Raw genomic sequence first — 56,570 nt, 5'->3', positions numbered from 1 at the left:
GCGGCTGAAATGCGGCCCAGCAGCGGCAGGCGGAAGCGCACGCCGCTGCGCCACACCGCTTCATTGTCCCGGCCTTCCTCCTGGCCTTGCTGGCTGTGCTGGCCGCCGTCGCGCTGGTCGCGCTGGATTTCCCATTGCATGGGCTGGCCCGGCCAGGCCTGGCCGTTCCACTGCACGCGCTGCTGCTCGTGGGCGTGCAGCTGCTGGTTGATCAGCTGCGCCGCGCTCAGGTCCGGGCTGGACAGGGCGGCGCGGGCCAGGGTTTCGCTGGTCTGCGGGCCGCCTTGCGCGGCGGGTGCGTGGAGGCGCTGGTTCTGCGGCTCGCGCATCAGTTCCTGCAGCGGGCGTTTGCCTTCGGCCCATTCGGCCACGTGGGATTCGTAGAACAGGCCGCTTTCGCCCAGCGCGCTTTTCAGGTTGTGGGCCAGCTGCTCGGCGTCCGGCACGCCGGCCGACACCAGCGGCGTCTTGCCGTTGATGGTGGCGGGCACGCCGGGGCCGTTATAGGCCGTGGCCAGCGCGCTGGCGATGGTGCGGGCGGCTGAACTGAGCGTGGCGGCGGGGGCGTCGCGGCCCAGCTCCGGCAATTGGTCGGCCGGTGTGAGCGGCGCGCGGCCCAGCAGGGTGGCGGCCAGGCTTTGCGGACGCACTTGCCCGGCCGGCGCGGCATTGCCGGACTGGCCTGCCGGCACTGAACCGGCTGCGCCGGCGGCCGCCTGCGCAGCGGCTTGCGCTGCTGCCTGTGCCGCTGTCTGCGTGGCGGTTTGGGCGGAGGACTGGGGCAGGGCTTGCTGAGGAGCTTGGCTCTGAACCTGGCCCTGGACTTGGGCTTGCGCCTGAGCTTGTGCGTTTGCCAGGGCTGCTGCCTGCGGATTGGCCTGCGGGGCGGCGGCGCCCGCTTGTCCAGGCAGGCCGGCCTGGGCGGCAGCATTGGTGGCTGGATTCGCTGCCGGATTCGTTGCTACATTCGCTGGGTTGCCCGCCGCATTGGCAGTGCCGCTTGGCGTGCCGGCGGCGTTGCCGGGCAAGCCGGCCTGTCCTTCCGTGCCCGGCAGGCCACCCGCCGCTGCGCCGGGCTGGGCAGCCGCTCCCTGGCCAGTAGCGGCGCCGTTTTGCCCGGCGGGCGTGCCGGGCTGGCGGCCGGACAGCGTGGTGGTGTCCTGCGAGGGCAGGCGGCCCTGCGTGGTGGCGGTATCGGGATGGTCGCCGGGCGGCAGGCCGGCTTCGGTGTAGAGCTGGGTGGCCTGGCCGCCTTGCGCGCCAGTGCCGACCTGGAAAGTGGGCCGGGGCGTGACCGTGAGCAGGGTGAGCGGCACTTCGGCGCCCACTTGCGCGCCGCCCGGCAGCAGCATGCGGGCCGAGTTGCCCGCCACCCGCACCAGGTAGCTGCCGTCGTCATACTTGGACAGCACTTCGCCCTTCAGCGGCTGGCCCACCAGCCCGCTGAGCGCGCGCTGCAAGCCAGCCTGGCGCGCGTCGCTGACGGGGATGGCGGCCGGCGCGGGCGACACGGCGCCGACAGGCCTGACGCCGGCGGCGTCCAGACGTGGCGGCAACATGGGCTGTCCCTATCCCGGCTTCAGACGCTGCCGTAAGCGTTGACCAGGCGCCGCTCGGCGCCGGCGCTGTTGATCAGGGCGGACAGCTGCGCCATCCACGGCATGGCCAGGTCGCGGATCTGGCGGTCGGCGGTCAGCATCTGGCGGATCAGCTCGACCTTGCGCTCGCGCTCGGCGCCCTGCAGCGGGGCCGGATTTTCCTGCCCCTGCAGGGTGCGCACATGGCTGGCGCAGCGCTGTTCCAGCACCATCAATTCGTCCCATTCGCCCAGGGTGGCGTGCGCCAGCATGCGTTCGGTCAGCGCCGCCATGTCGGCGTACACGGATAAAACTTCTTGATTCGTCATCATAAATCAGGCGCTCGCGTATTTATTGGTTTGGGTGGGGGCGGTGGCGGGCGCTTTCACGGCCGGGGTGTCGCCGATCTGGTTCCAGGCGTCGCGCAGCTCGGTCAGCAGGCGCTGCACTTCCTCCAGGATAGCCGGATCGTTCTTCAGGTTGGCCGTCAGCAGGCGGCCGCTCATGTATTCGTACAGCGCGTCCAGTCCTTCGGCGATTTCGCCGCCCACTTTTTTGTCGAGCGCGGCGCGCAGGCCGCTGTCGATAATCATGATGGCCTTGGAAATGGCCTTGCCTTTTTCCCCGATATTGCCGGAGCGCATATTCAGCAGGGCGTTGGTGATGGACACCAGCGCGCCGTCAAACAGCATGACGATCAGTTTGTGGGGGCTGGCTGCGACCACGCCGGTCTCCATGCCCACTTTTGCATAGGCATTGACGCCAGTTTGCCTTGATCCGAACATACTTTATCTCCTGTTAATACGGTTACTTGCTCAGGGCCGCGAACTGCTGGGCCAAGAACGACGCGGTGGTGCTCAGGCTCGACAGGGTGGTGTCGAGCGCCGTGTATTGTTTGCGGTAGCGTGCTTCGATATCGACCAGTTTGGCGTTGAACGCGTCTTTCTGCTTGCCGATGTCCTGCACCGAATTGTTCAGCCCTTTGGTGCGGCCGCTGAGAATGCCGGTGCCGCCCAGATAAGTCTTGGCCAGGTTGTCCATCTGGTAGGCATAGCCCTGCGAAAAGCCGATGGTGCCGCGGCTGCCGATGGTGTCGCCCTTGATCTCCAGCTTCAGGCCGGCGGTGGCGGCGCCGGGCGCGCCGGTCAGGTTCTGCCCGTCGCCGGTGGCGGCATAACCGCCTATGGTGCCGGCCACGTCCAGGCCGTCCACCGAGGTGGCGGCGCCGAAGATGTCGGCCACGGCGGTACCGGTTTCGCTGGTCAGCGCGATATTCGACTTGCCGCCGTACTTGGTGGACGACAGCGCCAGCGTGCCGTCGTCGTTGACCTTGACGGCCACGGTGGAGCCGGCGTCGGAGAAGCGGGTGGTACCGTTGATCGAGGCCTGCAACAGGGTGGCCAGCGCTTCCGGCGTGTAGCTGCCGGCGGTCAGCTTGACGGTGGCGGTGTTGTTGCCGTTGCTGGGCAGGGTGTCGTTCAGCTTGACGGTCCAGGTGGTGTCGGCGGCGATCACGGTGGTGGCCGGCAGGGCGGCCGCGCTGGTCAGCGCGCCCTGGGTGGCCAGGCGCGAAATTTCGATCTCGTAGTCGCCCGCCTTGGTTTGCGAGGTGGCGCTGACAAAGGAAACATTGCTGTCGCTGGCGCGGCCCACGGCGGCGAACAGGCCGGCGATGTCGTTGAAGTTGCTGGTGATGGCTTTTTGCAGCTTGCCCGAGTCCAGCGCCAGCGAACCGTCCTTCTGGAAGGCGATGCCGACCTGGGACAGCGAGGTCAGCTTGCTGCCCTCCAGGCCGGTGATCGCGCCGGTGAGCTGCTTGCGCAGCTGCGACTGCAGGGTCTGCACGGTGGAGTCGCCCAGCAGCACGCCGCCGGTCTTGGTTTCCGCGTTGTAGCCGTTCAGGCCCTTGATCTGGTTGTTCAGGTCGTTGTACGCCTTGACGAAGCCGTTGATCGAGGTGGTGATGGTGGAGGTGTCGCGCGCCACGGTCAGCGTGGCGCTGCCCACTTTGCCGGCGGTCAGCGAAATGCCCTCCAGCGCGCCGGTGATGCTGCCGCTGCTGCTGGTGACGGCGATGCCGTTGACCACCGCCTTGGTGTCCTGGGCGGCGGTTTTCTGGCTCAGGTTCTGCGCCCCGGCCGGGTCGTAGCCGAGCAGCGCCACAATGGCCGGGTCGGCCGGGTCCGCGCCGTCGCCGCTCAGGCTGATCTTCATGTTCGAATTGGCTCCGGTGGCGCTCGAATTGAGCACCAGGTGGAAGGGGGTGCCAGTGCTGCCGTCCGAGACGATGGAGGCGGTCACGCCGAAGTTGGCCTTGTTGATGGCGTCGCGGATGCCCTGCAGCGTGTTGTTGGTGCTGTCGATGACGATGTTGCCGCTGCTGCGCGTGCCGTCCTGCGTGAAGGCCGCGCCCTGGTAGGCGCCGCCGATGCCAGCGGCCAGGCCGGCGGCGGTGGGATTGCTGCCGCCCACATTGATCTGGGTGCCGTTGGCCGAGACCAGCGAAATCGAGCTGCTGGCGATGGTGTTCGAGCCGGTGTTGGCGGTGCCGCTGTTGCCGATGCCGCCGGTGACGGCGCCGCTGACGGTTTCCGTCACGGCCAGATTGGAGCCGTCGGCATTGCTGAATTTCAAGTCGCCGGCGGCCGCGGTGCCGGTGAAGGTGATGTTGGCGTTGTGCAGCGCCTGCGTCACGCTGTTGCTGCCGCCCAGCAGGGAATCGAGCGAGGCGGCGTCGATGGCGCCGCCGGCGCCGGCTTCCTGGCTGGCCAGCTGCACGCCGCCCACGCTGAGCGCATAGCTGCCGCCGCCGCTGGTGTCCACCGCGCCGAAGGTGGACGCGCCGCCGCTGCCGAACAGGGTGGCGCTGGTGACGGTGGGCGCGGCCGTGGCGGACACGCCGGTGGTGGTGCTCTTGGCGTTGATGGCGTCGGCCAGCAGCTTGGCGCTGCGGGTGCTGCCGTCGGTGAGGATGGCGGTGCCGTTGATGCTGAGCGCGCCGGGAGTGATGCCGCCGGTCAATACGCCGGCGCCCAGGGTGCTGCCGCTCAGGCCGAAGCTGCCGCCGGCCAGCGTGCCGAGCTGGATGTTGATGGTGGTCTTGCCGCCCACGCCTATGGTGGTGGCGGCGGTCTTGTAGCCGCCCGAGGCCAGGGTCTGGGCCTGCGCGATCTGGCTGATATCGACCTTGTAGTTGCCGGGCTGGGCTTTCGAGGTGGCGCTGCCGGTCAGGATGGCGGTGTCGCTGGAGGTGCTGCTCAGGGCCTGGAAGCTGGACAGCGAGGTCAGGCTGGTGAGCGAGCTCTGGAAGGTGCTGAGCGCGCCGGACAGGCTGCCGAAGGCGGTCACTTTGGCCAGGTAGCTCGCGCTTTTCTTGTCCATGGTGGCCAGCGGCGCGGACTCCACGGCCATCAGCTTGGTGATGATGGCGTTGACGTCCAGTCCATTGGAACCGATACCCGGTGAAGAAATGCCCACGATGTACTCCTAGCGAAAACGATAGATTAAGTCATTATCGGCATATTCAAATAGGACTTGAGAGGGGAAAACCCGGGCTTGTTCGATGAAAGCCTAAAAAAGCGGCAGGCGCGGGCGCGCTAAAGGAACGCTTAAGGGCAGTATATGCCGCCATGCTGCCACGGCGGTAAAAAAAACGGCGCGCTTCAGAGGCTGAGCGCGCCGTGTTTGCCGTCAGGCGGTCTGCCGTATCAGCAGACCCTTGGTGGTGTCGAGCGATTTGGCGATCTCCAGCGCCTCCGGCGAGGGGATCTGGCGCAGCACCTCCTTGGTGGTCTGGTCGACCACTTTGACGATGGTGCGCTTGCTGTCGTTGTCCACTGAAAACTCCAGGCCTTGCGACTTGGCCTGGGACGACTTGTTCAGCTCCGACACGGCATTGTTGACCTGCTCCAGCGTCGGCGCCGGGGCATTGCCGCGTACTGCGGCGGCCGTTTCCAGCGTGGCGGCGGGCGTGCGGCCGGCGCTTTGCAGCGCCACCGGCTCGGCGCCGGCCGCGCTGCGCTCCGCCGGGCGGGGCGCGCTGGCGGCGCTGATGGAATCGATAGTCATGATGCTTCCTTTGTGAAAAATCCCCGGCAGACCAGGTCAGCCGGGGAACCGATTGTCAACCGTGGCTGACCATCACACTACATGGCTAATTAGCCACGCAGCAGGGACAGCACGCCGTTCGGCAGCGAGTTCGCTTGCGCCAGAATCGCGGTACCGGCTTGCTGCAGGATCTGGCCACGGGTCAGGCTGGCCGTTTCCGAGGCGAAGTCGGTGTCCTGGATGCGGCTGCGGGAAGCCGACAGGTTTTCCGTGGTCGTTTGCAGGTTCGAGATGGTCGAAGCGAAACGGTTCTGGATTGCGCCCAGTGCTGCGCGGTTGCTGTTGATCTGGTTCAGCGCGGCATCGATGGTCAGCAGGGCCTTGTTGGAACCGTCCACGGTGCTGACGTCCAGCGAGGACACGTTGTCCAGGTTGGAGCCGACACCGGTAGCGTCGCCGGCGATCACATCGCTGCCGGTGATCGAGAAGCCGCTGTCGGACGAGAACTCAACGCGGCCGCCGATGGTGATGTCGGTACTGCTGGCTACGGATACGCCGGTCGACGCTGCACCGCCGATGTCCGCGCCGCGCACCAGGGCGTTGGCCAGGCCGCCGTTGTTGGCGCCAGGGGTGATGTGGATGTCGTCGCCGGTGGCGTTGTCCAGTTGCAGCTCTTTCAGGCCGGTGGTCTGGTCAATTTTCACCGAGGCGGTCACGTTGGTGGTGCCGCTTTGCGCGTTGATGGCCTGGGCCACTGCAGCCAGGTCGCCGTTCTTGACCGAAGCGGTGATGGTGACGGCGGTGCTGTTCGAGCTTTTCAGGTCGAACTGGATCGGGCCGTCGGCCACTACGCCGGTGGCGTCGGTACCGATGTATTGCAGGGTGGCGCTGGTCTTGGCCTGGGCCGACACGCCGCTGGTGCTGCTCAGTGCGTTGACCTTGTCAGCCACGGCGCGGGCGCTGTCACCGGTCTTGGCGATCACGGTCGAGGTGACGCCGTTGCCGGAGTTGATGGTCAGCGTTTCGTCGGCAACCAGCAGGTTGCTCGCGGTGGCGGTCGCTTGCGACAGGGAGGTGGCCTTGTCGACCGGACGGATGGTGTTGTTGCCCAGGTCCGAAGCCTTGGCGCTCTGCACACCGATGTTGATGGTCTGGTTGGAGTTGGCGCCAACCTGGAACTGGGTGTTGGTCAGCGAACCGTCCAGCACGTTCTGGCCGTTGAACTGGGTGCTGTTGGCAACGCGGTCCAGCTCGGACGACAGGGCCGATACCTCGTTCTGGATCGATTTGCGGTCGGAAGCGGAGTTCGAACCGTTGGCCGACTGCACGGCCAGTTCGCGGATACGCTGCAGCAGGTCGCCGGCGGTGCTCAAACCACCCTCAGCCGTTTGCGCCAGCGAGATACCGTCGTTGGCGTTGCGGGCTGCCTGGTTATTGCCGCGAACTTGCGAAGTGAAACGTTCCGAAATTGCCAGACCCGCAGCGTCGTCTTTGGCGCTGTTGATGCGCAGGCCGGACGACAGGCGTTGCAGGGAGGTGCCCAGCGCGCCTTGCGAGGAATTCAGGTTACGCTGCGCGTTCAGCGAGGCAATATTGGTATTGATGGTTTGTGCCATGATGTTTCTCCGAAACTTGTACTACGAATTGGGCGACATGCTCATTTCACTTTGGCCCGCCCCGCTGTTCCGGGACGATCAAGCCGCTGTTGTATTCAGTAACGGTTGCCCCATGGGAAAATTAAGGGAGAAACAGGCGCGAAATTTTTTCGATTCACCCTACAATTTGCATCCTCATACACGCTTAAGCGGCGTGTTTCGGCCGAACTTTAGGGTGAAAATAATTTTATTTTGAGCAAAAAAAAACGGCCCGCTGGGGAGCGGGCCGGATTGCCGGGAGGCGAAACTTGCTTATTTGGCAATCTAATCGGCAATGACCACGCGGTTCTTGCCGGTCTGCTTGGCCTGGTACATGGCCTTGTCGGCCCGCTTCACCAGCTCGGTCTGGTCTTCGTGCGGGCGGCGCAGCGCCACGCCGGCCGAGAAGGTGATCAGCACTTTCTCGTTGTCGTGCATAAAGAAGTGGCGGGTCAGCTCGCGCTGCAGGCGCGTCATGGTCTGCGAGGCGGCCTCGATGGTGGTCTCGGGCAGCAGGATCAGGAATTCCTCGCCGCCGAAGCGGGCGATCACGTCCATCGAGCGCAGCGTGTCCTTGACGATCTTGACCAGGTGCTTCAGCGCCGCGTCGCCGGCGATGTGGCCGTAGGTGTCGTTCAGCTTCTTGAAGTCGTCCAGGTCCAGCACGGCGATGCACAGCGGCGTGCCGCGCCGGTCGGAGCGGGCGGTTTCGCGCTCGAACACGTCGTCCAGGCCGCGGCGGTTCAGGCTGCCGGTCAGCTGGTCTTCGCGCACCAGCTCGCTCATATGCTGCAGCTTCGCTTCCAGCTGGTGGATGCGGGCCTCGGCGTCCTGCACTTCCTGGCGCGCCATCATCATATTGTCGCGCGCCTTGAGCGCCTCGCCCTGCACGATGCGGGTTTCCTTCAGCACCTCGTCCAGGATCTGGTTCAGCTCGGTGATATTCTCGGCCTTGCTGATCTTGGTCGAGTAGCCGCCTATCTTCTCGTGGAAGTCGCCGGTCGAGGCGGCCACCTGGCCCAGGCGGTCGATAAAGGTCATCATCATGTTCTTGACGGTGAGCTTGACGTCCGACAGGCTGTGCTTGAGCTGGCTTTGCTTGTAGATCACGTCCTTCAGGCTGCGGGTGGCGTCCTCCAGCGCGCGCTGGTCCAGCGGGCCGGCGATCAGATTCTGCACCGCGTCGATCTGGCCGCGCAGCCAGGAATCGTCGTCCAGCAGGCCGTTGACGTTGTCGAGCAGCAGGCGGAACAGGCGCAGCAGCAGTTCCTGCTGTTCTGCGGTATCGCCGCTTTTCAGTTCAATCTGGTAGCACAGCTGCTTGAGGCGCAGCGCGATCTCGGACAGCGCCGCCTCGGTGTGGGCCTCCTTGGTGGCCGCGCCCAGCGCTTCGGCCTCGGCCACCAGGGCCGGGGTGCCGCTCAGCAGCGAAGCGACGGCGAAGCTCAAGGTGCGGCTCAGCATTTCGCGCAGGGCCTTGGTGTGCTCGCCGTCCGGGATGTCGGCCACGTCGATGCCGCGCTTGACGGCGGCGGGGCGCTCGGCCAGCTGGGTCAGGGTGCGGGCGTAGCCTTCCCAGTCGCGCGACTTGGCGGCGCGGCTCAGGCGGCGGCCGAAATCGGCCAGGTCGCCGGGCTGCTCGCCCAGGCGGCTGGCGAACTGGTACAGCATCAGCTCCGGGCCGGGATCGGCCGGCGCGGCGGTGCCGGCCAGCACCGGCGGCGCGGGCGGCACAGGAATGCCGGCGATCTCGTTGTAGATGTCGCGGTAGGCCTCCGGCGTTGGCGCAATGCGGCGCGTCGCCAGGCGGCGGAAGGCTTCGCGCGCGATGTCGGCCGGATTTTGCTCCATCGCGGCGGGAGGGGGAGATTTACTGGACATGTGACGCACGGCCTCTTATCTAGGTTTACTGACTGGCTCCATGATAGTTCACGCTCTGGCGCGCTTATGCGGGGATAAGCGGGCGGAACAGCACTTACTTTTCGGCATGAAACAATATCGAACCAGCAATAGCGCCCCGTCGTGCGCCTACTCGATCAGCTGGTTCTTGATCGCGTAGTGGGTCAGCTCCGCGCTGTTTTTCAGTTTCATCTTGGCCAGCAGGCGGGCGCGGTACTCGCTGACGGTCTTGACCGACAGCGACAGCTCCTTGGCGATGGCGCCCACCGTCTTGCCGGAGGCGATCATGGTCAGGGTCTGGTACTCGCGGTCGGACAGCGTTTCGTGCGGCGGCGCCTCGTGGTCCTCGCCCACGTGGTTGGCCAGTTCCTGGGCCAGCGCGGCGCTGATGTATTTTAACCCGCCCGCGACCTGGCGGATCGCCGTGACCAGTTCCTTCGGCGCGCTCTGCTTGGTCAGGTAGCCGGCCGCGCCGGCCTTGAGCGAGCGGATGGCGTACTGGTCCTCGCGGTGCATGGACAGCATCAGCACGGCCAGCTCCGGCTTGTCCTTCTTGACCTGCTTGAGCACTTCGATGCCGCTGCGGTCGGGCATGGAGATGTCGAGCAGCATGACGTGGCAGCCGGATTTGCGGAACAGCTTGATGGCGTCCAGGCCGTTTTCCGCTTCGCCGGCCACCACGATATCGCGGGTGTCGGCCAGGATTTGCTTCAGGCCTTCGCGCACGATGGCGTGGTCGTCGGCGATAAATACTTTGATGAGGGCTTTGTCTGACATGGGGGGCGGTGGCGCTGCCGAATTATTTCATTGCGGCAATTATGTGGTGTTGCTTATTGTAGCGCCGCCAAGCGCCGCGGGCGAGGGCGGCACGGCAGTTTCGCGCTTAATCTTGATGGCGACCACGGTTCCGCCGCCCGGCGCGTGGCTTAGCGTCAACGTTCCGTTCAGCGCGCGGGCGCGCTCGGCCATGCCGCGCAGGCCGAAGGACTGCGGCTTGGCGCGGTCGGCCGGGGCGATGCCGCGTCCATTGTCGCTGATCTTCAGGTTGATATAGTGGCGCGTGCGGCCCAGCTGCAGCGCCACCTTGCTGGCGCGCGCGTGCTTGGCGATATTGTTGAGTGCTTCCTGCACGATGCGGAACAGCGCGCTGGCGCGGTCCGGGTCCAGCGCGATCTCGCGCAGCGCGCTGTCGAAGCTGACCTCGATGCCGGCCTGGGTGCCGAACTCGCGCGCCTGCCATTCCAGCGCCGCCACCAGGCCGAAGTCCAGGATGGAGGGGCGCAGGTCGAGCGAAATGCGGTGCACCGCGTCGATGGTGCGGTCCACCAGCGCATCCACATAAGCGGCCTTCTCGTGCAGCGCGGCGTCTTCTTCCGGCAGGCGGCGGCTCAGCATGGCCAGCGCCATCTTGATGGCCGTCAGGTTGCCGCCCAGGTCGTCATGGATTTCGCGGGCAATGCGGGTGCGCTCCTGTTCCTTCACCGTTTCGATGTGGGCGGTCAGTTCGGCCAGGCGGGCGCGGCTCTGGCGCACTTCCAGCTGCTCCAGCTTGCTCTCGGTGATATTGGTCATGATGCCTTCCCAGCGCACCGTCCCGGCGCCGGCCAGCACATGGGGCGTGCAGCGCAGGTTGATCCACTTCACGTCCTTCCACGCGTCGACCCAGATGCGGCCCTCCCAGTTCCAGCTCCACAGCGACGTGGCCGAGGCCTGCATGGCGTCCAGGTAGGATTTGCGGTCCTCCTCGAGTATCAGCTCGAAGAAGCGCTCCGGCTGGGCTTGCAGCTCGGCGGCCGGCACGCCCAGCAGGGCCTGGCAGCCGTCGCTCAGGTAGGGGAAGGCCACGCTGCCGTCGGCGCGGCGCTCGAACTGGTAGACCAGGCCGGGCGTGTTGCGCACGATGGCGTCGAAGCGGGCCTGGGCTTGCTGCAGCGCCTGCACAATGGCGGGCTGCTCGGCGTCCGGGGAGGCCGGCGCGGCGGACTGCGGCTTGCTCATGGCGCGCGGCGGCGCGCGCGCCACTGGGTGATGTAGCGGCGCAGCAGGCGCCACAGGCGGTTGCCGTTGCGCGCGTGCCTGACCGGATGCAGGCGCGCCCACAAGGCCTTGCGCCAGGCGCGCACGGCGCCGGCCAGCGCCGATACTTCGCGCCAGGCGCGGGTGGCGCGCAGGCGGCCGGTCCAGTCGTCCTTGAGCGCCATGAAGCGGGCATGGCACCAGGCAAACCAGCGCAGGCACAGCAGCGAGGGCAGGGTCAGCGCGTAGATGCGCGCCACGGCGGCCGCGCCGGCCACCTTGGCCAGCAGGATGGTGCACACGCCGGTGAAGGCGTGCCCTTTGGCAATGGCCAGCAGGGCCAGTATCTTGACCGGAAACAGCAGCAGTCCCGGCAGTACAAACAGGCACAGCGCGGCGACCGGGCCGAGGCCGGCGATCCAGCGCGCCAGGCGCGGCAGCGGCACCACGCGGGTGATGGCCGCCATCAGGCGCGCGCCCAGGTCCCACAGCCATTCCTCTATCAGCAGGATCACGGCGGCCAGGTAGACCAGGGGCGCCAGCAAACGGCGCCTGAGTGTGTACAATCGCTTCATAGAGGCATGATACGTGAAAAGGTATGAGTAAAGCATTCACCAAAGAAACCGACAACGACGATGACGACGAAGCCGTCGCGCTGGCGCTCGCCATTCCGCCGGGCTCGAAAAACTACATCACGCCGGCGGGCTACCAGCGCATCAAGGACGAGCTGCTGCAGCTGATCGATGTCGACCGGCCGGAAGTGGTGCGCGTGGTGCACTGGGCCGCCTCCAATGGCGACCGCTCCGAGAACGGCGACTATATCTACGGCAAAAAGCGCCTGCGCGAAATCGACCGCCGCATCCGTTTCCTGACCAAGCGCATGGACTTGGCGGAAGTGGTGAATCCAAGCGTGCACCATGGCAGCGACCAGGTGTTCTTCGGCGCCACCGTCACCTACAGCAATGCGCAGGGCGAGGAACGCACCGTCACCATCGTAGGGATAGATGAGCTCGATCCGCTGAAAGGCAAGATCAGCTGGATCTCGCCGGTGGCGCGCACCCTGACCAAGGCGCGCGAAGGCGACACCGTGACCCTGCACACGCCGACCGGCGCGGAGGAGATTGATATTTTGTCGGTGAGTTATCCGGCCCCTGCGGGGGACTGATGTGCGGGCTTGGCCAGCGTGGCGGGTTATGAGCTTCGTGGGCTGCTGGATGTTGCGTAGGGCGGGTTAGCGGAGCGTAACCCGCCAATCTCAGCTGCGTTCGCGCAGGATGCGGTTGACGCCGGCGACGCGGCGCACGTTGCGCAGCAGGCCGGCCAGGTGCACGCGGTCCTTCACCTGGATGGTGAAGCGCAGCTGGTGCAGCACGTGTTCCTTGTCCTCGTCCATGCCGACGAAGGTGATGTTGCCGTCCGATTCGCCAATCTCCGCCGCCACGCGCGCCAAAATGCCTTTTTCATTGTTGATGAGCAGCTTGATGCGGCTGTCGAAGCGGCGGTTGATGTCCGCGCCCCATTTGACGGCGATCCAGCGGTCCGGCTCTTTCTGGCGCTGGCGCTTGGCCACCGAGCAGTCCGAGGTGTGCACCAGCAGGCCCTGGTCGCGCCGCAGCTGGCCGACAATCGCGTCGCCCGGTATCGGCAGGCAGCATTGCGCCAGCTGCACCGACACGCCTTCGCTGCCGCAGATGGTCACCGGATCCAGCTCGGCCGCGCTGTTGTGGTCCACCGGCGCGGCGGCCGATTCCCCGCCCAGCAGGCCGAAGATGTGGCGCGCCACCAGCGCCGCCATGCGCTTGCCGATGCCGATGTCGGCGTACAGCTCGTCCAGCGACTTGGCGCTCGATTCGTTCAGCAGGCGCTCGGCCAGCGGTTCCGGCAGTTCCGGGTCGATGCTGACGGCGGCCAGCGCCTGCGACAGCAGCTGGCGGCCCAGCGCGATCGATTCCGGCAGGTTGATGGTGCGCAAGTGGTGGCGGATGGCCGAGCGCGCCTTGCCGGTGCGCACGAACGACAGCCAGCTCGGGCTGGGCCGCGAAGTCGCGTCCGTGACGATCTCCACGATGTCGCCGTTGCGCAGTTCACTGCGCAGCGTGGACGGCTCGCCGTTGATGGTCACCGACACCGTATGGTCGCCGATGCCGGTGTGGATGGCGTAGGCGAAGTCGATCGGCGTGGCGCCGCGCGGCAGCGCGATGATCTTGGACTTCGGCGTGAACACGTAGACGGAGTCGGGGAACAGGTCGACCTTCACGTGTTCCAGGAACTCGGCCGAGTCGCCGGTCTGCTGCTGGATGTCGAGCAGCGACTGCAGCCACGCATGGGTGCGCTGCTGCATGTCGCTCAAATTGATGTCGCCGGTCTTGTACAGCCAGTGCGCTGCCACGCCGGACTCGGCGGTCCGGTGCATCTCCTGGGTGCGGATCTGGAACTCCACCGGCGTGCCGTAGGGACCGATCAGGGTGGTGTGCAGCGACTGGTAGCCGTTCAGCTTGCGGATCGCGATGTAGTCCTTGAACTTGCCCGGCATGGGCTTGTACAGCGAGTGCAAGGTGCCCAGCGCCACGTAGCAGTTGGGGAAGCTGTCGACCACCACGCGGAAGCCGTACACGTCCAGCACCTGCGAGAACGACAGGTGCTTGCTGCGCATTTTCTTGTAGATGCCGTACAGCGTCTTTTCGCGGCCGTACACTTCGGCCTCGATTTCCGCCATCGCCAGCGTGTTCTTCACCGACTCCAGGATCTTCTTCACCACTTCGCGGCGGTTGCCGCGCGCGGCCTTCACGGCCTTGGCCAGCACGTGGTAGCGCAGCGGGTACAGGTGGGAGAAGGAGATTTCCTGCAGTTCGCGGTAGATGTTGTTCAGGCCCAGGCGGTGCGCGATGGGCACGTACACTTCCATGGTTTCGCTGGCGATGCGGCGCTTCTTGGCCGGCGTCATCACGTCCAGCGTGCGCATATTGTGCAGGCGGTCGGCCAGCTTGATCAGGATCACGCGCACGTCCGAGGCCATGGCCAGCAGCATCTTGCGGAAGTTCTCCGCCTGCGCCTCGATCTGGCTCTGGAACTCGATCTTCTCCAGCTTGGACAGGCCGTCCACCAGGTTGGCCACCGGCGCGCCGAAGCGCTCGATGAGCTCGTCCTTCTTGACGTCCTGGTCCTCCATCACGTCGTGCAGCAGCGCGGCCATGATGGCTTGCGCGTCCAGCTTCCAGTCGGCGCAGATTTCAGCGACCGCGATGGGGTGCGAGATGTAGGGTTCGCCCGATTTGCGCACCTGGCCCAGGTGCATCTCGTCCGAGAAACGGTAGGCTTCCTTGACCTTTTTCAGGTCGGACGCCGTCATGTACTCGGACAGCTTTTCGGTCAGGTGGGTGACAGACGCAACGCCTGCCGTCAAAGTGGGGGTGGCGAGTGGCGAAGAGGTCACAGGTGGTGGTGCGGAGGGTGCGGAAACGGGAACGCCCGGCTCAGTATTGGCCGGGCGCCTGGCCCGGCTGGCGGGCTTGCCTGTAACATCGGTGTCAGTCAGGTCCATACATGTCCAGTGTCGGTGTGCTTGGGCTAAAACCTCGTACTACACTGGGCGGGAAGCGCAGGCTCCCAACTTACATGGGGACCTTTTTCAGCATTTCCAGGCCGACCTTGCCGGCGGCGATTTCACGCAGTGCGACCACGGTCGGCTTGTCCTTGGCGTCCACCTTGGGGGTGTGGCCTTGCAGCAGCTGGCGGGCGCGGTAGGTTGCGGCCAGGGTCAGCTGGAAGCGGTTCGGTACATTCTTCAGGCAATCTTCAATCGTAATACGGGCCATCTTAACTCCTAAAAATACGGCTGGTGCTAGGTTTCAGCGGTTTAATCTGCGTGTTCGGCGTGGATGCCCAGCTGGGCAAAGAGTGCTACGTTGCGGGCCGCTTGTTGCGCAAACCGGCAACGGGCCGCTCTCACAATCGCGCTCAGTTCGGACAAGGCGACCGGAAAATCCTGATTGATAATAACATACTCGAACTCCGGAGCGTGTGCGATTTCGCCGCCGGCCGCCAGCAGGCGGCGCGTGATCACGTGCGGCTCGTCCTGGCCACGCTTGTGCAGGCGTTCTTCCAGCGCCGCGATGGACGGCGGCAGGATGAAGATGCCGGCCGCCTGCGGGAACTGCTTCTTCACCTGGCGCGCGCCTTGCCAGTCGATCTCCAGCAGGATGTCGGTGCCGGTGCGCATCTGTTCTTCGACGAAGATGCGCGAGGTGCCATAGTAGTTGCCGTGCACTTCGGCCCACTCCAGGAATTCGCCCGCTTGCGCGCGCGCCACGAAGTCTTCCGGCGTGGTGAAGAAGTACTCGCGGCCGTGTTCCTCGCCCGGACGCGGGGCGCGGGTGGTGGTCGAAATCGACAGCTTGATGGTGGGTTCCTGCGCCAGCAGCGCGTTGACCAGCGTCGATTTACCGGCGCCGGAAGGCGCGGCCACCATGAACAGGCTGCCGGAGAAGGCGGTGGTTTGGCTCATGTTGTTCTTTCGAAAACTAATGTGGGCTTGCGGCAAAAGCCATCGCCCAAAGGCGTATTCTACCAAGAGCCATTGCCATCAGTCACGTACCGCGTTGCTGGCGCTGCTTAGCTCGGCCAGCAGCCGCATCGCCGCCGCCGGCGCGCGCTCCTTGGCGCCGTTGATAAAGTAGGCGAACACGTCGCGCCCGGCGGCTTTGGTGCCGGCCTTGGCGGCGCCCGGCGGGCCGGCGTAGGGCAGGCCCGCAGGCTGTCCGCCCGCCTGCCATTGCGCCGCGCGCGCCGCCCATTGCTTCAGGTCCGCCTCGCTGTAGCCGGTTGCGATGTCCGCTTGCGCGCACATCAGGCGCGCGTAGACAAAGTCCGCCGTCAGGTCGGCGTAGGACGGATATTTGTCCGAATCCGTGTACACCGTGGCGATCTTGTGGCGGCGCGCCAGCTTCAGATAGTCCTCGCACATGAAGCTCTCGTGCCGCGTGTCGAGCACGTGGCGCAGCTTGCGCGTGCCCAGCTTGGCGGGCAGCAGCTGGAAGAAGGCCTCCAGCTCGTCCGGGTCGAAGCGCTTGGTGGGCGCGAGCTGCCACAGGATGGGGCCGAGCTTGCCGCCCAGCTCGGTGAGTCCGCTGTCCATGAAGCGCTCCACCGATTCGCCCGCTTCGCCCAGCGCCTTGCGGTTGGTGCAGTAGCGGCTGGCCTTGACGGCAAAGACGAAGTCGTCCGGCGTCTGCGCGGCCCAGTTGGCGTAGTGTTCCGGCTTGGCGTTGCGGTAGTAGGTGCCGTTGATCTCGATGCTGGTGACCTGCCGGCTGGCGTATTGCAGCGCGCGCTTCTGCGCCAGCCCGGCGGGATAGAAAGTCTCGCGCCACGGCGCAAAGTCCCAGCCGCCTATGCCCACCCGGATCTGTTTTCCCATGCCGCCTCCTTGTTTGGATGATAACGTCAGATAGCGCTTGACCGCTAGACCGACCGGTCTATAGAATTCAATCATGACAACACCCACCACCCGCGAGCGCCTGGTCGCCGCCATGATCCACACTTTGCAGCACACCGGCCTGCACGGCGCCGGCCTGAGCGACATCCTGGCGCAGGCGCAGGCGCCCAAGGGCGTGCTCTACCACCATTTCCCCGGCGGCAAGAACGAACTGGCGGTGGCCGCCATAGAAAGCACCGTGTCCTATATGTGCGCCACGCTCGACAAGCTCATGCTCAGCGAACCGGACGCCCGCACCGCCATGAAAGCCTGGATAGGGCGCGCGCTGCGCGGCCTGGACGGCAGCGGCTTCGAGCGCGGCTGTCCTTTGGCGGCGGTGGCGCTGGAATCGACGGCGGCCGACGTGGCGCTGCGCCAGGCGCTGGCCGACGGCTTTGCCGCCATCCGCGCCCGCATCGCCGCCGCGCTGATGGCGGCAGGCCACGGCGAAGCGCGCGCGCAAGGCATCGCCGCGCTGATGGTGGCCGCTTACGAAGGCGGCCTGCTGCAGGCCCGCGTGGCGCACGACGCCACCCCCATGCTGCAGGCCACCGAAACCCTGCTGTCCCTGCTCTACGCCCAACCCTGAACGCACGAGGAAAGCCATGACCACCGCCCATTTCAAGCTCGCCGCCGCAGTCGCCGCGCCTTCCGCCTCCGCCGCCAAATCCGGTCCGGGCCAGCCCGAACGCGTCACCCTGCACGCGGCCGACGGCTATGCGCTGGCGGCGCTGCGCTACCGCAGCCAGGGGCCGGAGCGGGCGCGCCTGATCGTGGCCGGCGCCACCGGCGTGCCGCAGGGTTTCTACCGCCGCTTCGCCGAATACGCGGCCGCCAAGGGCTACACTGTGCTGACGCTGGACTATCGCGGCATCGGCCTGTCCAAGCCCAAGACCTTGCGCGGCTTCCGCATGGACTACCTGGACTGGGGCCGGCTGGATCTGGCGGCGGCGGTGGAGGCCGTGGCGGGCGAGGGCGGCGGCGCCGGGCCGGGTCGGGCTGTGCCGCTGTGCATGGTGGGCCACTCCTACGGCGGCCACGCCTTCGGCCTGCTGCCCAACCACGACAAGGTGGACGGCCTGTACACCTTCGCCACCGGCGCCGGCTGGCACGGCTGGATGCCGCTGCTGGAGCGGGTGCGCGTGAAAATCATGTGGAATGTGATCGGCCCGCTGCTGACGCGCTGGAAAGGCTGCCTGGCGTGGAGCAAGCTGGGCATGGGCGAGGACTTGCCGCTGGACGTGTACCGCCAGTGGAAGCACTGGTGCCGCTACCCGCACTATTTCTTCGACGACCCGGCGATGCGCCAGGTGGCGGCCGGTTTCGACACGGTGCGCGCGCCCATCATGGCGGTCAACGCGGTGGACGACCTGTGGGCGCCGCCCAACTCGCGCGACGCCTTCATGCGCGGCTACCGCAACGCGCCCTGGTTCGGCATCACCATCGACCCTGTCGGGTCCGGCATCGGCAAGATCGGCCACATGGGCTACTTCCGCCCGCAGTCCCACACGCTCTGGGCCGCCGCCCTGGACTGGTTCGACGGCATAGGCCGCGACCGCCCCCAGCCGCACCCGCCGGTCTGAGCCGGATTGGGTTGAACTGGCGGCCAGCATGCGCTACCGTTCTGGCATGAGCACACAATTCAATGCGGTCCACGGCGCCATGCAGGCGTGGGTGGACCAGGAAATCCTGGCGGGCGCGTCCTGCGCGCTGCTGGCGGGCGGCGAGGTGGTGGACCGCCACTGCACGGGCTGGGCCGACAAGGAAGCCGGCGTGGCGCTGCGCGAGGACCATCTGTTCCGCGTCTTTTCCAACACCAAGCTGGTCACCAGCGTCGCCGTCATGCAGCTGGTGGAGCAGGGCAGGCTGGCGCTGGATGCGCCGCTGGAAAACTATCTGCCCGCGCTGGGCCGGCGCCGCGTGCTGCGCCCCGGCGCCACGCGGCTGGACGACAGCGAACCGGCGCGACGTTCCATCACCGTGCGCCATCTGCTGTGCCACAGCTCCGGCCTGAGCTACGGCTTCCTCGATCCCGGCAGCCTGATCTACCAGGCCTACAGCGCCAGCCGCGTGATGCATGCCGACAGCTCGCTGGAAGGCCTGATCGAGGCGCTGGCGCCGCTGCCGCTGACCTTCCATCCCGGCGAACAGTGGGAGTACTCGATTGCGTCGGACGTGCTGGCGCGCGTGGTGGAAGTGGCCAGCGGCCTGCGCTTCGACCGCTACCTGGCGCAGGCGGTCTTCGCGCCGCTGGGCATGGTGGACACGTATTTCGTCATTCCGCCGGAAAAGCACGAGCGCCTGACCGCCTACTACGCGGGCGCCAGCCGGGGCGATCCCACCGCGCCCGGCCTGCGCCGCCTGGCCGGTTCGCCTTTCCCCGGCGCCTATCTGACCCCGGTGGCGCGCTACTCGGGCGGCGGCGGCCTGGTGTCCACCCTGGCGGACATGGTGGCCCTGCTGCGCAGCCTGCTGCCGGCTTCGCCCACCGCGCTGCTGCGGCCGGACACCGTGGCCGACATGATGCGCAACCAACTGCCGCCCGGCGTCCGCATCGGCTTTCCCACCGTGGGCGCGGTGCCCGGCAAGGGCTACGGCCTGGGCGGCGCGGTCACCTTGCAGCCGGGCGCGGGCGACCCGCCGGCCTCGACGGGCGAATTCGAATGGGGCGGCATCGCGGGCACGCAATGGTGGATCAACCCGCGCCATAACATCGCGGGCGTGCTGATGGCCCAGCGCCAGATGGGCTTCTGGAATCCCTACACGTTCGAGTTCAAGCGCCTGGCCTACCAGGCGCTGCTGGCTTAGTCTTTTTGCCCTTTCAGGGACTCGTCGAGCGCCTTGCGCAAGGCGCGCTGATAGGCGGGCGAGCGGCGCTGGCGGGCGATGGCGTCCCACAGGCGCTCGCTCAGTTGGGGATGGGCGTCGTAGAAGGCCTTGGACAGGCCCAGGTAATAGGCTTCCTCGGTGAAGGGCGCCGGCAGCGCCTCGATCTTGCCCGCGAACTCGGGCAGCGCCAGCAGCGCCAGGCCGGTCGTTTCCAGGCCGACCACGATGTCGGCCCGCCCCGCCAGCAGCTTGGCGAAGTTGGCGCTCAGCGTCTTGCCGCTGTCGTCGGTCTGCACGCCCATGGCGGCCAGCTTGTCTATCATCAGCACCGAGCCGAAACGCACCAGCACCGGCGTGGCCAGATGCGTGAAGCGGACGCCGTCCCAGTGCGTGGCGCTGCCGGTGCGGCGGTAGGCCAGGGTGCGGGCCGACATGACGGCCCGCGCCGGGTCCGGTTCGCCGCCGCGCATGGGGAAGGCCATGAAAGGCAGCAGCGCCGGCGTGTACGGTGCGATGGGAAAGCCGTCCGCCGAGTTGTAGCGTATCTCTTCGCGGCAGCGGGTCACCGGCGCGGCGTAGGTGGCGAGTGTGGCGCCGGCTTCCTGCGCGGCGTCCCTGAGCAGGCGCTGCGCCATGCCGTCGCCCGAGGGCGTGAGGTAGGGCGGCCAGGGGCGTTCATCCACGCACAGCCGCAATGTCACTGCGTCCGCCTGCGGCACGCACGCAAGCAACAGCAGGCAAACGGCGTATCGGACCATGCGCACCTCGGTGGGAAGAGGTCTTATTGTAAAGCCATGCACCTGAGGGATGTAACAAAAACTTCCGCCTGCTCCGGCGGGATTTAGTAGGCCATGCGCAGCTGGACGTAAGCCATGCGCGGCGCGCCCACCATGCGGCCCAGGTTGCCGTCCACGTTGCGGGTGTAGTAGCGCTTGTCGGCCAGGTTGTTCACGCCGGCCAGCACCTCGTATCCCGGCTTGCCCGGCAGTTTCCAGTTCAGCTGCGCGTTCCACAGGCGGAAGCCGGGAATCTCGCCCACGCCGGCGTTGGCCGCCTCGGCCACGGTGTTGGCCGCGTCCGAGAACTGCCTGGTCTGGTGCGTGCTGGACAGGTTCGCGGTCCACGCGCCGATGCGGTAGCGCGCGCCCACGGTGTCGGTGTTGCGCGAGTAGAAGGGCACGTCCTTGCCTGCGGTGCTGCCCGATTCCTGGATGGCCTTGGTGTAGCTGTAGTTGGCGAACAGGTTCAGGCCGGCCAATGCGCCGGCGTCGTCGAAGCTGTAGTCGACGGCGGTTTCCACGCCCTCGTGCTTGGTGGCGCCGATGTTCTGGAACACGGGCGGCGTGGAGCCGGGCACCTGGATGATCTGGTTGTCGAACTTCAGGCGGAAGGCGGTGACTTCGGCGCTCACGGCGGCGGTTTTCCAGCGCGCGCCCAGCTCGTGGGTCTTGGCCAGTTCCGGGTTGAGCGGGTTGGCGGCCGTCTGCGAGTTGAGCTGGGTGTTCTGCACCGAACCGAAGGAGGTCTGGTAGTTGGCGAACACGGTCAGCGCGCGGTTGACCAGGTAGGCCACGTTCAGCGACGGCAGGGCCTTGTCGTTGTCGGTGGCGAAGCTGCGCTGGGCGCTCGCGTCCAGGCGGTCCGAGCTGATGCGCTCGAAGCGCACGCCCGGCGTGACGCGCCAGGCGCCGTAGGCGATGCGGTCGTCCACGTAGAAGGAGTGCGCGTCGGTGGCGTTGACGAAGGTGGAGACGGCGCCGTTGGCGCCGGTGGCCACGGTCTGCACATAGTTGTTGTCGTCGCCGCGCTCGCGCAGGTAGCGGTAGCCCACGGTCAGGTCGTGCGTCAGGCCGGCAGCGGCGAAGCGCTGCGTGTAGCGCGGCTCGATGCCCAGCACCTGGTAGCTGCGCGGCTGGTAGGTGCGCTGGGTCTTGGCGGCGTTGATCAGCGCGCTGCGGCGGTCGCTCTCGTTGTAGTAGGCCTTGATCTCGAATTCCTGGGTGGCCGACAGCGCGTTCAGGTAGCCCACGTCCGCGCCCTTGCGCTCGCCGTCCCAGAAGTCGGTGGGGCGGGTGTTCTGGAAGGGGTTGGCGTTGTACTGCGCCACGGTCAGGCCGCCCGGCGTGCGGGAGGTCACGTCGTAGTAGCTCAGCTTGCCGTACACCTCGCTGCGCGCGTCCAGCTTGTAGCGCAGCTTCAGCCCCAGGTCGTTGACCTTCTCGTCGCTGCCGGCGCGCCATTCGCTGCCGTCCATGCCGGAGTACAGCAGGGCCACGCCGAGGCCGTTGTCCAGCTGCGAGCCGACGAAGGCGCTGTACTGGGTGTTGTGGCCGCCTTCGCCGAAGTGGTTGTAGCGCACCGAGGCGTCGCCGCTCAGGCCCGGCGTGTCCGGCACCGGGCGGCTGCGGAAGTTGATGATGCCGCCCACGTTCTGCGGGCCGTAGCGCACCGCGCCGCCGCCGCGCACCACGTCCACCGATTCGATGTTGTTCAGGCTGACCGGCGCGAACGACAGCTGCGGCTGGCCGTAAGGGGCCACCGCCAGCGGGATGCCGTCCAGCAGCACGGTCGAGCGCGGCGAGTAGCGCCCGGTCAGGCCGCGCACGCCGATGTTGAGGGAGATGGTGCTGCCGGCGGTGCCGGAATTGTCGGTGCTCTGCACGCCGGGGATGCGGCGCAGCACGTCGCCGATGCTGGCGGCGCCGGTGTTGTCGATGTCTTCCTTCTGCAGCACGGTGCGCGCGCCGGCGAAGTTTTTCACGCTGTTCTGCAGGCCGGAACCGAGCCAGCTGCCGGTGATCTGGATGGTTTCCAGCGGCGCGGCGTCGGGGACCACGCCCTCTGCCTGCTGCGCGCGCAGCGCCGGCGAGGCCATGGCCAGCGCGGCCGCCGCTGCGGCGATCAGGGTGGGACGGAAGGGCAGGGCGGAGGAAAGCTTGGACATGATGTTGGCCGGCGCGGACGCAAAGTTTGCAAATAAATGAGAATGATAACACTTCTCATTTGCAAGTGTCGACCGGCCGGCTACTATTACTTCAGCTTCCAGACAAAGCGGCTGCCGTCGCTGCCACCCGAATTGGGGCCGGGGCTGTCCGCCGTGATGGCCCCGGTCTTGGGATCGATGCGGATGAAGCGGTGCGTGACCAGGGACATCAAGACCAGGTCGCCATTGGGCGTTTCTATCCATTGCAGGCTTTGCGCCGGGCCGGGCTGGCCGCTTTGCAGCGTGAGCCTGGCGTCCTTATCCACAGTGAGGAACTGGCCGTTGCGGCTCAAGGCGACACGGCCCAGCTTCATATCCCGCACCGCAAAGGCGCCGGAAAGGATGGTGGAAGGCGCGTCCGTCAACTGGATCTGCTTGCCGAAGGGGATGGGGCGCATCAGTCCAGCGGGATGGGGCTCGTGGATGTCGATGGCGTCGAAGTCGGCAAAGCCGCCCGCCGCGCCGGCGGTGTTGAAGTTGAACAGCCCGTAGCGCATGCCCTGGAAGGTGAGCAGCTGGAACACCATGGCGCGCTCCTGTCCTATGGGCGCAAAGGATTTGCCGTCCACCGAGTAGCTGAATTTCGCCCGTTCCGAGATGAAGTCGCCATCCACGCGCAGCCACACGCGCTCCGCCTTGAGCGGCACGCGGCTATGTTCGCCCGTCTGCTCGTCGAACAGCACGACCTGGCGGCCGTCGGCAGTTTGCTCGACGCCCAGCCATGAATACGGCCGGCCGAACAGGGCCAGTCCGGCCACGTCGCCAGGCTGCAAACCTTTCAGATCCAGGACGGCGGTCGCGCTCGAATCCGGGCCGATGGCGCGCTGCGTGAGCGTGTTCTTCGCTTCCCACAGATTCTTTGCCGGCAGGCTGTGCAGGCGCAGGCTGCCGGGGCGTTCCGTGAGGGACCAGCGGCTGTTGTCCGGCACGTGGTTCCACTGCCACAAGGGCTGCAATGCGGCGCCGGAGAAGCCGTCGCTGCGCTGATAGGGCGCGTGCGGCTGCGTCGGCGCCGCTGTTTTCGGTTTGACCCAGGTGCGCGGCGTGCGGCCCAGATTGCCCGGCAGGCCGAAATACGGCCAGCCGTCGTTCCAGGTCACGGGCGACAGATTGACCAGCCGGCCGACGGAGTTGTAGTCCATCATGGAGAAGCCCCACCATTCGCCCAGCGGAGTCTGCACCACGCCGCCCTGGTGCAGGGACACGCGGCCATTCGGCGCCTTGTTCGGCGGCTGCACGGTAAAGGGCGGCACCTTGTTGTTGGCCAGGCGGTAGCCTTCGTGCAGGCCGAAGTCCTCGTCGATGCTGATCGCGGGATTGACCTCGTAAGGCCCCTCCGGCCGGTCCGCCCGCGCGGCGGGCATGCGCATGCGGTCGTTGTACCACGCCGAGATGATGAAGTATTTCCCGTCGATCTTGTAGAAATGCGAGCCTTCCCCCATGCCCGAGCCCTTCTTGATGATCACGCGCTCCGAGCCTGGCACGATGTCGCTCAGGTCCTCGTTCAGCTGCGCGAGCTTGACCTCGTCATAGCCCCAGATGACATAAGCTTTTCCGTCATCGTCGAACAGGACGGAGAGGTCGTGGAAGGAGCGCTTCATGGCCGTCTGGGTCCATGGGCCGGCCGGATCGGTCGCGGTGAACAGTTGCGTGGTGTAGCCGTTCACGTTGCTGAAGATGTAGAACTTCCCCTTGTGATAGCGGAAGCTGGGAGCCCAGATGCCGCGGCCGTAGACGTTTTTCCCATCTTCCAGCCGGAACGCGGGGGCGAGATCGAGCTTGGGCGATGCGTAGGCGACGAAATGCCAGTTCACCAGGTCCTTGGAGCGCAGGATGGGCAGGCCAGGCATGGTGTGCATGGTGGTGCCGGTCAGGTAAAACTCGTCGCCGACCTTGATGATGTCGGGATCGGAAAACTCGTCGTAGAAAATGGGATTGGTGTAAGTGCCATTGCCATTGTCCGCCGTCCAGGTTCTGGGTTCTTTGGCCAGGCAAGGGCTTGTGCAAACAGACGCAGCCAACGCAAGCGCCGCGCAAAGCGGCGTAATGAAACGGGACATCCCCGGCTCCTCTTTGTTATACGTTTTAGGGGGTGTTTAGTTTGACGTATTTCTCAGAGGGGAACGATCACATTTTTTCCGGCATTGATAGCTTTTTCGGCATGGCGAACGTGAAAAAAAATGCCCGCTACGCGAGCGGGCATTATCTGATTCAACGAAACGCGAAAACCTTACTCCAGGTTTTGCACCTGTTCGCGCATCTGTTCGATGAGTAGTTTCAGTTCCATCGACGCGTCGGCCAGCTCTTTCACCGAGGCTTTGGCGCCCAGGGTGTTGGCTTCGCGGTTCAGTTCCTGCATCATGAAGTCCAGGCGCTTGCCGACCTGGCCGCCTTTTTTCAGGATGTGGCGGGTTTCGGTCAGGTGGGCCGACAGGCGGCCCAGTTCCTCGGCCACGTCGATGCGGATGCCGTACAGGATCACTTCCTGGCGGATGCGCTCCATGGCGTCCTGGCGCGACAGGCTGGTGTTGGAGCCCTGGCAGGCCAGGCCCAGCGCTTCCTGCATGCGCTCGATGGCTTTCTGCTGGAAGGCCGCCACCACTTGCGGGATCAGCGGCGTGATGCGCTTGACGATGGCTTCCATGGATTCGATGCGGGACACCAGCATGGCCTCCAGCGCCGCGCCTTCGCGCTGGCGGCTGGTGACGAAGGCGGCCACGGTGCGCGCGGTCAGCGCGGCGACGTCCGCTTGCAGGGTTTCCTGGCCGATCTGGGCTTCTTCCACCACGCCGGGCCAGCGCAGCAGCTCGGCCACGCTCATGACCGGGGCGGCGACGAAATGCTTGCCGACTTCGGCCTGCAGGCGGGCCAGTTCCTCCAGCAGCGGGGTATTCAGGGCGGTGGCGCCGGCGCCGGCGGCTTTGCGGCCGAAACTGAGCCGCAATTCAACCTTGCCGCGCGTAATGGCGGCCATAATGGCAGTGCGCAAATCGGGTTCCAGCGCGCGCAAATCGTCGTTTATTCGAAACTGCAAGTCAAGAAAACGTGAATTGACGCTCTTGATTTCTATTGTCAGTGTCCCGGCCGCGCTTTCGCTGGTGGCAACCGCGTAGCCTGTCATGCTGGAAATGCTCAATGGATGTCCCCGATTTAAACTTTACAAAACAGTGATTTATCCACACAATCCGGATGTTGAAGCAAGGAAATCCTATGGCTGCACAGAACAACGCTCCACTGCCGGATGGGCTGGAAATAGCTGGATATCGCATTGTAAAGAAAATTGCGTCCGGTGGGTTCAGTATTGTTTACCTCGCCTATGACGCGGAAGGCAATGCGGTGGCGGTAAAAGAATACCTGCCGAGCGCGCTGGCGCTGCGCCAGCCCGGAGAATTGGCTCCGGCCATAGCGAAAGCCAATTTGCCGGTGTTCCGCATCGGCCTCAAATGCTTCTTCGAGGAGGGGCGGGCGCTGGCACGGATTTCGCATCCAAATGTTGTAAGAGTGTTGAATTTCTTCCGCGCCAACGAGACTGTGTATATGGTGATGGCCTATGAATCGGGCCATTCATTGCAAGAATATATACAGCGGCAGCGCGCCAAGGGCAGCAAGGCGGGGGAAGCTTTTATCCGCCAGATATTCACCCAGGTGCTGAAAGGCCTGCGCGAAGTGCATGCCAACCAGCTGCTGCACCTGGACCTGAAACCGGCCAATATCTATCTGCGCACCGACGGCACGCCCATGTTGCTGGACTTCGGCGCGGCGCGCCAGACCATCAATAGCGACCTGCCCAAGCTCACGCCGATGTACACCCCCGGCTTCGCGCCGCCCGAGCTGTATGTGAAGACCGAGCCGCTGGGGCCGTGGACCGACGTGTACAGCATAGGCGCGTCGATGTTCGCCTGCATGGTCGGTTCGCCGCCGCAGCCGGCCGACCAGCGCCGCAAGGAGGATAAAATGGACGGGCATTTCGCCAAACTGGATGGCCTGTACACGCCGGAGCTGGTGGCGCTGGTGCGCCGCGCGCTGCAGCTGGATCCGCTGGCGCGGCCGCAAAGCCTGTTCGAAATGCAGAAAGTGCTGCAAACTCCGGTGGCGCTGCCGGCCCCGGCGGGCGGTACGCTGGAGCGGCTGGGCGGCCACGTGCGCGGCCTGCTGGGCCGATTTGGACGCAAGAACGCTGCGCAGACCACGCAATCCTGACCGATAAGGACGATCCAGGGACCATGCAATTCTCCGTATATCAGGAAAGCCACATCGGCGGCCGCAAGGTCAACCAGGACCGCATGGGCTACAGTTTCACGCGCGACGCGCTGCTGCTGGTGCTGGCCGACGGCATGGGCGGCCATTTGCGCGGCGAAGTGGCGGCCACCATTGCCATGCAGACCATCTCCACCCTGTTCCAGCAGCAGGCCATGCCTTATGTGAAGAAGCCGGAGCGCTTCCTGGAGGAGGCCTTCATGGCCGCGCACCAGGAGATCCACCGCTACAAGGCCATGCACAACCTGCCGGAAACCCCGCGCACCACCGTGGTGGCCTGCCTGATCCAGCACAATATCGCCGTGTGGGCGCACTGCGGCGACTCGCGCCTGTACTGGATGCGCGGCGGCCAGGTGCTGGCGCGCACGCGCGACCATTCGCACGTGGAAAACCTGATCGCCAAGGGCCTGGTGCCCGCCTCGGAGCGCGCCACCCACCCGGACCGCAACAAGCTGTATAACTGCCTGGGCGCGACCAGCCTGCCGAAAGTGGAGCTGTCGCGCCGCGCCAGCATGCTGCCGGGCGACGTGATGCTGCTGTGTTCCGACGGCCTTTGGTCGGTGCTGGACGACGAGGACCTGGCGCACCGCCTGGCCACCCAGACCGTGGTGCGGGCCGTGCCGGACATGCTGCAGACGGCCGTTGCCATCGGCGGCGCCACCGGCGACAACGCCACCGCGCTGGCCATTATGTGGCAGGGCGGCACCGTGGCCGACGGCGCGCCCACCACGGCGGTCGGCATGTCCAGTATGATCTCGACTGAAATGCTGCCGGAAGACCAGGTCAACACCACCATCAGCCGCGCTGTCCGGGCCGAGGCGCGCGGACCTGCGGCGGCAGCCGACGTTTTCGACGACGACGAGATCGAGCGCGCCATTGCCGAGATCCGCGGCGCGATAGAAAAATCCTCCCAACACTTACCCCGAAAGACCGACCCATGACGTTTGAATCCCGCCCCAGCGGCCGCCCCGTCGACGCGCTGCGCGCCATCCGCCTGACGCGCCAGTACACCAAGCACGCCGAAGGTTCTGTGCTGATCGAATGCGGCGACACCAAGGTGATCTGCACCGCCAGCATCGAGGACCGGGTGCCGGGCTTCCTGAAGGGCAAAGGCCAGGGCTGGCTGACGGCCGAATACGGCATGCTGCCGCGTTCCACCCACACCCGCATGGACCGCGAAGCGGCGCGCGGCAAGCAAAGCGGCCGCACCCAGGAAATCCAGCGCCTGATCGGCCGCTCGCTGCGCGCCGCCTTCGACCTGGAAGCGTTCGGCGAGCGCACGCTGAACCTGGACTGCGACGTGATCCAGGCTGACGGCGGCACCCGCACCGCCTCCATCACCGGCGCCATGGTGGCCGCCTACGACGCCTTCTCCAGGCTGGTCGAGCGCGGCGCGATCCCCGCCGTGCCGCTCAAGCACTTCGTGGCCGCCATCTCGGTCGGCGTGTACAAGGGCATGCCGGTGCTGGACCTGGACTACGTGGAAGACTCGGACTGCGACACCGACATGAATGTGGTGATGACCGACGCCGGCCACTTCATCGAAGTGCAAGGCACGGCCGAAGGCGCCGCCTTCGACCGCGCCGGCATGAACCGCCTGCTGGACCTGGCGCAGGGTGGCATCGCCGACCTGGTCAAGCTGCAAAAGCAGGCGCTCGGCCTGGCCGCCTGAGGCCCGCCAAGGGCTGGGGGCAGACCCAAGGGTCTGACCCCGGATTTTGCCAGTGGTTTACAATGTCGGCTCCAGAAATCTAGCCGACATCAGCCATGACCCAACGCCTCATCCTCGCCTCCAACAACGCGGGCAAGCTCAAGGAATTCAACGAACTGCTCGCCACCGTGGGCTACGACGTGCGCGCCCAGGGCGAGTACAACGTGCCGGAGGCGGACGAACCGCACCATACTTTTGTTGAAAATGCACTGGAAAAGGCGCGCCACGCGGCCCGTTTGACCGGCCTGCCCGCGCTGGCGGACGATTCCGGCGTGTGCGTGACGGCGCTGGGCAACGCGCCCGGCGTGTACTCGGCGCGCTATGCCGGCGAGCCCAAGTCGGACGCCGCCAACAGCGCCAAGCTGATCGCGGACCTGGCCGCGCACGCCGACAAATCGGCGTACTATTACTGCGTGCTGGTGTTCGTGCGCCACGCGGACGATCCGCAGCCGGTGATCGCGGACGGCCGCTGGAACGGCCAGATCATCGCCGAGGCGCGCGGCAACGGCGGCTTTGGCTATGACCCGCATTTCTTTATCCCTGAACTCGGCAAGTGCGCAGCCGAACTCACGGCCGATGAAAAGAACCGCCTCTCCCACCGTGGCCAGGCCCTGCGCGCCCTGGTAGAGAAACTGAAATGATACCGATCAAGGTTGTTGGCGCCAAAGCGGCGCAAACCCACACCCACAGCCACGGCCACAATCAGGCTGCGGCCGGCACCGCGCTGCACTACCTGCAGCCGGGCGCGCTGAACCTGGCGGCGCTGCCGCCGCTGTCGCTGTACATCCACTTCCCCTGGTGCGTGCGCAAATGCCCGTACTGCGACTTCAATTCGCATGAAGCCAAGGGCGGCGGCTTCCCCGAGGAAGAGTACCTGGCTTCGCTGCGCAGCGACCTGGAAATGGCGCTGCCGCTGATCTGGGGCCGCAGGATACACACCATCTTCATCGGCGGCGGCACGCCCAGCCTGATGTCGGCCGCGGGCCTGGACCGTTTGCTGTCGGACGTGCGCACCTTGCTGCCGATGGACGCGGACACCGAAATCACCATGGAGGCCAACCCCGGCACCTTCGAGGCGGAAAAGTTCAAGTCCTACCGCGCCAGCGGCATCAACCGCCTGTCGATCGGCATCCAGAGCTTCAACGCTGAACATCTGTCGGCGCTGGGCCGCATCCACGACGGCGGCGAAGCGCGCCGCGCGGTGGAGATTGCGCTGGCCAACTTCGACAACTTCAACCTGGACCTGATGTACGCGCTGCCCACGCAGACGCTGGAGCAGGCCCGCGAGGATATCGAAACGGCCATGTCCTTCAAGCCGCCGCACCTGTCGCTGTACCACCTGACGATGGAGCCGAACACGCTGTTCGCCAAGTACCCGCCGGTGCTGCCGGACGACGACGCCAGCGCGGACATGCAGGACATGATCGCCGAGCTGACCGCCGCCCAGGGCTACGGCCAGTACGAAGTGTCGGCCTACGCGCAGCCGGGCCACCGCGCCAAGCACAACCTGAACTACTGGCACTTCGGCGACTACCTGGGCATAGGCGCGGGCGCGCATTCGAAGATCTCGTTCCCGCACCGCGTGTTGCGCCAGGCGCGCTCCAAGCAGCCCAAAGCCTATATGGAAGCGGTCAAGGCCGGCAACCCGGTGCAGGAGGAGTATGAGATCGGACGCGGCGAGATGGGCTTTGAATTCATGCTCAACACGCTGCGCCTGCACGAGGGCTTCGAGCCCAATCTGTTCAGCGAGCGCACCGGCCTGTCCATCAACGCCATCGAGCAGCAGCTCAACGCGGCCGAAGCCAAGGGCCTGCTGTACCGCGACTACAATCTGATCAAGCCGACGGAATTAGGACAGCGCTTCCTGAACGACCTGCAGCAGATGTTCCTGGGTTCCTGAGGCGCGGCTGCTCGTTCCCCAGCTTGAAGGACGCCGCCACGCCGGCCAGGCTGGCGGCCTGCTCCTGCATGCTGGCGGCCGCCGCTGCGGCCTGCTCCACCAGGGCGGCGTTCTGCTGCGTCACCTGGTCCATCTGCGTGATGGCGCGGTTTACCTGCTCTATGCCGGTGCTTTGCTCGTTGCTCGATGAGCTCATCTCCGCCATGATGTCGTTCACGCGCCGCACGCTGGCCACCACCTCGTTCATGGTGGCGCCGGCCTGCTGAACCAGCGTGGTGCCGGTGTTCACCTGCTGCACCGAGTTGCCGATCAATTCCTTGATTTCCTTGGCCGCCGCCGCGCTGCGCTGCGCCAGTTGCCGCACTTCGGACGCCACTACCGCGAAGCCGCGTCCCTGCTCGCCGGCGCGCGCCGCTTCCACCGCCGCGTTCAGCGCCAGGATGTTGGTCTGGAAGGCGATGCCGTCGATCACGCCGATAATGTCCACGATCTTGCGCGCCGACGCGTCGATGGCGCCCATGGTGTCGACCACCTGGCCGACAATGGCGCCGCTTTTCACCGCCACGTCGGAGGCGGTCTGCGCCAGCTGGTTGGCCTGGCGCGCGCTCTCGGCGTTCTGGCGCACGGTGGCGGTCAGCTCTTCCATCGAGGAGGCGGTTTCCTCCAGCGAGCTGGCTTGCTCTTCCGTGCGCGTGGACAGGTCCATATTGCCGGAGGCGATCTCGCTGGACGCGCTGGCGATGGCCTTGGTGCCGGTCTGCACCTGGCTCACCACATTGCGCAGCGCGTCGTTCATGGTTTGCAAAGCTGTCATCAATTCGCCGATTTCGTCGCGCGGGTTCTCCTTGCTGAACGTGGTGGTGAGGTCGCCCTGCGCCACGGTGGAGGCCACCGCCAGCGCGGAACGCAGCGGCTGGGTGATGCTGCGCGAGATGATGTAGGCGGCCAGCGCGCCGGCAGCCAGCAGCAGCACGCCCATGACGGACATCAGTATGGTGCTGCGGGTGTTGGCCGCGTCGATGGCCTTGGCGGTGTCGTCGATGTCCTTGCGCTGGTGCTCCAGCAGGAACAGCACGCGCTTCTGGTAGGTCTCCGCAGCGGGCATGAACACGTCTTTGAAAGCGCGCTCCGATTCGGCGGCGTCGCCGGCCTTCTTGGCGTCCATCACCTTGTTCTTGGCGTCCTGATATTTGTTACGCATGCCGACGATGGATTTCATGATTTCCTTTTCCTCGTCGGTGTCGAGCAGATCCTCGATCTTCTTGATGAGCGCCGAGCCGCGCTTGGTGCTGTCGGCCACCACGTCGGCGAACACCACGGGCAGTTTCTCGTCGGTGGTGCGGGCGAACAGCGCGGTGCGCGCAATGGCGGAGTAGATCAGCACATACCAGTCGGACACCAGGCGCTCGGTCGCCAGCGGATTGGCCATCATCTGCTTGGTGGCTTCGGCGGTGGCGCGCGCTTGCACCAGGGCGTAGCCGGTGGCGGCCACGGACAGCGCCAGCACGATGGTGAACCCGGCCGCGAGCCGGGTGGTGATGCGCATATTGGACAGAAAATTCATGGAATCCCCCCGTCAAGTCGGCCGCTCATCGGCTTCGACGAGTATGCGCCGACTGGCGGCCAGGGGGCAACTGTTTTTAGAACGGGACGGTCCGGGACAGGTCCGGTTTGTCGCACCAGCGTGCAAAGGCCTCCGCCATGCGCTCGCTCTCGCCGATGGCGCGGGTCCAGTCGCGGATGCGGGTGTCGTGGTCCTGGCCGTAGAACTTGAAGTCGGCGCGGTCCGGCATTTTCCCGTTGGGCAGCGTGGCCAGGAAGGACTTGGACGGCGATACCAGGATCACGTTGTCCACGGCGGCGTCGCGCGCGCGGCGCCAGGGCATGGACTTGTCCAGCCAGCCGGGCACGATGTAGTCGCTGAAGTGCGGGTAGAGCACCAGGCCTGGGTCGCGCTGGTAGGGCAGGTGCAGGTGGTAGTCGATCAGGCCGCCGTCCCAGTAGGCGCCGCCGGGGGCGCCGGCAATGCCTGACACCGCTTCCAGCACCATGGGAATGGAGCCGGAAGCCAGCAGCGCGTCGCGCAGATTGTGTTCGGACAGGCCCACGAAGTGGTTGGCGAAGGCGTCGAATTCCTGGCGCAGCCAGTCCTGGCTGTCGCGCGCGTCGTGGAAGACCACGCGTTCCATGGCGCCGGCCAGGCGGCTGCGCGACAGCGCGTTGCCTGCTGCGGCACGCAAAAAGCCGGACAGTTCGCGCCAGCGGTTGCCCGCCGCCTGCGCCAGCGGCCCCACGCCGCGCGCGGTGATGATGGACAGCGAGTACTGCGGGTTGTTCAGTGTTTCGGCGGCGCGCCCGTCCAGCAGCTCGTCGAGCAGGGCGCGGCAGGTATTGCTGACGTAGGCCGCGTCCACCTTGGCCGGGTAGCGCTGGTGCGTGTACAGGCGGGCCAGGCGGCGGTGCGACGCGTCCGGATCGTGGAAGGCGGCGGCGGCCATGCGCCAGGCGCCGATGGACGCGCCGATCAGGCGGCGCTGGCGCGGCGCCTGTTTCAGGAAGTCGCCGAACAGCCAGCGGTCCAGGCCATGCAGGATCAGGCCTTTCGGGCCGCCTGCCGCAGCCGGGATGATGGCCACGTCGGCCGCCTGCATGCCCTCGGCCGCAATGCGCTGGCGCGCCCGCTGGCCGAGGCGGATGGTGATGGGGGAGGAAGTCATGGGAATATTTTAACGCAGCGGCGTGCTTGCATTGGCGGGTTACGCACTGCGTGCTAACCCGCCCTACGTTGCATACCACCGATGACTGTGGCGCCGCGTAGGGCGGGTTAGCGCAGCGTAACCCGCCGCGGAGGCGGCGCTACTTCAGCCCGCCGCCCAGCGCCCGGTACAGTTCGATGGCGCTGGTGGTGCGCAGCAAACGCGCCTGCACCAGCGACTGCTCGGCGCTGAACAGCTCGCGCTGCGCGTCCAGCACGTCCAGCGAGCTGGCCACGCCGTTGTCGAAGCGCAGCTGGAGCAGCTTGAGACGGTCCGCCTGCGCATCCTGCACGGCGCGCTGCGCTGCCACCTGGCTGCCCAGGTAGGTGCGCGCTGCCAGCGCATCGGCCACTTCGCGGAACGCGGTCTGGATGGTCTTCTCATAGTCCGCCACGGCGATGTTCTTGCGCACTTCGCTCAGGTTCAGATTGGCGCGGTTGCGGCCGGCGTCGAAGATGGGCAGCACCAGCTGCGGCACGAAGGACCAGCTGCCGGTGCCGCTGTCGAACAGTCCCGAGAAGTCCGGGCTGCTGCTGCCGATGGCCGCCGTCAGGCTGATGCGCGGGAAGAAGGCCGCGCGCGCCGCGCCGATATTGGCGTTGGCCGACTTCAGCCGCTGCTCTGCGGCGCGGATGTCCGGCCTGCGCGCCAGCAGCTCGGACGGCAAGCCTTCCGGCACCGCGCTCATGGCGTCGATGGCGGCGTCGCTGGCCATGGCGCCGCTGGCGGCCGAGGCGGGCGCCTGGCCCACCAGCAGCGTGAGCGCGTTCTCCGCCTGCGCCCGCTGGCGCGCCAGCGTGAGGGCGGCCACGCGCGCCGTTTCCATCAGCGTTTCATTCGAGCGCAGGTCCAGGCGCGAGGAGGCGCCCACTTCCAGGCGCTGCTGCGTGAGCTGGTAGGTGCGCGCGCGTGCATCGTAGGTCTGCTGCGCCAGCTTGTACTGCTCGGCATAGGCGCGTTCGGTGAAGTAGGCTTTCGCCACCTCCGCCACCACGCTGATCTGCGCCGCCTGGCGCGCTTCGTCTGTGGCCAGGTAGGCGGCCAGGGCGGCGTCGTTCAGGCTTTTCACGCGGCCGAAGAAGTCCAGCTCGAAGGACGAGATGCCCACGCCGGCGTCGAAGCGGGTGCTGGTGATGTCGGCGCCGGTGGCGGACACCGAGCGCGGCGTCTTCACGCGGCTGCCGCCCAGCGTGCCGTTCAGCATGGGCAGGCGGTCGGCCGACTGGATGTTGTAGGCCGCGCGCGCTTCCTCGATGCGCAGCGCAGCAGTGCGCAGGTCGCGGTTGTATTCCAGCGCCGAGGCGATCAGCTGCTGCAGGCGCTCGTCGCGGAAGAACTCGCGCCAGCCGGTATCGGCGGCGGGTTTGCCAGCCGTGGCGATGCTGGCGGCGCCGCCCGCAGCCGCTGGCGCCGCAGGGTAGGCCGCAGCCACCGGCGCATCGGGACGCTGGTAGGTGGGCGACAGCGAGCAGCCGGACAGCAGCAGCGCCGCAGCCGCTGCAACCGATGTCAATGCGCCAAGCTTGTAGTCAGTCTTCATCATACTTTTTTCTCCGGGAGGTCGAGTTCATGCGCGGCCAGGCGGCGCTGGCGTTCGCTTCCCTTGAATATCTTGCGCACCACGACAAAGAACACCGGCACCAGGAACACCGCCAGCACCGTGGCGGTGATCATGCCGCCCATCACGCCGGTGCCGATGGCGCGCTGGCTGGCCGAACCCGCGCCGCTCGCAACCACCAGCGGCAGCACGCCGAGGATGAAGGCCAGCGACGTCATGATGATGGGGCGGAAGCGCAGGTGCACCGCCTCCAGCGTGGCTTCGACCAGGCCTTTGCCCTGCGCCTGCAAGTCCTTGGCGAACTCGATGATCAGGATCGCGTTCTTGGCCGACAGGCCGATAATCGCGATCAGGCCCACCTTGAAGTATACGTCGTTGGGCAGGCTGCGGATGGTGGCGCCCAGCAGCGCGCCGAGCACGCCCAGCGGCACCACTAGCAGCACCGCCACCGGGATCGATTCGCTTTCATACAGCGCGGCCAGCACCAGGAAGGCGGCCAGCATGGACAGCGCGAACAGCGCCGGCGCCTGCGAGCCCGAGGTTTTTTCTTCCAGCGACTGGCCGGTCCATTCGATGCCGAAGCCTGGCGGCAGCTGCGTCGCCAGGCGTTCCAGTTCGGCCATGGCCTCGCCGGTGCTGCGGCCCGGGGCCGCGTTGCCGGTCAGCTTGATGGCGGGGTAGCCGTTGTAGCGCACCAGCTGCACCGGACCGTTGATCCACTTCGACGTGGCGAAGGACGACAGCGGCACCATGGAGCCGGACGCCGAACGCACGTTCAGGCGCAGCAGGTCTTCCGGCTGCAAGCGCTGCGGCGCGTCGGCCTGCACCACCACGCGCTGCTGGCGCCCGCTGCTGGTGAAGTCGTTCACGTAGCTCGAACCGAAAGCCACGGACAGCGCGCTGTTGATGTCGGCGAAGGCCACGCCCAGGGCGTTGGCCTTGTCGCGGTCGATGTCGACTTGCAGCTGCGGCGCGTCTTCCAGGCCTTCGGGACGCACGCCAGCCAGGATCTCGCTCTTGCCGGCCATGCCGAGCAGCTGGTTGCGCGCGGCCACCAGCGCCGCGTGGCCTTGCGAGCTGCGGTCCTGCAGGCGCGCGGTGATGCCGGTGGCGTTGCCCAGTTCGCGGATGGGCGGAGGGCTGAGCGGGAAGATGATGGCGTCCGCAATGCCGGACAGCGCGCCGAAAGCGCGGCCCGCAATCTTGTCGGCCGTGTCTTCCGGCCCGCGTTCGCTCCAGTCCTTCAGCGGCACGAACACCAGGCCGGCGTTCTGGCCGTTGCCCGAGAAGCTGAAGCCCGCCACGGCAATGGTGCGCGCCACGCCGGGCTGCTTGGCCAGGTATTCCTCCACCTTGCTCAGCACCGCTTCGGTGCGGCTCTTGGAGGCGCCGGGCGGCAGCTGCACGTTGGTGATGATGTAGCCCTGGTCTTCGTTCGGCAGGAAGGACGACGGCAGGCGCGCATACAGCCAGCCCACCACGCCGCAGATCAGCAGGAAGATGAGCATGTAGCGGCCGGTGCGGTTCAGTATCCTGGCGATCACGCCCTGGTAGCCGGTGGCGGTCTTGGCGAAGCTGCGGTTGAACCAGCCGAAGAAGCCTTTCTTCTCGTGGTGGTGGCCCGCTTCCACGGGTTTCAGGATGGTGGCGCACAGGGCCGGCGTGAGCGTCAGCGCCATCAGCGCCGAGAACACCATGGACGACACCATGGACAGCGAGAACTGGCGGTAGATCGCGCCCACGGCGCCGCCGAAGAAGGCCATGGGGATGAACACGGCGATCAGCACCAGCGTGATGCCGATAATGGCGCCGGTGATCTGCGACATGGCCTTGCGCGTTGCTTCGCGCGGCGACAGGCCTTCCTCGCTCATGATGCGTTCCACGTTTTCCACCACCACGATGGCGTCATCGACCAGGATGCCGATGGCCAGCACCATGCCGAACATGGTCAGCACGTTGATGGAGAATCCGGCCAGCTGCATCACGGCGAAGGTGCCCAGCAGGGCCACCGGCACCACGATGGTGGGGATCAGGGTGTAGCGGAAGTTCTGCAGGAACACGTACATCACGATGAACACCAGCAGCACCGCTTCCAGCAGGGTCTTGACCACTTCCTCGATGGAGATCTTGACGAACAGCGAGGTGTCGTAAGGCACGGTGTAGGTCAGGCCGGGAGGGAAGAACTTGGACAGCTCCTCCATCTTGTTGCGCACCAGCTCCGCCGTGGCCAGCGCGTTGCCGGTCAGCGACTGCTGCACGGCGATGGCGACGAAAGGCTTGCCGTTCAGGCGCGCGCTGATGTTGAAGTTGGCGCCGGCCATTTCAATCCTGGCCACGTCCGACAGGCGCACGGTGGCGCCGGTGCCGCTGGCGCGCAGCACCACCTTGCCGAATTCCTCGGGCGAGGTGAGCTGGCCTTGCACCACCACCGGCGCGGAGTAGGTCTGGAAGCGCGGCGAGGGCAGGTCGCCCAGCGTACCGGCGGTGACCTGCGCGTTCTGTGCGCGGATGGCGGTGGTGACGTCGGCCATGGTGAGTTTGTAGCCCACCAGCTTGGCCGGGTCCACCCACACGCGCATGGCGCGCTCGGTGCCGAACAACTGGGCCTGGCCCACACCCGGCAGGCGCTTGATCTCGTTGACCACGTTGCGGGCCAGGTAGTCGCCGATGGCGGCCGGGTCCATCGAGCCGTCGTTGGAGGACGCGCCCACGAACATCAGGATGTTGGAGCGCGCCTTGTTGACCTGCACGCCCTGCTGCGTCACAGCCTGCGGCAGGCGAGATTCCACGCGCTTGATGCGGTTCTGTACGTCCACGGCGGCCAGGTCGGGGTTGGTGCCGGGCAGGAAGGTCACGGTGATGGTGACCGAGCCATTGGCCTCGCTCTGCGACTCGACGTACTGCAAGCCGTCGGCGCCGTTCATTTCCTGTTCGATCACGCTGGTGACCGCGTCGTCCAGCACCTGGGCGGTGGCGCCCGGGTAGTTGGCGGTGATGACGATGGACGGCGGCGCGATGGTGGGGTACTGCGCCACCGGCAGCATAGTAATCGCCAGCGCGCCACCCAGCAGGATGAACAGGGCGATCACCCACGCGAAGACGGGGCGGTCGATGAAGAATTTTGCCATCTGAGCTCCCGGTTATTTGCTGGCCGCAGGCGCGGCAGCGGCCGGCGCCGCAGGTGCCGCAGGAGCTGCTGGAGCCGCAGGAGCTGCTGGAGCCGCAGGTGCAGCGCTAGCCGGCGCAGCGCCAGGCGTCGCTTCAACTGGTCCCTTCCACGGCGCCGGCGTCACGGTGCCGCCCGGCTTGGTCTTCTGGAAGCCTTCCACGATCACGCGCTCGCCGCCTTTCAGGCCGGAGCTGACGATCCAGCTGCCGTTCTGCGCCGCATCGGCTTTCACCGGCACGGCGGTAACCTTGTTGTCGGCGCCGACCACCATCACGGTGGCGCCTTCCGGACCGCGCACCACGGCCTGCTGCGGCACCTGCAGCGCCGCCTCGTTGACCGCCTGTTCCAGCCGCGCGCGCACGTACATGCCCGGCAGCAGGCTGCGGTTCGGATTCGGGAACTCGGCGCGCATGGATACGGAGCCAGTGGTTTCATCCACCGCCACGTCCGAGAACAGCAGCTTCCCGGATTGCGGGTAAGGCTGGCCGTCCTCGGTCACCAGCGTCACTTTGGCGGCGCCGTTGCCTGCGCCTTTCAGCTTGCCAGCCGCCAGCGCGCGCTGCAGGCGCAGCACGTCGGTCGACGACTGGGTGATGGTCACGTAAATCGGGTCCAGCGTCTGCACGGTGGCCATCGGCGTCGCTTCGCCCTGGCCCACCAGCGCGCCTTCGGTCACCAGCGCGCGGCCCACGCGGCCGGAAATGGGCGAGGTCACGGTGGCGTAGCCCAGCGTCAGGCCGGCGGTGGTGCGGGCGGCGCGGGTGGTGGCCAGGTCGGCGGCGGCCTGCTTCTGTGACGTGACCGCGTCGTCGTATTCCTGGTTGCTCACGGCCTGCGCGGCCAGCAGCGGCTTGTAGCGCTTCACTTTCAGCTCGGCCTGCGCCAGGTTGGCCTCGGCCTTGGCCACGGCCGCTTGCGCGCTGTCGTAGGAGGCCTGGAACTGGGCCGGGTCGATGCGGAACAGGATCTCGCCCGCCTTCACGTCGGTGCCTTCCTTGTACACCCGCTGCAGCACGATGCCCGGTGTGCGCGCACGCACCTGCGCCACGCGCGATGCTTCCAGGCGGCCTGGCAGTTCGGTGGAGAGGGTGACGGTGGCCGGAGCGACGGTGTAGACGGCGACCTGCGGTGGCGGCGGTGCACCGCCCGCCTTGTCATCTTTCTTGCCGCAGGCAGCAAGCATGGAGAGGGTGATGATGGCGGCGGCGACGGGAGTGCAGCGAGGGACTGATCTCATAGATGTCTCTTGAGTTGTGTGTTGAGGTATGCAGATGTGCGGGACATTGTATAACACTGACAAATGTAACGTTTTGTACAGATTCCGCACCCCAAACGTAAAAAAAGCCAGGCGCACATCGGTGGGCCTGGCCTGTTCCGCGCTGCGGGAAGATCAGCGCATGCCGGAGATGATTTGCTTCAGTTTGCCCGAGTCGGCGCAGAAGGCGCGGATGCCTTCGGCCAGTTTTTCGGTCGCCATCGCGTCTTCGTTCATCATGAAGCGGAAGGTTTTTTCATCGACCGCAATCTTGCCGATGGTGGCGTTGGCGCTGTCGGCCGCGCTCAGCTTGCGCTCGACCGGGGTGTTGGCGTCGGCCAGCGCTTGCAGCAGGTCCGGGCTGATGGTGAGCAGGTCGCAGCCGGCCAGTTCCAGGATCTGGCCGGTGTTGCGGAAGCTCGCGCCCATCACTTCGGTCTTGTAGCCGAACTTGCGGTAGTAGTTGTAGATGCGTTTGACCGACTGCACGCCCGGATCTTCCGCGCCCACGTAGTCGATGCCGGTGCTTTTCTTGTACCAGTCGTAGATGCGGCCGACGAAAGGCGAAATCAGCTGGGCGCCCGCTTCGGCGCAGGCGATGGCCTGGCTCAGCGAGAACAGCAGCGTCATATTGCAGCGGATGCCTTCTTTTTCCAGGATCTCGGCGGCGCGGATGCCTTCCCAGGTGGAGGCGATCTTGATCAGCACGCGCTCGCGCGGAATGCCGGCTTTTTCGTACAGCGCGATCAGCTCGCGGCCCTTGGCCACGTTGCCGGCGGTGTCGAAGGACAGCTTGGCGTCGATCTCGGTGGAGACGCGGCCCGGAATGATCTTCAGGATCTCCGTGCCGAAGGCGATCAGCAGGTGGTCGATGATGTCGCCGGTGGACGCGTCCGGATTGTCGCGCACCGCTTTTTGCAGCAGCGGCTTGTACTCGTCCTTCTGCACGGCCTTCAGGATCAGCGAAGGGTTGGTGGTGGCGTCGCGCGGGGTGTAGGCCTTGATCGACTGGAAATCGCCGGTGTCGGCAACAACGGTGGTGTATTGCTTGAGCTGTTCGAGTTGGTTCATGGTTGCGCGCAGGGCTGCTATTGAGGTTATGGACTGGGTGTCATATTGTACACAATCCACGGCGCACGTTTGTGCCCCGTCAAGGCAGGCTGGCCGGCGGGGGCCAAAATGGAAGGATCTATCGGACAGGAGCGCAAAAATGAATGCCTCGCCGCTTGACATGGGTTCCGCCGCTGACGAACATGGGCATGAGGTCCGTATCGTCAGGCTGGAGGTCAACATGGACAATGTCCTTACTTCGCTGGGTTCGCTGCAGCGCTCAGTCGATGCGATGCGCAGTGAATTCACACACGCGCTGAATGCCCAGCGGGTCTGTTTTGACCAGGCTTTGAGCGAGCAGCGCGAGTACATCAAGCAGGCCTTACGGGAGCAGCGTGATGAATTCCGTCAAGAATTACGCCTTCAGCGTGAGGAGTTCAAGCAGGAGTTACGGCTGACGCGCGACGAGTTCAGCCAGGCGCTGGCAGGGCTGCGCACCGAGTTCAGCCAGGCGCTTGAGGTCCAGCGTACCGAGTTCAGCCAGGCTCTTGGGAGCCAGCGTACCGAGTTCAGCCACGCACTGGGAGGACTGCGTACCGATTTCAGCCAGGCGCTGGAGGGCCAGCGTACCGATTTCAGCCAAACTATGGGAGGACTGCGTACCGAGTTCAGTCAGGCGCTGCGGGATCAGCGTACTGATTTGCAAGGTGCGATCAGCAAGCAGACCGAGCGGATCGACGCCCTGATCTATGAAATGGCCCGCGAGCGGCGCTGGATCATTGCCTACATCATGGCCAACAGCGGCTTGCTGCTGGGCGTGCTGTTGCGCAACCACTTCTAGCATCTTCCGGGAGCTGGAAATACCGCTTGCCAAACCGTGGCTGTTTCGATAATGTAGACATCCCTTTAACCAGAGCCACAGACGAAAGGAGTTAATCATGATTGCATCACAAGAGAAGACCACTTCGATGGGCCTGGATACCCGCGTGCGCAAGCCAGTCAGCTAAGCGCTACCGGCAGTGCCCATTTCCAAAGGACTACACATGGAAATCAAGAATGGGCAAATTCATTCGCAATGTGTCCGACCGCGCATCTGTCGTGGCGTCGGACGACCTGTGGCTGGAAGGTGCTGCGCTGCAGCAGCTCCAGACCACGTCCCTGCTGGCCGGCATGCGCCGGGTGGTGGGATTACCTGATCTGCATCCCGCCCGGGGCTATCCGGTCGGCGCTTCCTTCTTTTCTGTCGGACGCTTTTATCCCGCGCTGTGCGGCGGCGATATCGGCTGCGGCGTCAGCTTGTGGCAAACCGGACTGCTCGCGGGCAAAGTAAAGCTCGACAAGCTCGACAAGCAGATCGGCAACCTCGATGTTCCTCCGGACGAGGCCGAACTGTCGCGCCTGGCGGAATTGCAGCGCGCGCTGGACCAAGGAGGGGATGGCGGCGGAGCCCATGCAGACGGTCTTGAGGGCGCGCTCGCCTCGCTGGAGCGCGAACTGGCGGCGGCGGGCCTGGACGCGGGCAGCATGCATGCGCTGGGCACCATCGGGCTGGGCAACCACTTTGTGGAGCTGCAATCGGTGTCCGCCGTCTTGCAGCCGGAGCTGTTTGACGGCGCCGGGCTGCAGGCAAAACGCTTGCAGCTGATGGTGCACAGCGGCTCGCGCGGGCTGGGCCAGATCGTGCTGCGCCGTCACGTGGACCTGCACGGCCACGCCGGCCTCGAAGACGGCACCCCGGCGGCGCGGGATTACCTGCGGCAGCACGATGCCGCGCTGTCCTATGCGCACTTGAACCGGCGCCTGATCGCCCTGCGCATGCTGCTGCGCCTGCGCAGCGAAGGCGCCATGGTGCTGGATGTGGACCACAATCTGGTGACGCCCGCCGTCATCGATGGCGAGGCGGGCTGGCTGCACCGCAAGGGCGCCAATCCGTCCGACCGGGGCATGGTGATGCTGCCCGGCTCGCGCGGCGATTACAGCTATCTGCTGCAGCCGCTGCCAGCACAGGACAGCGTCAGCCTGCAATCGCTGGCTCACGGCGCCGGCCGCAAATGGATACGCGGCGACTGCAAGGAGCGCCTGCAGCGCAAGGCGACTCCCGCGCAGCTGGCGCGCACAACGTTTGGCGGCCGCGTGATCTGCGAGGACAAGGCGCTGATTTACGAGGAAGCGCCGCAAGCCTACAAGGACGTCGGCAGTGTGCTCGACAGCATGCAGGGCGCAGGCCTGGTGGAAGCGGTGGCGCGCTTCCAGCCGCTGCTGACCTACAAAACACGCGGGGAGTGCTGCTGATGATATTGCTCCAACTAACAGCCAACACGGGACCTGCGGAGTGCTGCCTGGCGGTGCGGCATGCGCTGGCGGCGCTGATGCGCGAAGGTGCGAAGGCGGGCGTCAAGGTCGAAGTGCTGGAAGAGGAACCGGGCGCTGTGCCCGGGACCTACAGCTCGCTGCTGCTTGGCCTGGCCAGCAAGGAGGAGAACAGGATGGCGCTTGGACTGGCGCAGAACTGGTGCGGCACGCTGGTGTGGATTTGCGACAGCCCTTACCGGCCGGGGCACAAGCGCAAGAACTGGTTCATCGGCGGCGCTTTGCACGAGGCGCCGGAACCGTTGCCGGACAGCGAAATCCGCTTTGAAGCGATGCGCGCGTCCGGCCCCGGCGGCCAGCATGTGAACAAGACCAGCAGCGCGGTCAGGGCGACGCACATCGCCAGCGGCCTGTCGGTAAAAGTGCAGGCGCAGCGCAGCCAGCTGGCCAACAAGCGGCTGGCGGCCGTGCTCCTGGCGGGCAAGCTGGCGGAGGCGCAAGCTGGACGGAGCAAGGCGGCGCAAGCCGCGCTGCGCGCGCAGCACAGCCAGGTTGAGCGGGGCAGCGCGCGCCGTACTTTTGTCGGCAAGAGCTTTATCGAGGCGGGGTAGTGCCGGCGCGCGGAGTGCTAGCCGATGAAGGAGTCGAACTGCAGGTCGAATTCCTGCAGCGCTTTCTGCGCGTTCTGCATCTTCTTGCGGAATTCCGGGCCGCGCTGCAGGGCCAGGCCCACGGCCAGCACGTCGATCACCACCAGGTAGGCCAGGCGCGCCGAGATCGGCGTGTAGGGGTCGATGTTGAAGATCAGGTCGATCGGGATCAGCACCGTGGCCAGTTCGGCCAGTGGCGTGCCGGACGGGGCCAGCACGATCACGTCCGCGCCGCCGCGCCGGGCCAGCTTCACCGAGCGCACCAGCGCCGGGCTGTTGCCGCGCTGAGAAATGGCCACCAGCGCGTCGCCGGTGCGCAGCAGGGCGGCGGCGATGCTGTGGATGGACGGGTCGGCGTAGGCCACGGTGGGCACGCCGGAGCGGAAGAACTTGTGCTGCGCGTCCGCCGCCACGATGCCGGAAGTGCCCTGGCCGTAGAACTCGATCTTGTTGGCGCGCTTGAGGATGTCGAGCGCCTGCTGGATCGCTTCCGGCTTGAGGTTGTTGCGCAGGTCGAGCAGGGTGTTGATGGAGCGGCTGCAGATCTTGTTGACCAGGTCCGCCGCCAGGTCGTCCTGCGCCGGCTGCTCGTTCAGGCCGGGCAGGGCCAGGGCCAGGCCCTGCGCCAGCTTCAGCTTGAATTCGTGCCAGCCGTCGTAGCCCAGGGTGCGGCAAAAGCGCACCACGGTGGGCTCGGACACCTGCGCGGCGCGCGCCAGCGCAGTGATGTTCTGGTCGACGATCAGGTTGGGATGGTCCAGCACCGCCAGCGCGACTTTGCGCTCGGACTTCGAGAGCGAATCGAGCTGGGTGCGGATGGAGTCGAGCAGCACTTGCTCAGTCCTCGGGCAATGCTTCTTCGCGCCACTGCAGGCCGTCGCGGCCTATCAGGGCGCTGGCGGCGGCGGGGCCCCAGGTGCCGGAGGCGTACGGCGTCGGCGCCGACTCGTCCTGCTCCCAGTGGTTCAGGATGGGCTCCACCCATTCCCACGCCGCTTCCAGTTCGTCGCCGCGCATGAACAGGGTCAGCTGGCCGCGCAGCACGTCGAGCAGCAGGCGCTCGTAGGCGTCCATGCGCGGCGATTTGAAGGTTTCGCGGAAGTCCAGTTCCAGCTCGGCCGGCTTGAGGCGCATGCCTTCGCCCGGCGTTTTCGCCATCAGGTTCATGCGCAGGCCTTCGTCCGGCTGCAGGCGGATCACCAGGCAGTTCGGCTGGAAGCTGTTGGTCGGCTGGTTGAAGATGGAATGCGGAATCTGCTTGAAGCGCACCACGATCTCGGCCAGCGAGTCGGCCATGCGCTTGCCGGTGCGCAGGTAGAACGGCACGCCGGCCCAGCGCCAGGTGTCGATTTCCGCCTTCATGGCGACGAAGGTCTCGGTGCGCGATTTCTGCGGCGCGTCCGGCTCGTCTCGGTAGCCCGGCACAGCCTGGCCGTCCACGTGGCCGGCGCGGTACTGGCCGCGCACGATGTTCTGCGCCAGCGTGGCGGGAGTGAATTTTTTCAGCGAGCGCAGTACCTGCAGCTTCTCGTCGCGCACGGCGTCCGGCGCGATGGAGGTTGGCGGCTCCATGGCCACGATGCACAGCAGCTGCAGCAGGTGGTTTTGCAGCATGTCGCGCAGCGCGCCCGAGGTGTCGTAGTAGCCGATGCGGTTGCCCACGCCCAGCTTCTCGGCGATGGTGATCTGCACGTCCGAAATCCATTCGCGGCGCCACAGCGGCTCGAACAGGATGTTGCCGAAGCGCAGGGCCAGCAGATTCTGCACGGTCTCCTTGCCCAGGTAGTGGTCGATGCGGTAGATCTGCGATTCCTCGAACACCTGGCCCACTTCGGCGTTGATCTGCTTGGCCGAGGCCAGGTCGCGGCCCAGCGGTTTTTCCAGCACCACGCGCGAATTCTTGGTGGCCAGGCCGTTCTCTTTCAGGTTGTCGCAAATTTTCGCGAACAGGTGCGGCGGCGTGGCCAGGTAGTAGACGCGGGTCAAGGCAGGATCGACGCGCAGCGCCTCGACCAGCGCGCCGTAGGTGGACGAGTCGGTGGCGTTCAGCGACACATACACGATGCGGGCGGTGAAGCGCGCCCAGGCTTCGGGCGTGACGGCCGGCGACTTGATCAGCGGCTTGGACGTGGTGTTGACCACGTTGATAAACTCCTCCTGAGTGGACTCCTGGCGTCCGACGCAGATGATGCGCGCGGTGGGCGGCAGGTCGCCGCAAACGTCGCGCGAGTACATCGCGGGCAGGAGTTTACGCATCGACAGGTCGCCGCTGCCGCCAAACAGAACCAGATCAAAATCGGTAAGAGCCATAATCGTATTGTCGCAGGTGGTGTGGGGGACTATAGTATCAGCAGCCCGGCCGCGCTCGCGCGGGGTGGCCGCTTATCAGTGGTGTTGCAAATGTAAATTTACTACCCATTTGTGGCGATTGCAAGAAATTTTACTACATTTGCGCCATTTCAGCGCTGCAGGGCGTGCTTTGCGCTGCATTTGTTTCTGTAAAGTATTTTAATTTCGGTGTATCCTTTAGGCTTAGGCCGGTCCCCATCTCCGACCGGCATCCGGCGCGCCCGCGCCGCCGCCTTCCGTGCCCGTCCCCCGCACAGTTTCTTCCCTCATTTCCCGCACTCGCGCGGAGGAACTGACATGACTTCAAAAAACACGCTGCACGCGATCGCCGTCCAGGCCGACCGCTTCATTCTTGCCCTGCTGTGGATGCTGGTGCTGTTCTCCGCCGCGCTGGCCAACTGGCACGGCACCTGGGCGCTGGTGGGCCTGGTGGCGCTGCCCGCCGCGCTGCTGCCGACGCTGCTGCATCTGCGCGCGCCCGGTTCGCTGGCGGCGCGCTGCGCCAATGCGATGGCGGTAATGGTGCTCGCCGCGCTGCACATCCACCAGGGCGCCGGACTGACCGAACTGCACTTCGGCATATTCGTGTACCTGGCGCTGCTGGTGGTGTACCGCGACTGGCGCCCCATCGTGGTGGCGGCGGCCACCATCGCCGTGCACCATCTGAGTTTCCATTATCTGCAGGAGGCGCAATACGGCGTGATGTGCTTCACCACGCCCGGCTTCCTGATCGTACTGGTGCACGCGGTGTTCGTGGTGGTGGAGTCGGCCGCGCTGATCTATGTGGCGGCCATGCTGCGGCGCGCGGCGCTGCAGGCGCAGGAGCTGGAGCGCCTGGTGACGGCGCTGGACGGCGGCGGCCAGCAGATCGACCTGAGTCCGGCGCAAGGCGGCGCGGCGCGCAGCACGCTGGGCAAGTCCCTGCAAAGCATGATTGCCACCTTGCGCAACACGGTGGGCAGCGTGCGCAGCGGCACGGACACCATCGCCCACGCCACGCGCGAGATCGCCGAGGGCAATGCCGCATTGTCGCGCCGCACCGAGCGCCAGGCCAACGGCGTGGAGCAGACCGCGCGCGCCATGGGCGCGCTGACCGCCGCCGTCAAGGCCAGCGCGGAGCACGTGCACACGGCCAATGCGCTGGCGCTGCAGATGTCCGGCATGGCAACGCAGGGCGGGGAGGCTGTGCGCGCGGTGGTGGACACCATGGGCGAGATCAATGCCTCGGCGCGCCAGATTGTGGAGATTATTTCCGTCATCGACGGGATCGCCTTCCAGACCAATATCCTTGCCCTGAATGCGGCGGTGGAAGCCGCGCGCGCGGGCGAGCAGGGACGCGGCTTCGCGGTGGTGGCGTCCGAAGTGCGCAACCTGGCCCAGCGCAGCGCCAGCGCGGCCAAGGAGATCAAGGATTTGATCGGCAATACCGTGCAGACGGTGCAGCGCGGCGACACGCTGGTGGAGCGTGCCGGCGAAACCATTATGCAGGTGGTGGGCAGCGTGCAGAACGTGACCGACATCATGGCGCGCATGCGCGAGGCCAGCGCAGAGCAAAGCCGCGACCTGGAGGAGATCAACCAGGCCATCGCCGCGTTCGATGAAACCACGCAGGAGAATGCGCAGCTGGTGCAGGAAGACGCCGCCGCCTCGGAGGCATTGCGCTTGCAGGCGGAGCAGCTCGCCGAGCTGGTCTCCGCCTTCCGCCTGGACGCTGCGCCCGCACCGCGCGGAGCGCGTCTCGCCAGCGTGTAAGCCCGGCGTGCGCCCGGGGCCTTTGCGGGCTTAGGGCTGGTAGGCGGGAGCGGGCAGTCCGGGCACGGCGACGCGCACCTGCAGTACGCGGCCGCTGAGCGGCATGGCGGCCAGTTCTTCCGCAGGGCGCTTGCTGGCGGTAGTGATGTAGAGCGTTTTCAGGTCCGCGCCGCCAAAGGCAACCATGGTAGGGCAGCGCACCGGCAGCACGATTTCGTCGAGCTGCTCGCCCGAGGGCGACAGCTTGGCGATGCGGCCGCCTTCAAACATCGCCACCCAGTAGTTGCCTTCGCTGTCCACGGCCGCGCCGTCCGGACGGCCGCCGTAGTTGTTGGCCTTGTCGGCCGAGAACTGGTGCAGCACCTGCGGATTGGACTGCGTGCCGCTGGCCAGGTCGAAATCGTAGCGCGTGACGCGGTGGGCGGCGGTGTCGGCGTGGTACATGGCGCTGCCGTCGGGGCTGAAACCGAGGCCGTTGGAGTTGGTCATGCCGCCGGACCAGGCCAGGCGTACCTGGCCGCGCTCCAGCACATACATCTCGGCGGCCTGCTTGTCGCGCGGCTCGTAGATGGTGCCTACCCAGAAGCGGCCCGCGGCGTCCACCTTGCCGTCGTTGAAACGGGTAGTGGTGGTGTCGTAGGGCGCGGGCGCGATGGCGTGCAGCGTGCCGTCTTCCGGATTGAATTGCATAAAGCCGGCGCGGGTGGCGACGGCCAGGCCGCCGCCGGCGCTCATGGCCAGCGCGGACGGCTCGCTCGCCATGGGCCACTTGCGGTGCTCGCCGGTGGAGGGCTTCAGGCTGTGAATGGCGAAGCCTTCGATGTCCACCCAGTACAGGGTCTGCTCGCCGTGGTGCCACAGCGGGCTTTCGCCCACCAGCATGGTTTCGGCGCTGAATGCTTCCACGTAGTAGCTCATCCGGCTCACCGCAGGTTCTGCGCGGCTTTCGCCAGCGCGATCAGGCCGTTGGTGGAGCTGTCGTGGCGCGCGGGCTGCGCTTCGCCGGTCAGCTCGGACTGGATGTTCTTGGCCAGCACCTTGCCCAGCTCCACGCCCCACTGGTCGAAACTGTTCACGTCCCACAGCACGCCCTGCACAAAGGTCTTGTGCTCGTACAGCGCGATCAGCGCGCCCAGCGCGGCGGGGCTCAGCACGTCCACCAGGATGGTGTTGGACGGACGGTTGCCGGGGAAGGTCTTGTGCGGCGCCAGCTCGTCGATCTGCGCGGCGGGCAGGCCTTGGGCCTTCAGTTCGGCGCGCACTTCGTCCTCGGTCTTGCCGGTCATGAAGGCTTCCGACTGGGCGAAGCAGTTGGCCAGCAGCGCGTCGTGATGGCCGGGATGGTCGTGCGTGGGGCGCAGCGCGGCGATGAAGTCCATCGGCACGATGTCGCTGCCCTGGTGCAGCAGCTGGAAGTAGGCGTGCTGCGCGTTGGTGCCGCATTCGCCCCAGACCACCGGGCAGGTCGGTGTATCGACCGGCGCGCCGTTGCGCGTGACGCGCTTGCCGTTGCTCTCCATGTCGAGCTGCTGCAGGTAGGCCGGGAAGCGGTTCAGGTCCTGGTGGTAGGGCGCGATGGACAGCGAGGCGCAGCCCAGGAACTGGCGGTTCCAGAAGCCGATCAGGGCCAGCAGCACCGGCAGGTTCTGCTCCAGTGGCGCGATGCGGAAGTGCTCGTCCAGCTCGTGCGCGCCGGCCAGGAAGTCGCTGAAGTAGCCGAAGCCGACCGCCAGCGCGACCGGCAGGCCGATGGCCGACCAGACGGAGTAGCGGCCGCCGACCCAGTCCCAGAAGGGGAACATATTGTCGGCGTCGATGCCGAAGGCAGTGACGGCCTGTGTGTTGGTGGACACGGCCACGAAGTGCTTGGCCAGCGCCGCTTCCGTGCCGTGCTGCAGGAACCAGCTGCGCGCGGTCTGCGCGTTGAGCATGGTCTCGGCGGTGGTGAAGGTCTTGGAGGCGATGATGAACAGCGTGCTGTCCGGATTGACCTGGGCCAGCACGGCGTCCAGGTCGTGGCCGTCCACGTTCGACACGAAGTGCATCTTCAGGCGCGGATGGGCATAGGAGCGCAGCGCCAGGCAGGCCATTTTCGGGCCCAGGTCCGAGCCGCCGATGCCGATATTGACGATGTCGGTGATGGCTTTGCCGTTGTGGCCCAGCCAGGAACCGTTGCGCACCTTGTCGGTGAACACGCGGACGCGGTCCAGTACCGCATGCACGTCGGCCGCCACGTCCTGGCCGGCCACCTTCAGCTCCTTGCCGCGCGGCATACGCAGCGCCGTATGCAGCACGGCGCGGCCTTCGGTAGTATTGATTTTTTCGCCGGCGAACATGGCGTCGCGGCGCTGCACCAGGCCGCGCGTGCGGGCCAGGTTGGCCAGCAGGGCGATGGTGTCGGCTGTCAGGCGGTTTTTCGAATAGTCGAGATACAGGCCGGCGGCGTCCAGCGACATGTCGGCAAAGCGCCGCGGTTCGGCGGCGAACAGCTGGCGCAGGGTCTTGTCCTGGATGTCGATATGGTGGGCGGCGAGGGCTTGGTAGGCGGCGGTCGTGGTGAGGGCGGGCTGGCGCATAATGGTTGGCTCGGGGTCGGCACTGGGTTGCTGGGATATTGTTCATAATACAGTAAAAAGAGGTAAATTCACTACAAAATGTCTAGCGAACCGCCTCGGCGCTGGTGCTGCGGGCTGATGCCGGGGCTGGTTTTCGTACCGTTTTGCTAAATCAGACGGTGCATTCCACTATTTTTGTAGTAAAATTTCACGCAATTACTTCATAAGGAACGATCATGGCGGTGCATCCTGTACTTGAAACCGTAACGGCGCGGATAATCCAGCGCTCCCGGCCATCGCGCGGCGCCTACCTGGCGCACCTGGAGGCGGCCCGCGTCAAGGGGCCGCAGCGCGGCGTGCTGGCCTGTACCAACCTGGCGCACGGATTCGCCGCCTTCCCGGCCAACGACAAGCTGGCGCTGAAAGAGCTGAAGAAGCCCAGCGTGGCGATTGTGTCGGCCTACAACGACATGCTGTCGGCGCACCAGCCCTTCGAGGGCTTCCCGGCCATCATCAAGGACGCGGTGCGCAAGGTTGGCGCGGTGGCGCAGTTCGCCGGCGGCGTGCCCGCCATGTGCGACGGCGTGACCCAGGGCCAGCCGGGCATGGAGCTGTCGCTGTTCTCGCGCGACGCCATCGCCATGTCGGCCGGCATTGCGCTGTCCCATAATATGTTCGACTCGGCGGTCTACCTGGGCGTGTGCGACAAGATCGTGCCGGGCCTGCTGATCGGCGCGCTGCACTTCGGCCATCTGCCCGCCGTGTTCGTGCCGGCCGGCCCGATGACCACCGGCCTGTCGAACAAGGAAAAAGCCGCCATCCGCCAGCGCTACGCGCAAGGCAAGGCCACCCGCGACGAGCTGCTGGAAGGCGAATCGCAGTCCTACCACGGCGCAGGCACTTGCACCTTCTACGGCACCGCCAACAGCAACCAGATGCTGATGGAAGTGATGGGCCTGCACCTGCCGGGCGCCGCCTTCATCACCCCCGGCACGCCGCTGCGCGACGCGCTCACCGCCGCCGCAGCCCAGCGCGCGGCGCAGATCACCGAGCAGGGCGAGTACCTGCCGGTGGGCCGCATCGTCGATGAGAAATGCATCGTCAACGCCGTGGTGGGCCTGCTGGCCACCGGCGGTTCCACCAACCACACGCTGCACCTGGTGGCCATCGCCAAGGCGGCCGGCATCGTGATCGACTGGAACGACTTCGACGAGCTGTCCAATGTGGTGCCGCTGCTGACCCGCATCTACCCGAACGGCGACGCCGACGTGAACCACTTCCACGCCGCCGGCGGCACCGGCTTCGTGATCCGCGAACTGCTGGACGCCGGCCTGCTGCACGACGACGTGACCACCATCCTGGGCAAAGGCCTGCGCGCGCACTGCACCGAGCCTTTCCTGAACGAGACCAACGACGGCGTGGTGTGGAAAGACGCCTTGGCCGAATCGGGCGACGAGAAAGTGCTGCGCAAGCACACCAATCCGTTCTCGCCGGACGGCGGCATGGTGCTGGTGCAGGGCAACCTGGGCCGCGCCGTGATGAAGGTGTCGGCAGTGAAGGAAGAGCACCGCACGGTGGAAGCGCCGGCGCTGGTGTTCAACTCGCAGGAAGATTTCATGGCCGCCTACAAGGCCGGCAAGCTGGACCGCGACTTCGTGGCCGTGCTGCGTTTCCAGGGTCCGCGCGCCAACGGCATGCCGGAACTGCACGCGCTGACTCCGGCGCTGGCCAATCTGCAGGACGCCGGGCGCAAGGTGGCGCTGGTGACGGATGGCCGCATGTCCGGCGCTTCCGGCAAGGTGCCGGCGGCCATCCACGTGTCGCCCGAGATCCTGGCGGGCGGTCCGCTCGGCCTGGTGCGCGACGGCGACATCATCCGCGTGGACGCCTTCACCGGAACGCTGGAGGCGCTGGTGCCGACTGACGTGTGGCATGCGCGCTCGCTGGCCACGGCCGACCTGTCGCCGAACGGCGTGGGCATGGGCCGCGAGCTGTTCGCCATGTTCCGCAACAGCGTGTGCGAAGCGGAGAAGGGCGCCACCACGTTCTCGCTGCCGTCGCCGATCCCCACTACTGTGGGCCTGCATGAAGCCGACCCGGTGGGCAACACCGTGCCCGGTTCCGATGAAGACTATTCGATGAAGAAGGACTGACCATGACCCTGCTGGACATTATGCGCACCTCCGCCGTGATCCCCGTGATCGCGATCGACGATCCTGACCACGCCGTGCCATTGGCCAAGGCCCTGGTCGCGGGCGGCATCCGCGTGCTGGAAGTGACTTTGCGCACCAAGCACGGCCTGGGCGCGATCAAGGCCATGTCGGCGGTGGAAGGCGCCATCGTCGGCGTCGGCACCCTGACGCAGCCGGAAGAATTCGCCGCCGCGCGCGACGCGGGCGCCGTGTTCGGCGTGTCGCCTGGCCTGACCCCGGCGCTGATCGCCGCCGCCAAGAGCAGCGGCCTGCCGCTGCTGCCTGGCGTGATGACCCCATCCGAAGTGATGGCCGCGCGCGAGCAGGGCTTCCAGCAGCTGAAGCTGTTCCCGGCAGTGCCGGCGGGCGGCGTGGGCATGCTGAACGCGCTGGCCGGTCCGCTGGGCGACATCACCTTCTGCCCGACCGGCGGCATCTCGATCGAGACCGCGCCGCAGTTCCTGAAACTGAAGAACGTGGCCTGCGTGGGCGGCTCCTGGCTGACCCCGAAAGACCTGATGCAAGCCGGCGACTGGGACGGCATCACCGCCCTGGCCAAAGCCGCCAGCGCGCTGCGGTAAGCTCTGGACTGCGCAGTGGTCGGCTTCTTCGGCTGGTCTGCGCGGCCCTGATGCGGGTTTCACTTCACCCGGTGCAGGCACCGGGTGACCGACCAGTCTACCGTTGACTGGTCAATGGCGGCATGCACCGGCGAGCCGGCCAGTTCTGTGACGATGCCATGCACGGCGCGTTCGGCGTGCATGACGGATGTCCACAGCAGCATGTCGGTAACGATGCCGTTCGCGTTTTGACTGACGCGGCGGAGGATAAAGCCGGGCTGCTGTTCCAGCCAAGCATCCACGTCCTTGTTGGCGGCGATGAAGTCTTTCATCGACACGCCGGCGGCCAGGCGGAAGTTGGTGATCTCGAGCGCCTGTGCTATTGGAGACTTCGGCATGGTGATGCTCCTTTTCAAGTCAGATGATGTAGCCGCCAGCAACTTCGATGTTTTGTGCATTGATCCAGGCCCCGTCGTCGGTAAGCAGCATGCCGATTACGCGTGCCACGTCCTCCGGCTCGCCGACGCGGCCAAGGGCGGTTTGCGACGCCAGCAGCGCTTCAAAATCCTTGTTCAGGCCGCCCCCCAGCTCGGTTCGGATGGCGCCCGGCGCGACCGAGTTGACGCGGATGCGGCGCTCGCCGAACTCCTTGGCCATGTAGCGCGTCAAGACCTCCAGTCCCCCCTTGAAAGCCGCATAGGGGGCCACGCCGGGCGTGGCCACGCGGGTGGTGGCGCTGCTGAGGTTGACGATGGCGGCGCCTTGTCTCATCAATGGTTGCAGGGCCTGGGTCAAGAAGAACGGGCCTTTGAGGTGGACGCTCATCAGGCTGTCGAATTGCGCCTCGCTCACGGTCGCAATGGGATTGAAGAGCCCATGGCCGGCGTTGTTTACCAGTCCTGCCAGCTCGGTCATGCCCCACACATCGGCCAGGAGGCCTTCCACCGCGCTGCGAAAGCCGGTGAAGCTGGCGGCATCGCTGATATCCAGCTGCAGGGCTGCCGCCTTGCCACCCTCTTGTGTGATCCGCCGCACCACCTGGTCGGCCCGCTGCGCCTGGCTGTGATAGGTGAGGATGACGTCCAAGCCGCGGCGCGCACATTCCAGTGCGGTGGCGGCGCCGATACCGCGGCTGCCGCCGGTGATGACAACAATGTTCGCTTGATTCACTTGATGCTCCGATGAGTTGTGGTCGAGAGCCGCAACGATAAAGAATCCGGCGAAGGCCGGCTTGCCGGTTTATGCCTGAAACCTGTCCATTCCTGCTTTTTTGATTGCGGTTCGGGGCCTGGCTGGGGTTTAATCCGGAAATGGAAAATCAATTGAACGAACTGCGTGCGCTCGCCGCCGGGGCCGAGAATCGCCGGACTGAAACCGGCATTCCGCGAGTTGCCATGGTGCAGGGCGCAATTCCGCAGCACCAGCTGTCCGCAGTCTACGACCCCATGATCAACCTAATTCTCAGGGGTGGGAAGTGCATGGTGGTCGGTGGACGCAGCCTGCACTACGACCCGGCGACTTACTTTGTCATGTCGGTGGGGCTGCCCGCCGCGGGCACTGTGCATCCGGCTAACAATGGAGAGCCCTACCTGGCGGTGAGTTTGACGCTGGATGCCGGCTTGATAGCCAACCTGCTGGGCGACCTGCCTGAAACTGCCTGGAAGCTGGGTGGCAGGTCCGCGTTCTCCGTAGCGCCGGTGACGCCGGAACTGCTCGATGCGTGGGTGAGGATGCTGCGGCTGATGCGCTATCCCACCGACATTCCTGCGCTGGCGCCGGTGTATGAGCGGGAGATTCTCTACCGCGTATTGCAGGGGCCGATGGGCTGGATGCTCCGCGACATTGCGGTACCCGACAGTGCACTGGCTCGCGTCAACCTCGCCATTCAGCAGATCCGCCGTGGCTATGCTGCGCCGTTGCGGGTAGAGGACCTGGCCCGCAGCGCCGCGATGAGCGTGTCAGCCTTTCATCGCCACTTCAAGGCGGTCACGGCGTTGAGCCCTGTGCAATATCAGAAGCAGATCCGCTTGTTGCAAGCCCGTACCCTTCTGGTGGCCGCAGGCTACAGCGTTACCGCTGCGGCGCATGACGTGGGCTATCAGAGCTCGACGCAGTTCAGTCGGGAGTACGCTCGCGAGTTCGGCCTGCCGCCGGGCCGGGACGCGGCGAGGATTACGCGCGACATGAGATCGTGAAGCGCTAGTGCGCGGAGACGCAGTTGCGGCCGGCGCGTTTGGCTGCGTAGAGGGCGCGGTCGGCGGCGCCGATCAGGGCGGGGACGTCGAATGGCTGCTCGGGGCTGTGCGTGGCCACGCCCACGCTGACCGTCACTAGCCGCTTGCCTTCGGCCGCGTAGCGGTGCTCAAGATCCAGCGCCAGCACCCGCTGGCGCAAGCTCTCCGCCATCTTCAGGGCCTGCTCGGCGTCCGTGTCCGGCAGGATGATGGCGAATTCCTCGCCGCCGTAGCGCGCCAGCAGGTCGGTGGAGCGGTGCAGCATGGCCGTCAGCGCGGCCGATACCTGGATCAGGCACTGGTCGCCATGCTGGTGGCCGTAGTGGTCGTTGTAGGCCTTGAAGAAGTCGATGTCTATCATCAGCAGCGACAGCTTGCCGCCGTTGCGCTTGGCGCGGCGCTGCTCCTTGTCGATGGCGACATCGAAATGGCGTCGGTTGGCCACGCCGGTCAGGCCGTCCGAGAAGGTCTGCGAGCGCAGCACCATGGCCTGCTCGCGCAGCACCTTCTCGCGGTTGGCGGCGATGCTCACGTCGGTGATCTGTATCAGGCAGTGGCGCTCCCCGGCGCCGGCCGCCATCGTCACCGGCGTGACGGCGATGGCTTGCTGCAGGCGTTCGCCGCGCGCCGCCGCAGAGCGGTTGGCGTGCAGCGGGAAGGGCGACTTGTTCAGCGTCTGCGACAGCAGCGAGGGGAAGTTGCTCACCAGCGCCTGCTGGATGGCCATGCCGATGCGCTGGCTGCGCATCTCCGGGAACAGCGTGTAGAAGTCGCGGCACAGCACATCGCTGGCCGGCATGGCGGAGTACTGCTCCATCCAGCGGTTCCACAAGACGATGCGGCCCTGCGAGTCCAGCACGATGGCGCCGAGGTGGACCGCGCCCAGCACACTCTCGAGCAGGCCGAGACGGTTTGCTTCCAGTTCCATGGTCAATTGCTGCCCATCACGCGGCGCAGATAGAGATTGATCTGCTCCTTCAGGTCGCGCAGCGCCGACACGTCCAGGATGAAGGCCACGTAGCCGTGGATCTGGTGCATCTCGAGGATGAAGTCGATGTGCAGCATCATCACCACCGAGTCGGCGGCGCTGCCGGAGGCGCTCAGGATGTCCTCGCTGGTGCCCACGTGGTACACCGGCAGCGAGCCTTGCAGCTCCTGCTCGAAGATGTTGGCCAGCGTGCCGACGCAGGAATTCAGGATGATGTTGCCGATCTCGCTCATGGCCTCCTGTTCCATCTCGGTCAGCTCGGACAGCGGCACCAGCTCGCCCACCATCAGGCGCACGATCTCCAGGCTTTTATCCTCGGGGAACATGAGGATGGCTTCGGTCTCGAACGCGCCGGCATAGTGCTGGCTCACGCCGCAGATGCGCTGCGCCTGTTCGCCGCGGTGGCCCAGCAGGGCGGCGGCATCGGCGCGGTTCAGGAAGCTGATCGAGGGCACCGACATGGTCACCGCCTCGTTGACGATGCCGCTCATGGCGGCGGCGGCCTGGCCCACGCCGATGTTGAAAATTTCGACCAGCGCGTCGTGTTCCAGTTCGGACAGGGTGAAGGACATTAGGCCTCCAGCGGCGCGATCAGCTGGGCCACGCGCGCCTCGGTGATGGGTTTTTCCATGAAGGCCACGCCGATTTCGGCGGCCCGGTTGCGGGTGGCGGTCTGCACGTTGGCTGTCAGCAGCGAGATGTGGGTGTGCGGCAGGCGCGCGCGCAATTGCTCGGCGGCGGCCAGGCCGCCCATGCCGGGCATGTTCACGTCGATCAGGATCAGGTCGGGCGTGTAGCCCTCGATTTTTTGCAGCGCTTCTTCGCCGGAGGCGGCTTCTTCCACGATCCAGCCGGCATGCATGCTG

At 66.1% G+C, this 56,570-nt stretch carries 49 protein-coding genes (2 of these 49 running past the window's edge); 16 read left to right on the top strand and 33 right to left on the bottom strand.

What is annotated here, in order from left to right; genetic code table 11:
- The 10 genes from fliK to KT882_RS24880 all read right to left on the bottom strand — a co-directional run.
- Positions 1-1,559, bottom strand: partial view of a flagellar hook-length control protein FliK gene (gene fliK, locus KT882_RS24925; protein ID WP_161073654.1) — the 5' portion only. The gene continues 226 nt to the left of window position 1, outside the view; 1,559 of the gene's 1,785 nt are visible here — the first part of the coding sequence; its start codon is at positions 1,557-1,559; the stop codon falls past the left edge of the window.
- A gap of 20 nt (positions 1,560-1,579) precedes the next feature.
- Positions 1,580-1,909: a flagellar protein FliT gene (locus tag KT882_RS24920; RefSeq protein ID WP_161073653.1), complete on the bottom strand. Its 330-nt coding sequence runs from the start codon at positions 1,907-1,909 to the stop codon at positions 1,580-1,582.
- Between the two features lie 3 nt (positions 1,910-1,912).
- Positions 1,913-2,362, bottom strand: coding sequence for a flagellar export chaperone FliS (gene fliS / locus KT882_RS24915; protein ID WP_161073652.1), 450 nt, complete (start codon positions 2,360-2,362; stop codon positions 1,913-1,915).
- A gap of 22 nt (positions 2,363-2,384) precedes the next feature.
- Positions 2,385-5,054 (bottom strand): flagellar filament capping protein FliD, encoded by a 2,670-nt coding sequence (gene fliD, locus KT882_RS24910; RefSeq protein WP_228893572.1) that lies wholly within the window; start codon positions 5,052-5,054, stop codon positions 2,385-2,387.
- A 213-nt stretch (positions 5,055-5,267) separates the two neighbouring features.
- Entirely contained in the window at positions 5,268-5,645 is a 378-nt protein-coding gene (locus KT882_RS24905; protein ID WP_161073650.1) for a flagellar protein FlaG, read from the bottom strand.
- An 89-nt stretch (positions 5,646-5,734) separates the two neighbouring features.
- A complete protein-coding gene (locus tag KT882_RS24900; RefSeq protein ID WP_161073649.1) occupies positions 5,735-7,240 on the bottom strand; it encodes a flagellin N-terminal helical domain-containing protein in 1,506 nt (501 codons plus the stop codon).
- Positions 7,241-7,543: 303 nt separating this feature from the next.
- The gene (locus tag KT882_RS24895; RefSeq protein WP_161073648.1) at positions 7,544-9,139 is read right to left on the bottom strand and encodes a GGDEF domain-containing protein; all 1,596 of its coding nucleotides are present in this window, start codon (positions 9,137-9,139) and stop codon (positions 7,544-7,546) included.
- A gap of 147 nt (positions 9,140-9,286) precedes the next feature.
- A complete protein-coding gene (locus KT882_RS24890) occupies positions 9,287-9,934 on the bottom strand; it encodes a response regulator (protein WP_161073647.1) in 648 nt (215 codons plus the stop codon).
- 39 nt (positions 9,935-9,973) lie between these two features.
- On the bottom strand, positions 9,974-11,155 hold the full coding sequence (locus KT882_RS24885) for a PAS domain-containing sensor histidine kinase (protein WP_161073646.1): 1,182 nt from the start codon (positions 11,153-11,155) through the stop codon (positions 9,974-9,976).
- The gene (locus KT882_RS24880; RefSeq protein ID WP_228893571.1) at positions 11,152-11,718 is read right to left on the bottom strand and encodes a hypothetical protein; all 567 of its coding nucleotides are present in this window, start codon (positions 11,716-11,718) and stop codon (positions 11,152-11,154) included. Before KT882_RS24880 ends, KT882_RS24885 begins: the two co-directional genes overlap by 4 nt.
- A gap of 53 nt (positions 11,719-11,771) precedes the next feature.
- Here KT882_RS24880 and greB point away from each other — a divergent pair, with 53 nt between their 5' ends.
- Positions 11,772-12,338, top strand: coding sequence for a transcription elongation factor GreB (gene greB / locus KT882_RS24875; protein WP_161073644.1), 567 nt, complete (start codon positions 11,772-11,774; stop codon positions 12,336-12,338).
- Positions 12,339-12,428: 90 nt separating this feature from the next.
- Here the strand turns inward: greB and KT882_RS24870 are convergent, their stop codons facing one another.
- The 4 genes from KT882_RS24870 to KT882_RS24855 all read right to left on the bottom strand — a co-directional run bounded on the left by KT882_RS24870 (position 12,429) and on the right by KT882_RS24855 (position 16,589).
- The gene (locus tag KT882_RS24870) at positions 12,429-14,714 is read right to left on the bottom strand and encodes a RelA/SpoT family protein (RefSeq protein WP_161073643.1); all 2,286 of its coding nucleotides are present in this window, start codon (positions 14,712-14,714) and stop codon (positions 12,429-12,431) included.
- A gap of 70 nt (positions 14,715-14,784) precedes the next feature.
- A complete protein-coding gene (rpoZ, locus tag KT882_RS24865; RefSeq protein WP_093557479.1) occupies positions 14,785-14,988 on the bottom strand; it encodes a DNA-directed RNA polymerase subunit omega in 204 nt (67 codons plus the stop codon).
- Positions 14,989-15,029: 41 nt separating this feature from the next.
- Entirely contained in the window at positions 15,030-15,677 is a 648-nt protein-coding gene (gene gmk / locus KT882_RS24860; protein WP_161073642.1) for a guanylate kinase, read from the bottom strand.
- Positions 15,678-15,755: 78 nt separating this feature from the next.
- Positions 15,756-16,589: a DUF72 domain-containing protein gene (locus tag KT882_RS24855; protein ID WP_228893570.1), complete on the bottom strand. Its 834-nt coding sequence runs from the start codon at positions 16,587-16,589 to the stop codon at positions 15,756-15,758.
- 73 nt (positions 16,590-16,662) lie between these two features.
- On the opposite strand from KT882_RS24855, the gene KT882_RS24850 reads away from it, so the two are divergent.
- From KT882_RS24850 to KT882_RS24840, 3 genes are read left to right on the top strand one after another with little or no spacing between them, the layout of a single operon-like run.
- Positions 16,663-17,235, top strand: coding sequence for a TetR/AcrR family transcriptional regulator (locus KT882_RS24850; protein ID WP_228893569.1), 573 nt, complete (start codon positions 16,663-16,665; stop codon positions 17,233-17,235).
- 16 nt (positions 17,236-17,251) lie between these two features.
- Positions 17,252-18,229, top strand: coding sequence for an alpha/beta hydrolase family protein (locus KT882_RS24845; protein WP_228893568.1), 978 nt, complete (start codon positions 17,252-17,254; stop codon positions 18,227-18,229).
- Between the two features lie 28 nt (positions 18,230-18,257).
- On the top strand, positions 18,258-19,454 hold the full coding sequence (locus tag KT882_RS24840; protein ID WP_228893567.1) for a serine hydrolase domain-containing protein: 1,197 nt from the start codon (positions 18,258-18,260) through the stop codon (positions 19,452-19,454).
- Here KT882_RS24840 and KT882_RS24835 read toward each other — a convergent pair.
- From KT882_RS24835 to KT882_RS24820, 4 genes are all read right to left on the bottom strand, one after another.
- On the bottom strand, positions 19,451-20,176 hold the full coding sequence (locus KT882_RS24835; protein WP_228893566.1) for a hypothetical protein: 726 nt from the start codon (positions 20,174-20,176) through the stop codon (positions 19,451-19,453). The two genes, KT882_RS24840 and KT882_RS24835, sit on opposite strands and share 4 nt — an antisense overlap.
- A 140-nt stretch (positions 20,177-20,316) precedes the next feature.
- Entirely contained in the window at positions 20,317-22,419 is a 2,103-nt protein-coding gene (locus KT882_RS24830) for a TonB-dependent receptor family protein (protein WP_228893565.1), read from the bottom strand.
- An 86-nt stretch (positions 22,420-22,505) separates the two neighbouring features.
- Positions 22,506-24,518 (bottom strand): glycoside hydrolase family 43 protein, encoded by a 2,013-nt coding sequence (locus KT882_RS24825; protein WP_161073637.1) that lies wholly within the window; start codon positions 24,516-24,518, stop codon positions 22,506-22,508.
- A 170-nt stretch (positions 24,519-24,688) separates the two neighbouring features.
- Positions 24,689-25,579: a YicC/YloC family endoribonuclease gene (locus KT882_RS24820; RefSeq protein ID WP_228896752.1), complete on the bottom strand. Its 891-nt coding sequence runs from the start codon at positions 25,577-25,579 to the stop codon at positions 24,689-24,691.
- Between the two features lie 89 nt (positions 25,580-25,668).
- On the opposite strand from KT882_RS24820, the gene KT882_RS24815 reads away from it, so the two are divergent.
- The 5 genes from KT882_RS24815 to hemW all read left to right on the top strand — a co-directional run bounded on the left by KT882_RS24815 (position 25,669) and on the right by hemW (position 30,326).
- Positions 25,669-26,658: a serine/threonine protein kinase gene (locus tag KT882_RS24815; protein ID WP_161073636.1), complete on the top strand. Its 990-nt coding sequence runs from the start codon at positions 25,669-25,671 to the stop codon at positions 26,656-26,658.
- 23 nt (positions 26,659-26,681) lie between these two features.
- Positions 26,682-27,656 carry a PP2C family protein-serine/threonine phosphatase gene (locus KT882_RS24810; protein ID WP_228893564.1) on the top strand — a complete coding sequence of 325 codons (975 nt, stop codon included), beginning with the start codon at positions 26,682-26,684 and terminating at the stop codon, positions 27,654-27,656.
- The gene (rph, locus tag KT882_RS24805) at positions 27,653-28,387 is read left to right on the top strand and encodes a ribonuclease PH (RefSeq protein WP_228893563.1); all 735 of its coding nucleotides are present in this window, start codon (positions 27,653-27,655) and stop codon (positions 28,385-28,387) included. The genes KT882_RS24810 and rph overlap by 4 nt, the downstream gene beginning before the upstream one ends.
- Positions 28,388-28,482: 95 nt before the next feature.
- Entirely contained in the window at positions 28,483-29,067 is a 585-nt protein-coding gene (gene rdgB, locus KT882_RS24800; protein ID WP_161073633.1) for an RdgB/HAM1 family non-canonical purine NTP pyrophosphatase, read from the top strand.
- On the top strand, positions 29,064-30,326 hold the full coding sequence (gene hemW, locus KT882_RS24795) for a radical SAM family heme chaperone HemW (RefSeq protein WP_228893562.1): 1,263 nt from the start codon (positions 29,064-29,066) through the stop codon (positions 30,324-30,326). Before rdgB ends, hemW begins: the two co-directional genes overlap by 4 nt.
- On the opposite strand, the gene KT882_RS24790 is transcribed toward hemW, so the two are convergent.
- From KT882_RS24790 to tal, 6 genes are all read right to left on the bottom strand, one after another.
- Positions 30,262-31,890 (bottom strand): methyl-accepting chemotaxis protein, encoded by a 1,629-nt coding sequence (locus tag KT882_RS24790; protein ID WP_161073631.1) that lies wholly within the window; start codon positions 31,888-31,890, stop codon positions 30,262-30,264. The two genes, hemW and KT882_RS24790, sit on opposite strands and share 65 nt — an antisense overlap.
- A gap of 76 nt (positions 31,891-31,966) precedes the next feature.
- Positions 31,967-33,043, bottom strand: coding sequence for a patatin-like phospholipase domain-containing protein (locus KT882_RS24785; RefSeq protein ID WP_161073630.1), 1,077 nt, complete (start codon positions 33,041-33,043; stop codon positions 31,967-31,969).
- A 139-nt stretch (positions 33,044-33,182) separates the two neighbouring features.
- Complete coding sequence (locus KT882_RS24780; protein WP_228893561.1) at positions 33,183-34,625, bottom strand: efflux transporter outer membrane subunit; 1,443 nt, start codon at positions 34,623-34,625, stop codon at positions 33,183-33,185.
- Positions 34,622-37,768: an efflux RND transporter permease subunit gene (locus KT882_RS24775; RefSeq protein ID WP_228893560.1), complete on the bottom strand. Its 3,147-nt coding sequence runs from the start codon at positions 37,766-37,768 to the stop codon at positions 34,622-34,624. Before KT882_RS24775 ends, KT882_RS24780 begins: the two co-directional genes overlap by 4 nt.
- 12 nt (positions 37,769-37,780) lie before the next feature.
- Positions 37,781-39,046 carry an efflux RND transporter periplasmic adaptor subunit gene (locus KT882_RS24770; protein WP_228893559.1) on the bottom strand — a complete coding sequence of 422 codons (1,266 nt, stop codon included), beginning with the start codon at positions 39,044-39,046 and terminating at the stop codon, positions 37,781-37,783.
- 153 nt (positions 39,047-39,199) lie between these two features.
- Complete coding sequence (gene tal, locus KT882_RS24765) at positions 39,200-40,135, bottom strand: transaldolase (protein WP_161073626.1); 936 nt, start codon at positions 40,133-40,135, stop codon at positions 39,200-39,202.
- 139 nt (positions 40,136-40,274) lie between these two features.
- Here tal and KT882_RS24760 point away from each other — a divergent pair, with 139 nt between their 5' ends.
- The 3 genes from KT882_RS24760 (at position 40,275) to prfH (ending at position 43,035) form a co-directional block, all read left to right on the top strand.
- On the top strand, positions 40,275-40,955 hold the full coding sequence (locus KT882_RS24760; RefSeq protein ID WP_228893558.1) for an Mce/MlaD family protein: 681 nt from the start codon (positions 40,275-40,277) through the stop codon (positions 40,953-40,955).
- Positions 40,956-41,170: 215 nt separating this feature from the next.
- On the top strand, positions 41,171-42,406 hold the full coding sequence (locus KT882_RS24755; RefSeq protein WP_228893557.1) for an RNA ligase RtcB family protein: 1,236 nt from the start codon (positions 41,171-41,173) through the stop codon (positions 42,404-42,406).
- Positions 42,406-43,035 (top strand): peptide chain release factor H, encoded by a 630-nt coding sequence (prfH, locus tag KT882_RS24750; RefSeq protein WP_161073623.1) that lies wholly within the window; start codon positions 42,406-42,408, stop codon positions 43,033-43,035. Before KT882_RS24755 ends, prfH begins: the two co-directional genes overlap by 1 nt.
- 17 nt (positions 43,036-43,052) lie before the next feature.
- On the opposite strand, the gene KT882_RS24745 is transcribed toward prfH, so the two are convergent.
- Complete coding sequence (locus tag KT882_RS24745) at positions 43,053-43,907, bottom strand: SIS domain-containing protein (protein ID WP_161073622.1); 855 nt, start codon at positions 43,905-43,907, stop codon at positions 43,053-43,055.
- Positions 43,908-43,911: 4 nt separating this feature from the next.
- Entirely contained in the window at positions 43,912-45,384 is a 1,473-nt protein-coding gene (zwf, locus tag KT882_RS24740) for a glucose-6-phosphate dehydrogenase (RefSeq protein ID WP_161073621.1), read from the bottom strand.
- A 336-nt stretch (positions 45,385-45,720) separates the two neighbouring features.
- Here zwf and KT882_RS24735 point away from each other — a divergent pair, with 336 nt between their 5' ends.
- Entirely contained in the window at positions 45,721-47,175 is a 1,455-nt protein-coding gene (locus tag KT882_RS24735) for a methyl-accepting chemotaxis protein (RefSeq protein WP_228893556.1), read from the top strand.
- A gap of 30 nt (positions 47,176-47,205) precedes the next feature.
- On the opposite strand, the gene KT882_RS24730 is transcribed toward KT882_RS24735, so the two are convergent.
- Both KT882_RS24730 and pgi read right to left on the bottom strand, forming a co-directional pair.
- On the bottom strand, positions 47,206-48,093 hold the full coding sequence (locus tag KT882_RS24730) for an SMP-30/gluconolactonase/LRE family protein (protein WP_228893555.1): 888 nt from the start codon (positions 48,091-48,093) through the stop codon (positions 47,206-47,208).
- 5 nt (positions 48,094-48,098) lie between these two features.
- Positions 48,099-49,751 carry a glucose-6-phosphate isomerase gene (pgi, locus tag KT882_RS24725; protein ID WP_228893554.1) on the bottom strand — a complete coding sequence of 551 codons (1,653 nt, stop codon included), beginning with the start codon at positions 49,749-49,751 and terminating at the stop codon, positions 48,099-48,101.
- A 215-nt stretch (positions 49,752-49,966) separates the two neighbouring features.
- On the opposite strand from pgi, the gene edd reads away from it, so the two are divergent.
- Positions 49,967-51,883, top strand: a complete 1,917-nt coding sequence (gene edd, locus KT882_RS24720; RefSeq protein WP_228893553.1) for a phosphogluconate dehydratase — start codon at positions 49,967-49,969, stop codon at positions 51,881-51,883.
- Positions 51,884-51,885: 2 nt separating this feature from the next.
- Complete coding sequence (eda, locus tag KT882_RS24715; RefSeq protein ID WP_187358764.1) at positions 51,886-52,503, top strand: bifunctional 4-hydroxy-2-oxoglutarate aldolase/2-dehydro-3-deoxy-phosphogluconate aldolase; 618 nt, start codon at positions 51,886-51,888, stop codon at positions 52,501-52,503.
- Between the two features lie 59 nt (positions 52,504-52,562).
- Here eda and KT882_RS24710 read toward each other — a convergent pair whose 3' ends face one another.
- Positions 52,563-52,880 (bottom strand): hypothetical protein, encoded by a 318-nt coding sequence (locus tag KT882_RS24710; protein WP_228893552.1) that lies wholly within the window; start codon positions 52,878-52,880, stop codon positions 52,563-52,565.
- A gap of 19 nt (positions 52,881-52,899) precedes the next feature.
- Positions 52,900-53,652: an SDR family NAD(P)-dependent oxidoreductase gene (locus KT882_RS24705; RefSeq protein WP_228893551.1), complete on the bottom strand. Its 753-nt coding sequence runs from the start codon at positions 53,650-53,652 to the stop codon at positions 52,900-52,902.
- Positions 53,653-53,804: 152 nt separating this feature from the next.
- Between KT882_RS24705 and KT882_RS24700 the strand changes: the two genes are divergently transcribed.
- The gene (locus tag KT882_RS24700) at positions 53,805-54,677 is read left to right on the top strand and encodes an AraC family transcriptional regulator (protein WP_228893550.1); all 873 of its coding nucleotides are present in this window, start codon (positions 53,805-53,807) and stop codon (positions 54,675-54,677) included.
- A gap of 4 nt (positions 54,678-54,681) precedes the next feature.
- Here KT882_RS24700 and KT882_RS24695 read toward each other — a convergent pair whose 3' ends face one another.
- The 3 genes in view from KT882_RS24695 to KT882_RS24685 are tightly spaced (at most 2 nt apart) and all read right to left on the bottom strand, a layout consistent with a single transcriptional unit that may run on beyond the window.
- Positions 54,682-55,644, bottom strand: a complete 963-nt coding sequence (locus KT882_RS24695) for a sensor domain-containing diguanylate cyclase (RefSeq protein WP_228893549.1) — start codon at positions 55,642-55,644, stop codon at positions 54,682-54,684.
- 2 nt (positions 55,645-55,646) lie between these two features.
- A complete protein-coding gene (locus tag KT882_RS24690) occupies positions 55,647-56,276 on the bottom strand; it encodes a chemotaxis protein CheC (protein ID WP_161073613.1) in 630 nt (209 codons plus the stop codon).
- On the bottom strand, positions 56,276-56,570 hold the 3' portion of the coding sequence (locus KT882_RS24685; protein ID WP_161073612.1) for a response regulator. 74 nt of this gene lie beyond the right edge of the window; 295 of the gene's 369 nt are visible here — the last part of the coding sequence; the start codon falls outside the window, past its right edge; the stop codon is at positions 56,276-56,278. Before KT882_RS24685 ends, KT882_RS24690 begins: the two co-directional genes overlap by 1 nt.

It is taken from the genome of Pseudoduganella aquatica (assembly GCF_020865585.1).
GTDB classification, from domain to species: Bacteria; Pseudomonadota; Gammaproteobacteria; order Burkholderiales; family Burkholderiaceae_D; genus Rugamonas; species Rugamonas aquatica_A.
This window is presented reverse-complemented; position numbering and strand designations above follow the sequence as displayed.

Bases quoted from the DNA above. Each gene is read 5' to 3' on its own strand.
- KT882_RS24920 (WP_161073653.1), bottom strand. From the start codon at position 1,909: ATGATGACGAATCAAGAAGTTTTATCCGTGTACGCCGACATGGCGGCG.
- fliS (WP_161073652.1), bottom strand. From the start codon at position 2,362: ATGTTCGGATCAAGGCAAACTGGCGTCAATGCCTATGCAAAAGTGGGC.
- KT882_RS24905 (WP_161073650.1), bottom strand. From the start codon at position 5,645: ATGACTATCGATTCCATCAGCGCCGCCAGCGCGCCCCGCCCGGCGGAG.
- KT882_RS24900 (WP_161073649.1), bottom strand. From the start codon at position 7,240: ATGGCACAAACCATCAATACCAATATTGCCTCGCTGAACGCGCAGCGT.
- KT882_RS24895 (WP_161073648.1), bottom strand. From the start codon at position 9,139: ATGTCCAGTAAATCTCCCCCTCCCGCCGCGATGGAGCAAAATCCGGCC.
- KT882_RS24890 (WP_161073647.1), bottom strand. From the start codon at position 9,934: ATGTCAGACAAAGCCCTCATCAAAGTATTTATCGCCGACGACCACGCC.
- KT882_RS24885 (WP_161073646.1), bottom strand. From the start codon at position 11,155: ATGAGCAAGCCGCAGTCCGCCGCGCCGGCCTCCCCGGACGCCGAGCAG.
- greB (WP_161073644.1), top strand. From the start codon at position 11,772: ATGAGTAAAGCATTCACCAAAGAAACCGACAACGACGATGACGACGAA.
- KT882_RS24870 (WP_161073643.1), bottom strand. From the start codon at position 14,714: ATGGACCTGACTGACACCGATGTTACAGGCAAGCCCGCCAGCCGGGCC.
- rpoZ (WP_093557479.1), bottom strand. From the start codon at position 14,988: ATGGCCCGTATTACGATTGAAGATTGCCTGAAGAATGTACCGAACCGC.
- gmk (WP_161073642.1), bottom strand. From the start codon at position 15,677: ATGAGCCAAACCACCGCCTTCTCCGGCAGCCTGTTCATGGTGGCCGCG.
- KT882_RS24855 (WP_228893570.1), bottom strand. From the start codon at position 16,589: ATGGGAAAACAGATCCGGGTGGGCATAGGCGGCTGGGACTTTGCGCCG.
- KT882_RS24850 (WP_228893569.1), top strand. From the start codon at position 16,663: ATGACAACACCCACCACCCGCGAGCGCCTGGTCGCCGCCATGATCCAC.
- KT882_RS24845 (WP_228893568.1), top strand. From the start codon at position 17,252: ATGACCACCGCCCATTTCAAGCTCGCCGCCGCAGTCGCCGCGCCTTCC.
- KT882_RS24840 (WP_228893567.1), top strand. From the start codon at position 18,258: ATGCGCTACCGTTCTGGCATGAGCACACAATTCAATGCGGTCCACGGC.
- KT882_RS24830 (WP_228893565.1), bottom strand. From the start codon at position 22,419: ATGTCCAAGCTTTCCTCCGCCCTGCCCTTCCGTCCCACCCTGATCGCC.
- KT882_RS24825 (WP_161073637.1), bottom strand. From the start codon at position 24,518: ATGTCCCGTTTCATTACGCCGCTTTGCGCGGCGCTTGCGTTGGCTGCG.
- KT882_RS24820 (WP_228896752.1), bottom strand. From the start codon at position 25,579: ATGACAGGCTACGCGGTTGCCACCAGCGAAAGCGCGGCCGGGACACTG.
- KT882_RS24815 (WP_161073636.1), top strand. From the start codon at position 25,669: ATGGCTGCACAGAACAACGCTCCACTGCCGGATGGGCTGGAAATAGCT.
- KT882_RS24810 (WP_228893564.1), top strand. From the start codon at position 26,682: ATGCAATTCTCCGTATATCAGGAAAGCCACATCGGCGGCCGCAAGGTC.
- rph (WP_228893563.1), top strand. From the start codon at position 27,653: ATGACGTTTGAATCCCGCCCCAGCGGCCGCCCCGTCGACGCGCTGCGC.
- rdgB (WP_161073633.1), top strand. From the start codon at position 28,483: ATGACCCAACGCCTCATCCTCGCCTCCAACAACGCGGGCAAGCTCAAG.
- hemW (WP_228893562.1), top strand. From the start codon at position 29,064: ATGATACCGATCAAGGTTGTTGGCGCCAAAGCGGCGCAAACCCACACC.
- KT882_RS24790 (WP_161073631.1), bottom strand. From the start codon at position 31,890: ATGAATTTTCTGTCCAATATGCGCATCACCACCCGGCTCGCGGCCGGG.
- KT882_RS24785 (WP_161073630.1), bottom strand. From the start codon at position 33,043: ATGACTTCCTCCCCCATCACCATCCGCCTCGGCCAGCGGGCGCGCCAG.
- KT882_RS24780 (WP_228893561.1), bottom strand. From the start codon at position 34,625: ATGATGAAGACTGACTACAAGCTTGGCGCATTGACATCGGTTGCAGCG.
- KT882_RS24775 (WP_228893560.1), bottom strand. From the start codon at position 37,768: ATGGCAAAATTCTTCATCGACCGCCCCGTCTTCGCGTGGGTGATCGCC.
- KT882_RS24770 (WP_228893559.1), bottom strand. From the start codon at position 39,046: ATGAGATCAGTCCCTCGCTGCACTCCCGTCGCCGCCGCCATCATCACC.
- tal (WP_161073626.1), bottom strand. From the start codon at position 40,135: ATGAACCAACTCGAACAGCTCAAGCAATACACCACCGTTGTTGCCGAC.
- KT882_RS24760 (WP_228893558.1), top strand. From the start codon at position 40,275: ATGAATGCCTCGCCGCTTGACATGGGTTCCGCCGCTGACGAACATGGG.
- KT882_RS24755 (WP_228893557.1), top strand. From the start codon at position 41,171: ATGGGCAAATTCATTCGCAATGTGTCCGACCGCGCATCTGTCGTGGCG.
- prfH (WP_161073623.1), top strand. From the start codon at position 42,406: ATGATATTGCTCCAACTAACAGCCAACACGGGACCTGCGGAGTGCTGC.
- zwf (WP_161073621.1), bottom strand. From the start codon at position 45,384: ATGGCTCTTACCGATTTTGATCTGGTTCTGTTTGGCGGCAGCGGCGAC.
- KT882_RS24735 (WP_228893556.1), top strand. From the start codon at position 45,721: ATGACTTCAAAAAACACGCTGCACGCGATCGCCGTCCAGGCCGACCGC.
- KT882_RS24730 (WP_228893555.1), bottom strand. From the start codon at position 48,093: ATGAGCTACTACGTGGAAGCATTCAGCGCCGAAACCATGCTGGTGGGC.
- pgi (WP_228893554.1), bottom strand. From the start codon at position 49,751: ATGCGCCAGCCCGCCCTCACCACGACCGCCGCCTACCAAGCCCTCGCC.
- edd (WP_228893553.1), top strand. From the start codon at position 49,967: ATGGCGGTGCATCCTGTACTTGAAACCGTAACGGCGCGGATAATCCAG.
- eda (WP_187358764.1), top strand. From the start codon at position 51,886: ATGACCCTGCTGGACATTATGCGCACCTCCGCCGTGATCCCCGTGATC.
- KT882_RS24710 (WP_228893552.1), bottom strand. From the start codon at position 52,880: ATGCCGAAGTCTCCAATAGCACAGGCGCTCGAGATCACCAACTTCCGC.
- KT882_RS24695 (WP_228893549.1), bottom strand. From the start codon at position 55,644: ATGGAACTGGAAGCAAACCGTCTCGGCCTGCTCGAGAGTGTGCTGGGC.
- KT882_RS24690 (WP_161073613.1), bottom strand. From the start codon at position 56,276: ATGTCCTTCACCCTGTCCGAACTGGAACACGACGCGCTGGTCGAAATT.